The following is a 57,149-nucleotide window of genomic DNA, read 5'->3' on the forward strand; positions in this document are numbered from 1 at the left end:
GGACCAGGCCGGCTGCGGCCAACTTCTTGTGCCATCTGGGTACGGTCATCGCTTGCCCGCCTATCCCGACAGGTTGAAGTTGCCGGACCCGCCGTAGATGGCGAGTGAGATGAGCAGGGTGACCGTGACGACCGCGATCAACGAGGCGCGCACTGCGTTACCCACCGCGACACCGACGCCGACCGGGCCACCGGTTGCGTTGAAGCCGTAGTAGGTGTGGATGAGCATGACGGCCAGCGCCATGACTATCGCCTGGGCGAACGACCACAGTATGTCCGTGGGTATCAGGAAGGTAGTGAAGTAGTGGTCGTACACGCCGCCGGACTGGTTGTAGAGGAACACCGTCGCAAAGCGGCTGGCGACGAACGACGCGATCACCGCCAGTGAGTACAGCGGGATGATCGCGATCATGCCGGCCATGACGCGGGTGCTGACCAGATACGGAATCGACGGGATCGCCATCGTCTCCAGCGCGTCGATCTCTTCGGAGACGCGCATCGCACCGAGCTGCGCGGTGGAGCCGGCGCCGATGGTCGCGGCGAGGCCGATTCCGGCGATGACCGGCGCTGCGATGCGAACGTTGATGAAGGCGGCGAAGAAGCCCGTCAGTGCTTCGACGCCGATGTTGCCCAGCGAGCTGTAGCCCTGAACGGCGATGGTGCCACCGGTGAACAGTGTCAGGAATCCGACGATCACGACGGTGCCACCGATGACGGCGAGCGCACCGGTGCCCATGCTGATCTCGGCGATCAGTCGCAGAGTTTCACGTGGATAGCGCATCAGCGCCTTGGGAGCGTGACCGAGAGCCTTCGCGAAGAACAGCGCTTGATCACCGATGCTGTCGATACTGCGAGAGATCGAGCCGATCTGTCGACGTGTGCGCGGGAAGCGTCCCGCTGCGGCCAACGCCATCAGATCTCCTCCCGTCTGTCGTTTGTCGTTCTGTCCACTTCGATCTCTCCGACTGCCGTGGGCCTCATCCGGCCGTCAACTTGATACCGATGGTCGTGATGAGCACGTTGACGACGAAGAGCGCCATGAACGCGAACACGACGGTCTGGTTGACCGCGTCACCGACGCTCTTGGCGCCGCCTTTGACGTTGAGTCCGAGGTAGGCCGCAACCAGGCCGGCGATCATGCCGAACAGCCCTGCTTTGACCATGGAGAGCATGAGCTCACCGAATCCGGTGAGCAGTGTGATGCCGTTGACGAAGGCGCCGGGGTTCACGTCCTGGATGAACACGGAGAAGACGAAACCGCCGAGGATGCCGATGGTGCAGACCAGTCCGTTGAGGAGCAGCGCCACTCCCGTCGACGCGAGCACCCGGGGAACGACCAACCGGTGGATGGGATTGATCCCGAGCACCTTCATGGCGTCGATCTCTTCGCGGATGGTTCGGGCCGAAAGATCCGCGCAGATGGCGGTTGCGCCGGCGCCGGCGACGATCAGCACGGTGACGATGGGGCCGACCTGCGTGACGGTGCCGAGGGCAGCTCCGGCACCACTGAGGTCGGCTGCACCGATCTCGCGCAAGAGAATGTTGATGGTGAAGCTGACCAGCACAGTGAACGGGATTGCGACCAGCACCGTCGGCACCATCGAGACTCGGGCCACGAACCAGGCCTGATCGATGAACTCTTGCCGCTGGAAAGGGCGGGAGAAGACTGCCCTCAAGGTTTGGGCGGACATCTGAAAGAAGCCACCGACCGCTCGTAATGGCACCTCGACGAGGTCTACCATTCGCCCTCCTCGTCCTTGGTTGCCGCAGTACTGTCTGTTCTCATAGTCCAGCCCCCGACAGCTTGTGACTCAGGTCATATTAACTAGAACGTGTTCACCTGTCAAAAACAAGTGTCCAACTCTAAGGAGTAGCCTCACGGCGCCGATCCGAAACCGGAAGATCGGAGACATGGGAAGCATCCCTTTTCGATGCGATTTTCGCCGAAATATCCTGGAAATTAATACTTTTGAATGATCGGCGCCTTTCGGCGCCAGGTTCGAAATTCAGCCATGCGAGAGCCTTGACTGGGCACGCCGATCGAATATCGCATCGTTCGCAGGAATGCAAAATTGGAACACAGTCCAGTTTTTTCGAGACCGTTGGTCTCGTTACAGAACGCAGGCAAACTGCCGCGCCCACCGACTCGTGAACACGCTATTTCTACCAGGAAGTGGACACGTAGACCGTCTGAGTGTGAACAACGGTTCTACGTGTCGCGCACCCGAGAATCAGACCCGTCGATCAGCCCAACACGCGCAGGGCCGCCGATGCCGAGAACATCTTTGCCGGGTCACGGTCAGCGAAGTAGTCACCCATCACCGCGGACAGCGTTTCCGGCGACCAAGAATCTCCCTCGGCGTCGAACCGCTGCTCGACGACGGGCGCCGCCATCAGCGCAACCATCGGTCCGTACACCACGAATACCTGACCGTTGACGGCGTCGGCCGCCGGTGACGCCAGGTACGAGACGAGCGATGCCACATGCTCGGGCGAGAGCGGATCGATGCCGTCGGCCGGCGCGTCACCGAACACACCTTCGGTCATCGACGTCCGTGCCCGCGGGCAGATCGCGTTGGCCCGAACGCCGTAGCGCGAGAGCCCACGTGCGGCCGACAACGTCAGCGCCGTGATTCCGGCTTTTGCAGCGCCGTAGTTGGGCTGCCCTTCCGGTCCGAGAAGGCCCGCCTCCGAAGAAGTGTTGACGATGCGCCCGTACACCGGCGCCCCGGCTTCCTTGGATTTCGCCCGCCAGTAGGCAGCGGCGTTGCGGCACAGGAGGAAATGGCCGCGAAGATGAACTTCGAGTACCAGATCCCAGTCTTCGTCGGACATGTTGAACAGCATCCGGTCGCGTACGACGCCGGCATTGTTGACGACGATATCGACACTGCCGAACTGCCCCTGCGCTGCTTCCATCAGAGCGTCGGCGGTAGAACGCTCACCGACGTTGCCTGCCACGAATTCGACCTTGGCGCCGAGACCACGGATTTCCTCGAGCGTCGCTTCGACGGCCTCGTTCGGGGCCAGATCGTTGACGACCAACGACGCACCGGCCTTCGCCAGACCGATGGCCTCGAACTTTCCAAGCCCCGATCCGGCACCGGTCACGATGGCGACCTTGCCTTCGAGACTGGTTTCTGGGCTGTTCACAGCATTCATCGAAGCGCTCTCCCGGTTCTCTGCGGTCGTGTGTCGAGTTACCCGGCTCGATTGCCGTGACCCACGAGTTCGCAACTTTAGAACGTGTTCTTGTTTTGGGCAACCATCGTCACGGATGTTCGGTCAGTGCCGCACGCGGGCACTGAGCGATCGCGGAACGGACATCCTCCCAGCGATCCTCCGGTGGGCGCACAGAACTGATCACGAGCTCCTCGTTGTCGTCGAGGTCGAAAATATCGGGCGCGATCCCGACGCACACACCGTTTGCCTCGCAACGGTCCAGATCAACCCTGACCTCCATGGCGATTCCTCTTCTCTACTCACAACTGCTCACACGAACACGGATACGAAACGAGTGCCGCAGGGCTGTGCCGCACGCCGTTCCTGGCGATAACACTAGAACCTGTTTCAGTCGTGTGCAATGATTCGAAAAAGTACCGAGAACGGACGTCGAACGATCCGCCGGAGACGGCGAGAGCGTCCCTTGTCGCCGATGTACGCATCGATAGAACCTGTGTCAATCGAATGGTTGACGCTTTGATTCGTATCTCTATGGAGAGGTAACCATGCACATCACCTACACCCCTGAGCAGCAACAGCTCCAGGAGGAGTTGCGTGCCTACTTCGCACAACTGATGACTCCCGAGCGGCGTGAAGCACTCGCTGCCACGACGGGTGAGTACGGCGAAGGCAATGTGTACCGCGAAGTCGTCGCGCAGATGGGCCAGGACGGCTGGCTCACGCTGGGTTGGCCGAAAGAGTACGGCGGACAGGAACGCTCCGCGATGGACCAGCTGATCTTCACCGACGAAGCTGCCATTGCCGGTGCGCCCGTGCCGTTCCTGACGATCAATTCCGTAGCGCCGACAATCATGCATTTCGGGACGGACGAGCAGAAGGCCTTCTTCCTGCCCAAGATCTCCCGCGGTGAGCTCCACTTCGCGATCGGTTACTCCGAGCCCGAGGCCGGCACCGACCTGGCGTCTCTGCGCACGTCGGCCGTCCGTGACGGTGACGATTACGTCATCAACGGGCAGAAGATGTGGACGAGCCTGATCCAGTACGCCGACTACGTGTGGTTGGCGTGCCGCACCGATCCGGAAGCCAAGAAGCACAAGGGAATCAGCATGCTGATCGTCCCGACCACCGCAGAAGGCTTCTCCTACACCCCGGTTCACACCATGGCCGGCCCCGACACCAGCGCCACTTACTACCAGGACGTACGGGTCCCGGCGTCGTCGATAGTCGGCCAGGAACACGGCGGCTGGGCACTGATCACCAATCAGCTCAACCACGAGCGTGTTGCCCTCACCTCGGCCGGACCGATTCTGACCGCGCAGCGTGAGGTCCGCGAGTGGGCACAGAACACCAAGCTGCCCGACGGCCGACGCATGATCGACCAGGAATGGGTGCAGATCAATCTGGCTCGCGTGCATGCCAAGGCCGAGTACCTGAAGTTGATGAACTGGGAAATCGCCTCCGCAACCGATCACGCTCCCGGCCCCGAAGCTGCGTCGGCCAACAAGGTGTTCGGTACCGAATTCGCCACCGAGGCTTACCGCTTGCTGATGGAGATCCTCGGATCCTCCGCCACGATCAGGCAGAACTCCCCCGGCGCTCTTCTGCGCGGCCGCATCGAACGTATGCATCGTTCTTCGCTGATCCTGACGTTCGGCGGCGGTACCAACGAAGTGCAACGCGACATCATCGGAATGACAGCTCTGCGGCTTCCCGCATCGAAGCGATAAGGACCCACGATCATGGAATTCACCCTTACCGAGGCCCAGCAGGACCTGTCCGGCCTGACACGATCCGTAGTCACCGAACTGGTCACCAACGATCGCCTTCGTGAACTCGACGCCGCGGAAGACCGCTTCGACGCCATCTTGTGGAATGCGCTGGCTTCGGCCGGCGTCCTCGGTGCGGCCCTTCCGGAATCGGTGGGCGGCGACGGATTCGGTGTCCTCGAGCAGTGCAGCATCCTGGCCGAACTTGGCCGCGGCGTCGCAGCTGTTCCGTTCCTGACGTCCATCGTCGGGTCCGCCGCAGCGATAGCCGAATTCGGCTCGGACAAGCAGCGCGACGACTGGGCAAGCGCTGCCGCTGCCGGTGAGAAGATACTCACCGCGGCCCTCGCCGAGGAATACAACGACGACCCGGCGCACCCGATCACGCGTGCCGAGAAGACCGCCGAAGGTTGGCGCATCGACGGAGCCAAGATCACCGTCGACAGTGCACCGCTCGCAGATCTGTTCCTCGTCCCCGCCATCACCGAGGACGGCGTCGCGGTCTTCCTCGTCGAACCGTCGGACGCGGGCGTGAGCATTACCAGGCAATCGACCACAGATTTCTCGAGCGCGGGTCTCGTCGAATTCGATTCGGTGCAGATCCCGGCCGATCGTGTTCTCGGCTCGGTTGCCCAGGGATCGGACATCGCGGCGTGGATCGTCGAGCGAATTCAGCTCGGTTCGACCGCCTACCAGTACGGAGTGCTCGATCAAGCGTTGAAGCTGACCGCCGAATATGCCACCGAGCGTGTGCAGTTCGGTCGACCGATCGGTAGTTTCCAGGCCGTGGCCCAGCGCCTCGCAGACGGATACATCGACGTCAAGGGTGTTCGTCTGACTCTGTGGGCTGCCGCGTGGCGTCTGAGCGAAGGACTTCCTTCCGACGGCGCTGTACAGACGGCCAAGTTCTGGGCTGCAGATGCGGGACACCGTGTCGGGCACACTGCGGTTCACGTTCACGGCGGTGTCGGTCTGGACGAGGACCATCCGGTTCACCGCTACTTCCTCGCGGCCAAGCATCACGAGTTCCTGCTCGGCAACGCAACGGATCAGCTTCGCGCGCTCGGCAAGGTACTTGCCGCAGTCCCTGCCTGAGTGCGTCCCACCGAGTGGAAATCCATGACCTGGTCCGAGACGAATCGATGATGATGCAGCTATGAGTCAGAGCCCCACTGTTTCCGATCTACTCCTCGGAGTCAGCGAGATCGACGACCGCGGTATCCGTTTCGAGGACCAGGTCATCACCTGGCGCGAGCACGTTCAAGGCTCGTTCGATCGAGCAGCGCTGCTGGACACGCTGCTCGATCGAACGCGCCCCAGGCATTTCGGACTTCTGATGGAGAACGTCCCCGAGTTCTCGCTGCTGCTCGGAGCGGCATCGTTCTCGGGTTCGGTCGCCGCCGGGCTGAACACGACCAGGCGCGGCCCGGCATTGGCGCGAGACATTGCGCTCTCCGACTGCCAGGTCATCTTCACCGAGAACAACCAGGCACATCTACTCGACGACATCGATCTCGGCGACGTCCGGGTGATCAACGTGGATTCTCCGGCCTGGGCGGAATTGTTGGCGCCCTTCGCCGATACGCCGGCCTACGCGTCGACGGCGCAGCCCGACGATCTGTTGATGCTCATCTTCACTTCCGGAACCAGCGGTGATCCCAAAGCGGTTCGGTGCACGCACCACAAGTTGGCCTCTCCCGGGGTCATGCTTGCCGATCGTTTCGGGCTCGGCGCCGACGACGTCGTCTACATGGCGATGCCCATGTTCCATTCCAACGCGATGATGGCGGCGTGGACGGTCGCGCTGCACGCTCGTGCGGGAATTGCCATGCGACGCAAGTTCTCCGCTTCGGGTTTTCTACCCGACGTTCACAAGTACGGAATCACGTACTCCAACTACGTCGGAAAGCCGTTGTCCTTCATCGCTTCCACCCCCGAGGTGCCGAACGAGCGGGACAACACCTTGAAGATCATGTACGGCAACGAGGGTTCGGCGCCCGCCGTCGCCACCTTCGTCCGGCGCTTCGACGCTCGCGTCATCGACGGGTTCGGTTCCACCGAGGGCGGCATTTCGATCTCCGCGGCACCGGTTCCCCGGCCCGGCGCCCTCGGACTGCTCCCGGACGGCGTCAAGATCCTCGATCCCGAGACCGGAGCGCCATGCCCGCCTGCAGTCTTCGATGCCGACGGCCGGATCACCAACGCCGACGAGGCAACTGGTGAACTGGTCAATGTCACCGGCCCAGGCACGTTCGCCGGGTACTACAAGAACCCGGAAGCCGACGCCGAGCGAATGCGCAACGGCCAGTACTGGAGTGGCGATCTGGCGTACACCGACGTCGACGGTTACGTCTACTTCGCGGGACGCAGTTCCGGTTGGCTGCGAGTGGACGGCGAGAACATCGGTGCCGCACCCATCGAACGCTCCCTGGTCGGTTACCCGGGCTTCGCGCAGGTGTCCGTGTACGCAGTCCCCGACAGCGACGTCGGCGACCGCGTCATGGCGTCGGTGATTCCAGTCGGCGATGTCGACAACTTCGACCCGGCAGCCGTAGCCGAATACATCGATTCCCGGCCGGAACTCGGGCCGAAGCAGAAGCCGACCTTGATCCGAGTGTGCAGTGAGTTCCCGAGAACGGCGACGTTCAAGGTGGTCACTCGAACGCAGAGCGCCGAACGCTGGAACACCTCCGATCCGGTGTGGATCCGACGGCGTGGAGAATCCGACTTCCAATTACTCACTCCCGAAATGGCACTCGGCCTCGAGAAGACGCGAGAGCCCGTCTAGCCCGATATCTCAGTAGTGCTGAGCAAGCGGTTTGTGCGCCGACACCGTTTTGTAGAACTCGGTGAGCCGAAGCTGTGATGCCGCTGCATCGTCGATCACCACCGTCGCGTGTGGATGCAGTTGGAGGACCGATGCCGGGCACACCGCGGCCAGCGGCCCCTCGACGGCAGCGGCAATCGCAGCGGCCTTGTGCTCGCCGGTCGCGATCATCACCAGATGCTTTGCTTCGCAGATAGTTCCGAGGCCCTGGGTGATCACGTGCCGTGGTACGTCGTCCGGACTCTCGAAGAATCGGGCGTTGTCGGTTCGAGTCTGTTCCGTCAGCGTCTTGACCCGGGTCCTCGAATTCAGCGAGGACGTCGGTTCGTTGAAACCGATGTGACCGTTGCCGCCGATGCCCAGAAGTTGTACGTCCACCGGACCATTCGACGCAATCGCCCGGTCGTAGGCTGCCGCGGCGGCAAATGGATCCGACGCGGTTCCGTCGGGGCTGAATACCCTTGCCGCGTCCAGGTCCAGGTGATTCACCAGCTCCGTTCGGATAACCTGGGCATACGACTCAGGGTGGCCTTCCGGCAGGCCGACGTATTCGTCCAACAGGAACGCCTGCACGCCGGCAAAACTCAACCCTTCCTCGCGGTGACGGCGCGCGAGTTCGCGGTACACCGAGAGCGGTGAAGATCCTGTCGCCAGGCCCAAAGTCCGTGCACCTGAATGCACCGCGTGTTCGAAGATGTCGGCAACAACGGTGCCGGCCGCCTCCGCACTGTCGACAATGACAATTTCCATCGGTTGATTCCTCAGCTTTCGGTGTAGTTCATGAGCCAGTTCCCAGCGGCCATGACGGCGCGGGTTTCGAGTTCTGGACCGGTGACGATCAGATCGGCGCGGCAACCCGGCACGAGATCGCCGACCATTCCGGCCAGCCCCATCAGCGAAGCAGGCGTTGCCGTCGCTGCGATGACAGCCGAAAGCAGATCGACGCCGGCGTGATTAACAGCCCGGCGGACTATGTCCATCAACCGACTCGTCCCGCCGGCAATGGCCGTGTCCCCCTGGCCGGCCAGCCGCGCCACGCCACCGACCACGTCGACGTCGAGAGGTCCGAGTGGGTAGCGCCCGTCGGGCATTCCCGCCGCAGCCATCGCGTCGGAGACCAACGCGATCTGATGCGGACCGACCAGATCGAACACCGTCGCCACCGTCTCGTCGGCGAGATGTACTCCGTCCCCGATCAACTCGACCACCATCTGTCCTTTCGCGGCCGCGGCAAGACACGCCGCCACTGCGCCGGGAGCGCGATGATGCATCGGAGCCATACCGTTGAACAGGTGAGTGGCACTGAGCGGTGCATGCGCCGAGTGTGCGATCGAACGTGTCGCAATCGGGTTGGACGCATCGGTGTGTCCGATACTCACGACGGCACCGTGACGCTCCAGCAATGAGGCAAGTTCGCCGAAGTGTGCTGTCTCCGGAGCGATCGTCATCGAGCGGATGTGCCCGCGGCCGGCTTCGAGCAGCGACTCGAGCAGAGCCGGGTCGCCGTCGAGAATGCTGTCGGGATCCTGGGCGCCACAACGGAGTACCGACAGGAATGGACCTTCCAGGTGAATTCCGGCCAGCGTACCCTCGTCCACCAGTCCTGCCAGGAGCTCGATGCGACCGCGCAGGATCTGCGGCGGCGCGGAGACGAGCGAGCCGATCACCGAGGTCGTGCCGTTCGTCCGGTGGTGATCGGCAGCCACGGTGGATCCGAACTCGTCTGCCTCGGGGAAACCGAATCCGCCGGCGCCGTGGCAGTGAACGTCCACCAACCCCGGGATGATCGTTGTCCCCGCAGCTGCCCGTTCGGGTAACGGGTCGGTTCGCTGCGACGCGGGCCCGGCCCACACCACACGATTACCGGAAATCTCGACGACCCCGTCCGGAAGCAGTTGCCCACCGGTCACCAGTTGTCCACGCAGAATTTGTCCACGAAGTATCACGACATCACCTGCGGTACAACGGGAACTTCGGGATCTGCGATCGACAACTCGCGGAGCACGGCGTCCGCGAGCACGTAGTGCCCTTGTTCGTTCGGATGGAATGCGTCAGCCAGGAGAGCCGGCGGTGGACCATCGGGAGAATGGGCCGTCCACTGCGCGTAGTGGTCGACGAACACCACGCGCGTCGAGGCGGCAACCTGCCGCACGACCTCGACGTACTGAACCAATCCCGCTCTGGTGGGCGCATTCTCGACGTCGATCGGTGGCGGCGTCTGCAGGATCGGCACTGCACCGATCGCTCGCGTCCGGAAGATCGTGTCCGAGAGGTCGTCTCGAAACCGCTCCAGTCCTTCTTCGCCATCCAATGCGTCATTCGTACCGAGCATGATCAACACCACCGAGGGTTCGAACACTTCGATGCGGTGTGCGAAACCCGCACGCACATCGGAGGATCGATTGCCGCTCACCCCGGTATTGACAAGGACGTGGTTGAACAAGGAAAGTTCACCACGGACGCGCTCGGCGCAGTGTTCGACGTAACTTCGATGACCATCGGTGTGCGTCAATCCCTGAGTGATGCTGTCGCCGGTGAAGACCCACCGTATCGGCGTCGAGAAGTCGCCGAGCAAAGTCTCCAGCCGAATCCGTTCAGCGGTCCTGGATTTCAGAGCCTTCGACGTCGGGGTCACACCCTCGACCTTTCGGCGCCCGATACTGCGGCTGCAAATTTCGACGTGATGAACGCCGGATCCGTGATTGCGGTTCCGACAACCACCGAGTCTGCACCCAGGGCGATGGCGCGTGCCGCATCCTCCGGGCTGTGGTATCGCCCCTCGGCAATGAGGACTGCATCTGGAAGTGCCTGCCGCAGTTCCGAGATCAGCTCCAGGTCCGGGCCGGCCAGCCGTCGGCTGTTCTCGGTGTATCCCGCCAGTGTGCTGGAGATGATGTCGGCGCCCGCCGCGGCGGCAGCGACGCCGTCCTCGAGTGTTCCACAGTCGGCCATGACGAGGCCGCCGCGATCATGGACCGCTTCGACGGTGTCGGCAAAGGTCAGCCCATCCGGACGAGGTCGCAGCGTGGCGTCGGCAGCCACGATCTGCGCACCCGAATCCACGACTTCGAGGGCTGATTCCCTTGTCGGCGTGATGAACACGCCCTCCGAGCCGATCTTCGTCAAACCGATCACCGGTACCTTCACTGCCGATACGACTGCGGCGACATCCGGGGTTCCGCCCACACCGCCGCAGCGGATCGCCACTGCACCGCCGTCGACCGCAGCGCGGGCCATCCTCTCGATGGTCCCGGTGTCGCGCAGGGCATGGCCATGCCCGGCCTGACAGGACACGATCAGCTTCCCGCTGATGATCGTGAGCAATTCTTCGACAGTCACGGTGTTACCTCGATTCGTGTTGCGGCGGCCAGGAGCGCAGCTCCGACGAGCGGTGCATCGGTGCCCAAACGGGCAGGAAGAATGGCGGTTTCGGCAATGGGGCCCATCGCTTCCACCCGGAAAGCGGACGTCAGCGGAGACAGGAGGTCGGCTCCGATCTGGGCTGCGCCGCCGCCGATGACGATCACCTCGGGATCGAATGCAGTGGCGACGCCGGCCAGGACGCGGCCCAGCAGAGTACCGGCGTCGGAGACCACGGCACGGGCGATCGGATCGCCCGAGTGCATGAGCGCCACCACTGCCTGTAACGGTTGAGTGGGCACACCCGCCCGCGCTGCGTACTCGGCTGCCATCGCCGGGCCAGACGCGACTGCCTCGAGGTGATCGGTTCTGCCGCAACCGCAACCTATCGCCCCGGAGACCGGAACCAACAGATGCGCGAGCTCGCCGGCTGTTCCGTGGGCACCGTGGTACAGCTGACCGCCCACGGTCAACGCGCCACCGATTCCGGTACCGATCGAGACGAACAGTGCAGAGGTTCGACCGCGACCGGCGCCGATCATGTTCTCGCCGTGGGCCATCGCGCGCACGTCGTTGTCCACCGTCACCGGTAGGCCTGAGTGTGCCTCGAGTTCTCCGCGAACCTCGGCGCCACTCCATCCGGACAGAATGTCGGAGGCGAAGACGACGCGGCCACGCACCCGATCGATGATTCCCGGTGCACCGACTCCGATTCCGGCTACCGTGTGATTCGCCCTCAGACGGTCGATCAACGCGGTAGCGGTCCCGAGAACGGCTTCCCTACCCGCCGTCGGTGTTGCCGCACGAACGGTGTCGATCACGTCTCCGTCGGACGTCACCACCGCAGCAGCCACTTTGGTGCCGCCGATGTCGATACCGATCCATCGCTTCTGCCCAGATGTCATGTCAGAGGAGCCCGGCCTGTTCCAGAACGACCTTGATCGTTGCGGTCTCGGACTCGTCGAGCGAGAGCATCGGCGCGCACATCGTGTTGCCGGTGATGACGCCGCGCAGGGCCAGAGCCGTCTTGAACGCGCCAAGACCCGCGGCACCGGCACTGACGCGACCCGGTGTCGGCGCCTCGACGATCGAGAACAGATCGGTGAGTCGATCCTGCTCGGCCTTCGCCGCCGCCCAGTCTCCTGCCTGCGCAGCGCGCCACAGTCGCACGTAGCCGTGCGGGTCCACGTTGGCCAGGCCGGGCACTGCGCCCGAAGCACCCATCAGCAGGCATCCGTCGACGACTACCTCGTGCCCGGTGAAGACGGCGAAGTTTTCGAGCCCGGCCGACTGACGAAGCAACATACGGAAACTGACGTCGTCGCCGCTCGAATCCTTCACACCGGCGAGGACTCCCTCGCGGCCGAGCTCGACCAGCATTGCCGGGTTGAGCTTGCTGTGGACACGAACCGGAACGTCGTAGGCGAACAACGGAAGATCCACTGCGGCGTGGATGGAGCGGAAATGCGAAGCCGTCTCGGCTGCATCGGTGATCGCGTAGAACGGCGCCGTCGCGACGATGGCATCCGCGCCCGCTTCACGCGCCTGCTCGGCAACGGCAATGACCCGGTTGGTGGTCATGTCGTTCACTCCGACGAGGACCGGCACCTGGCCACCGACGTGACCGATCGCCGTTTGCACCACCTGGGCGCGCTGGGCGTCGGTGAGGTAACCGACCTCGCCCGAGGATCCGAGGACGAACAAGCCGTCGACTCCGGCTTCGATCTGCAGTGAGAGTAGGCGTTCGAGCGATTTGGTGTCGATCTCGCGCTCGAGCGTCAGTGGTGTGACGATCGGCGGGACGATTCCGCTGAAGGTGGTGGTTTCCGTGCTCATGGGGTCTCCATATGTTGGTTGTCGGATTGAGTTGTGGGTGCGGCTGTCAGGGAGAAACGGAGACCGGCTGACCGCTCGAGGCGGACAGATAGGCAGCGTCGATCACGCGCATCGACGCTCGGGCGTCTGCCACGGTGTAGTCGGGTTCGGTCCGTGTGGGAAGTCGATCGAGCACGTGAGAGAGAAAGCTCGACACCGCGTTGTCGGAACCGAAGCCGCCGATGGGTAGTGCGGTCACGGCTCCCGAGGCGGCGAAGTGGGTCACCGCGGGTTTGTCGTCGTCGGAACTCGCGTATCCGTGGGATCCGAGGACGCGAACCGTCGCGGTATTCGCGCCGAAACCCGGTGCTGCGGGGATTCTTCCGACGGTCACCGTCGCGGTGACGCCGTTTTCCAGGGCGAGCGAGATCAACGCCGTGTCTTCGACTCCGAACTGCTGGTGGGCCCCGCCGTAGAGTGTGCTCGTCTCGGCGTACACCTCGGTGACGTCCAGGCCGGTGAGGTATCGGAGGTAGTCGGCGGCGTAACCGGCGAAGTTCACTACTTCTCCCCCGCCGGAAAGCGCGGGATCCACCACCAGTTCGGGACGCTCGACGGACGTCGCGAAATGTGTTCCGCTTGCGAGGAACTCGATGTCCACGTGGCGCGGCAGTCCGAGATTTCCGGCGTCGATCCATCGGCGCAGTCGCCGGAGCGCAGGTGAATGAGTGCGGTTCACCACCGTGCAGATTCGCCCGTTCGACCGCGCGGCTTGCTGAACCGCCGCGGCCTCCGCCTCGTCGACGCCCACCGGCTTGTCCACCAGGACGTCGAGTCCCGCGTTCAATGCGGCAATCGCAAGCCGTGCATGCCTGGTCGGCTCACTGCAGATGATCGCCAGGTCTATCCGTTCGGGGTCGAGCAACTCGCCGAGTTCGTCGATCCACTCGATGTCTGCGGCCTTTGCCATCGCGATCCCGTCCTCACGAATCCAATCGGGGACCGAGGATTCGTCGGAGGCCCCGACCAGGCTCACTCGAGGATCGGAACGCAACAGGTCCGCATAGGATCCGGCATGCCTGACGCCGCTGACAAATCCGACGCGGATCGAACCGGTGCCGGTCATTGGTTTTCTCCGATCGAGACAGCACAGCCGGTGTCGAGCGATTGCTGGGCAGCGATGGCAGTCGCGAGAGCTGCACGCACCTGCCAGTTCTCGACTATCGGGCTCGCGGAACCGTCGAGAGTGGCGATCCAGTGACGCATCTGATGCGACATCGCGTCCTCGATCGACGACGGCGGCGCGTTGGTCGTGTCCGTCATCAGTCCCGGGTCGTCGCCGGTGTCGTGCGCGAGCGTGCCGGAAGTCCCCGACACCACGATCCGACGCACCATCTTTCCCGATTGTGGTAGCGCGTAAGCCAATTCGATGAGTGCCAGCGATCCGTCCTCGAAGCGAACGGTCAGATGGAAGCTGTCGTGCACGGGCATCCCCGCCGCGAAGGTGGGGAAACTACGAGCGAACACACGGATCGGACGACGACCGATCAGCCACGTCACCAGATCGAGTGCGTGGGTTCCGTTGTGAACGGGGTGACCACCCGAACGTTCCTTGTCGTGTTGCCAGCCTCGCCAGCCCCCTGGCCAGACATGGCCGGTGTACCAACTGAGGTGGATCAACCGGGGGTCGCCGATGGCACCTTGTGCAACCGAGTTTCCGATCGAGGTGATCGACGGCTGGAATCGTACGGTCTGTCCGACCATCAGTGAGGTGCCGACACCTTCGGTGGCCTCGACCATGGCGTCGAAGTCCGCGACTGTCAGCGCGGCCGGCTTCTCCACGTGCACATGCTTTCCCGCGCGGCCCGCGGCTATCGTCACGGGTGCGTGGTCGGGAGTGGCCCCGACGACGTTGACCGCCTGCACGCTCGGGTCGGCGAGAATCTTCGCCAGATCGGTACTGGCCTTCGCGCCCGGCGCCAACGCCGCAACCGATGCGGCCCGGTCCAAGTCACTGCCGAATACGTAGGCGACTTCGACCGACGGGATGCGCGCCAAGGCGCTGACGTGGTCCCGCGCGATTCCGCCGCTACCGATGACGGCTACACGCACCGTCACTTGGCACTTCCCGAGAGCGCTGCCGGTTCGCCGCCACCGAGTCGCACCTGTTCGGCGACGACGAGTGCGCGTTCACGTGCGTACGTCAACGGCGAGTCGGGATCAGCCTTGCCGTCGAGAACTGCTGCCATCTCGTCGATTTCGTGACGAATCGCAGCCTGCATCCACAGCGAGGATCCTCCGTTTCCCGAGTTGTACTTCTGCGTCCTGCTCGCAGCGTCGATCAACGATTGGTTCTCGGCGTCGACGTCGAAGATCGGCCACGACTCTACGACCTGTCCCCCGCGCAGTCGGCTGACCCGGCCGGTGTGGAAGTCCGCGTGGACCGAACCTTCGGTGGCATCGACGGTCAGCTGCCACGACGAAGTGTGTGACCGCGTCGAAATGGTGTGTCTGCCGATCGCGCCGCCGGCGAACGACACCACTGTGTTGCGGAAGCCGTCGTCCGCGGTGGCGATGCTCGACACGGCAGTCACCTCGCCGCCGAGCCAGCACATCAGGTCCAGTTCGTGAATCTCGTGAGTCAGTTCTCCACCCGTTCGGCTCTTGTCGAGCTTCCACCACTGTGGATCTGCGCCGTCGGTGTCGATCCAGCGTGAGCGAGACGTTTCGATCGCAGCGACCTCGCCGAGCTCCCCCGACGCCAGCAGGTCCGCCAGACGTCGTACACCCGGCATCATCCGCATGATGTGCCCGACCATCAACGGCGAACCGCTCGCGTCAGCGCTCGCGATCATGTTCTGCGCATCGACCAGTTCGACGGCGAGTGGCTTCTCGACAAAAACTGCCTTGCCGTGTTCGAGCGCCGCGATGGCAGGTTCGGCGTGCGCGTGATTGGGCGTCGCGACGACAACGAGGGCCAACTCCGGGTGAGCGGCCACCGCGTCGTGATCGTCTGTCGGGGTTGCCGAGAACTCTGCGGCGACGTCCTTGGCCCGCTCGAAGTCACGGTCGCACAGCATCGTCAGTTCGAAACGTGGATGGGCAGCCAGCTCGCGAGCGAGGGAACTACCGAAGAATCCGCAACCGACCACACCGACTTTGTATCGGGTCATGAAGTCTCCAAAGATTGGATGAGGGATGTCCTATGTTATACGGCCAGCGTCATCGCTCGTCAATTCGACGCCGGTAACACAGTCTTCATCTATGCAGGTGAGCGCACTATTTTTGGCTCGAAACCGGCGAAACGTCGAAGTTCGGCGCCGCCAGTTCCGAAGATTCTCTAGACGCTTTCTGATCCACAATGTAAGTTACGCAACATCGGACGTCGAACATAGGACATCCCCTATCCACTCCCTTGATGTCCCGCTCCCCGCCTTGGAGGCCGCCTTGAAGAACGAACGACCGCTGAGCTCCGCGTTCACCCGCCGAGACCTGTTCCGGTACACCGGGCTACTGGGAGCTGCAGCAGGTATCACCGCGACTCTCGCGGCCTGTGGCGGCGGGCCGTCGTCGACCTCGGTTGTCGGCGGTTCCGCGAGCACCGGCGATCTGACCACCGCCATCGGATACGGCAACGACCAGAGCTTCGACCCGATGCAGACTGCATCCGGTTTCCTCATGGCAGCGGTCAACCACGTCTACGAGGGACTGCTCGAAAACGATCCAGGCACCGGTGAGACGTATGCGGCGCTCGCACAGGCCGTCCCGACCGACGCCACTGCCTCGAGCTGGACCATGAAAATCCGCGAGGGAGCAACCTGGCACGACGGCACTCCGGTCACCTCGGACGACGTCGTCTTCACCTTCGATCGCATCCTCGATCCACAGCAGAACGTACTGATCCGCTCCTTCTTCTCCTCCTGGCTGCAGTCCGTCACCAAGGTCGACGACCAAACGGTGACCCTGAACTTCAACTACCCGTTCAGCGCTGCCGCACAGCGTCTCTCGATCGCCAAGATCATGCCCAAGCACGTCTTCGACGGCCACTGGGACGAGGCCAAGTCCGGAGCGCTGGTCGTCGGTTCCGGTCCGTACAAGCTCAAGAGCCACACCCCCAAGAGCAACACAGCTTTCGAGGCCTTCGAGGCGTACAACGGGCCGCGTCCGGCCAACTTCGCGACCATGAACTGGCTCTCCATCGTCGACACCTCCTCACGCATCGCGCGCGTCTCGGGCAACAATGCCGGTGCACAACTCGCCGACAACATCCCCGTCGCCAACGTCCCCACTCTGACCTCCGGTGGGCGCACCGTCGAGGGCAACCCGGGCATGAACCTCATGTACCTGCTCTTCGACACCACTCAGGCACCGTTCGACGACGTTCGTGTTCGCCAGGCGATGTTCTACGCGATCAACACCCCGAAGATGATCGAGATCGCCCTCGGCGGCAAGGCAGCACCGGCCACGAGCTACCTGTACGAGCGCAACCCCGACTACGCGCGAGCGTCCACCGTCTACTCGTACGATCCGGACAAGGCCCGCTCACTCCTCGCTGCCGCCGGCGTCAGTGGCCTCGACCTGACACTGCTCTCCACCAACGTCAGCTGGCTGGCCGACTGCTTGCCGACCATCAAAGAGTCTTGGGACGCAGTCGGATTCAACACGACGCTCGAACCGCAGGACACCAGCGCCATGGTGAGCAAGCTCAACAGCGGCCAGAAGTTCCAGATCGCCGCCGGTACGTCCAACCCGCAGGCATTCGGCAGCGACGTCGACCTTCTCGTCCGCTACACGTACAGCAAGGGCGGCTTGTGGACGAAGACCTACGCCAAGTGGGACGACACCCCCGAAGCGCAGAAGATCTACGCCACCATGGACGAAGCCACCCGCGAGACCGACCCGGCAAAGCGCAGCACCCTCGTGCAGTCGTACCTGAACCAGATCGCCGAAAATGCTGTCTACTACCCGGTTCTCCATCAGGAACTCCTGACTGCGTGGGATCCGAAGAAGATCGCCGACGTCACTCCGCTGCCGTACCCCGGCGTCAACCTGCTTCAGGCGAAGCCGGCCTGATACCCGCCCGCTCGGCCGTTTCCCACAACTGAGAGATCCCCCGATGGCAAGAGTCCTCCCCATGCTGATCAGGCGATTACTGATACTGATCCCCCTGATCCTCGGCATCATCGCGTTCGTCTTCATCGTGATGCAGTTCGCGCCCACCGATCCCGCAACCGCGGCGTTCAACGGTGGCAACCCGACTGCGGAACAGTTGCAGCAGTTCAAGGAAGAGAACGGACTGCTCGATCCGCTTCCGCTGCAATACGTTCACTTCGTGACCGATCTGGTCAGCGGCAACATGGGTGACAGTCTGATTTCCGGTACCCCGGTGTTGGATTCGATCTCCACCGCTCTGCCACTGACCATTCAGCTCACGGTTCTCGGACTGGTGATCGCCATCGTGCTCTCGCTGATCTTCGGCGTCACCAGCGCACTGTTCCGCGATCGTTGGCCGGATCAGGTCATCCGAGTGATCTCCCTCGGTGGTGTGGCGGCACCGTCATTCTGGTTGGCACTGCTGATGATTCAGTATCTGGCTGTTCAACTCGGATGGTTCCCCACCGGTGGCTACGTCAATCCGAGCGACTCCGTCAGCGACTGGCTCTGGTACATGGCGCTCCCGGCGCTGTCCCTGTCACTGCCCGTCGCAGCACAACTCACGCGCATCATCCGCACGTCGATGGTCGAGGAGTTGGACAAAGACTACGTCCGGACCGCGATCGGCAGCGGCCTGCCCTATCACGTGGTGATCGGACGGAATGTGTTGCGTAACGCACTGATCAACCCGCTCACCGTCCTGGGTCTACGAGTCGGTTATCTCCTCGGTGGCGCTGTGGTCATCGAGCAGATCTTCGGCCTGCCCGGCATGGGTCAGCTCATGATCAACGGCGTCACCAACGGTGACCCCGCAGTCGTTCAGGGTGTTGTCATCGTCATCGCGGTCGGCTTCGTCGTCGTCAACCTCGCCGTCGACATCCTCTACCTGCTTGTCAATCCACGACTTCGGAGCGCAGCATGATGAGAAGAAAACTCACCGAGAAGCTTTCGCGACCCGGCATCACCTTTTCTCGCTTCCCCCTCTCGGCCTGGCTGTCGATGGCGGTTCTCGCGATCATCGTGCTCGCCTGCCTCTTCGCGCCGCTGATCACGCAGTACACCCCGCTCGAACAGGCGGTGGGTACCGCGGGCCCCAGCGCCGAGCACTGGTTCGGTCAGGACAGTCTCGGTCGAGATCTGTTCAGCCGCTTGCTCTACGGCGGACGCTGGTCGCTGACCATCGGTCTCGGTTCCACCTTCCTCGCACTGTGCGCCGGCGCTCTCATCGGATCGGTGGCCGCAACGAGCCGAAAAGGCGTCGACGAGACCATCATGCGTGTGCTCGACGTGGTCATGGCGTTCCCGGGCATTGCGCTCGCTGCCGTACTCGTCGCGGCCTTCGGTGGTTCGATCCCGGTTCTGATCGTCACTATCGCGTTCCTCTACACACCGATGGTGGCTCGCGTCGTTCGCGCAAACGTTCTCGCTCAGTACGGCGAGGACTACGTCGCGGCCGAAAAGGTCATCGGCGCAAGAACTTCACACATCGTCGTCAAGCACGTCGTAGCCAACTGTGCTGCGCCCGTTCTCGTCTTCTGCACTGTCATGGTCGCCGACGCCATCGTGCTGGAAGCCAGCCTGTCGTTCATCGGCGCCGGTGTGCGTCCCCCGGACCCGTCGTGGGGATCGGTGATCGCGGACGGCAAGAACATGGTCCTCCTCGGTGGTTGGTGGGCAACGGTGTTCCCCGGCCTGCTCATTCTGCTGACGGTGCTCTCCCTCAACGTGCTCGCCGAGGGCCTGACGGACGCGATGGCCGATCCGAGTCTGAAGAAGACCAAGAAGACGCCCTCCGCGCTCCAAGCAGCGCAGACCGCTGCAGCGGAGGAGACCTCCAACGAGCTCATTCTGGAGGACGAAGCCGCATCGGTCACCGACACTCCGGAGTTGATAGACGACTTCGCCGATCCGAGCGTCGTGAAAGATGTTCTCGAGCCGGCCGCCGAGCCGACTCCTCTCGAAACGCACCTGAAGATCCTGGCGGAAACCGAGCGGTCCCGCTCCGATCGTCTTGTGTACGAGGGCGATGCCGCACCACTCCTCGAGGTCCGCAATCTCACGATCCGGTTCCCGGAACGCTACGGAGACACGGCGATCGTCGACAACGTGAGCTTCACCGTCCGCCCGAACGAGACGATGGCGCTCGTCGGCGAGTCCGGTTGCGGAAAGTCGCTCACGTCGCTGGCGATCATGGGTCTGCTACCCAAGACGGCAGTGGTGACCGGCGAGATCCTGTTCGACGGAGTCAACGTCCTCGAGCTGAACAACCGGGAGCGAAACAAGCTACGCGGACACGACATGGCCATGATCTACCAGGATGCGCTGAGTTCACTGAACCCGGCGATGCTGATACGCGCGCAGTTCAAGCAGCTCACCAAGCGCGGCGGTACCCGCACAGCCGAGGAACTGCTCGAACTCGTCGGACTCGATCCGGTGCGCACTCTCGCCAGCTACCCACACGAGCTTTCCGGTGGTCAGCGCCAGCGCGTTCTGATCGCCATGTCGCTCACCCGCAGTCCACGGTTGATCGTCGCGGACGAGCCCACCACCGCTCTCGACGTCACCGTCCAGGCCCAGGTCGTGGACTTGCTCAACGACCTTCGGGAAAAGCTGGGGTTTGCCATGGTTTTCGTGAGCCACGATCTTGCACTCGTTGCTTCACTCGCTCACAAGATCACGGTGATGTACGCCGGTCAGGTCGTCGAGTCGGCGCCCACGAGTGATCTGCTCGTCGATCCCCGCCACGAATACACCCAGGGCCTTCTCGGGGCCGTTCTCTCGATCGAGGACGAAGCGCCGCGGCTGCATCAGATTCAGGGAACTGTTCCCTCGCCCGGAAACTTCGCGCCGGGTGACCGTTTCGCCGAGCGTTCCACTCGCCCGGACTCCGACCCCCTCCGAAAGCCGGAGATGGTCCGGGTCGACGGGACCGAGCATTGGTTCGCCAGCCAGTCCGCGACTCCCGTACGTACAGAATCGGAATTGGAGAGCGTGCGATGACTACAGCTGAAGCACCCATCCTGGAACTGAAGAACATTCACGTCGTCCACAAGACCCGTTCGGGATCACTGTTCAAACCGGGCACGGTTCACGCGGTCAACGATGTCAGTATCGACGTACGACGAGGGACGACGATCGGCATCGTGGGCGAGTCGGGTTGTGGCAAGTCCACTCTGGCCAAAGTCATGGTCGGACTGCAGAAGCCGACGTCGGGCGACGTGGTCTTTCGCGGCCGAAGCGCTCTGACCCGGTCGGCCGGCGTGCGCAAGGAGTTCGGCCGAGCGATCTCGATCGTCTTCCAGGATCCGGCTACCGCGCTCAATCCCCGAATGACGGTGGCCGACATCCTCACCGATCCACTCGACGTCCACGGCATCGGCAACCGCGCGAGCCGAACCGCCCGAGTTCGCGAGCTGGTCGGTTTGGTCGGACTCCCCCAATCTGCGCTCGAAGTCATCCCGAGCCAGATCTCCGGCGGTCAGCGGCAACGTGTCGCGATCGCGCGTGCACTCGCGCTCGAACCTGACGTCATCGTGGCCGACGAGCCGACGTCGGCGCTCGACGTCTCGGTGCGAGCGCAGATCCTGAATCTGCTCAGCGACATCAAGGCTCGGTTGGGGCTCGGCATGGTGTTCATCTCGCACGACATACAGACGGTGCGGTACGTCTCCGACACCATCGTCGTCATGAACGCCGGGCGGATCGTCGAGCAGGGAACGGCCCAGGAAGTATTCGACAGCCCGTCCGATGCGTACACGGCCAAACTGCTGGGTGCGGCGCCCAGCCTCCTGCAACGCACCGTTGACGTGGGTTGACCAATGGAGCGGATGACCGGACATAGGATGAAGGACGTTCGTATCAGAAAAGGGGAATCGATGTCTGTCCGGAGTGGCACACAGGGCGCTCGTTTCAGCGCGCAAAACCGCATGCGCGCACTTCAGACGGACATCATGAACTTGATCCTCGAACGCAGGCTCTCCCCCGGCGACCCGATGCCCACCGAGGCCGAACTGTCCGAGGAATTGGGTATCGGCCGAAACACGCTCCGGGAGGCGCTCAAGGTTCTGCAGGCCTTGGGCGTCGTCGAGATCCGTCACGGCTTCGGAATGTTCGTCGCCCCTAGCAACTTCGACGCTCTCGCCGACGGCCTGACCTTCCGTGGCCGGTTGTCCTTGCAGGGCACCGGGCACGAGGCGATGGAACTGGTCGACATTCGTCAGGCACTCGAGACCGGACTGATCGGTGCGGCGATGGCCGAGATGACGTCGGCCGACCACGCCGACCTCGACGAACTCGTCACCGGCATGGAGGTCCGTGCCGCTGCCGGGAAGAACTTCTCCGACATCGATGCGACCTTCCACTCCCGCCTGTACTCCCCGCTGGACAACCAGGTCCTCGGTCAGTTGATGGACGTCTTCTGGCAGGTGTACAGCGAGATACAGCAGGCCATCGGGCATTCGGATACGCCACTGATCGACATCGCGTCGAAGCACCGTGCGATTCTCGATGCGATCCGTACGGGTGATGCAGTCGAGGCGGCGCACACTCTCGATGTGCACTTCGGTGGCCTGCGCGAGCGGATCGCCAGTCTCCATGCGTCCGAAGCGCAGTAATTTCGAAACACGTGATTTTGCTCCGCTGGCTCACCATCGCGCCCGTTCTTCCGGCAAAATTACGGGTATGAAGAACCCGAACCTGACGCCTTCGCGCGTTCTCGCAGTTGTCCTCGCTGCCGCCCTGGTCATTTTCGTGATCGCACGCCGCCGCGACGACGGCGCCCTCAGCCGCGGAGAATGGTTGTCGGACACCGTCGGACCGGACGACCTCGCCGGCTGAAACGACGTGTGCCCTCGGCCGAAACTCGGCCGAGGGCACACGCACGTGTCATCTACTACTTCATCGAATCCAGTCGGGTTCGCGCGTCCTCGAACCCGGATACCAGCTCTGCCATGACCTCGGCGACCGGGCGGATCTCGTTCATCCGTCCCACGATCTGACCGACGGGCATTGCCACAACTTCCGGGTTCTCCGATGCAGCGATTCTCTGATGAGCGTCGCTGACCAGAAGGTTCTGCAGCGGCATCGGCAAGGGCGCCGGTGCTCCCGGGTTCGACCAGGCTTCCGTCCACTTGGTCTTGAGCAACCGAGCGGGCTTACCCGAGTAGATGCGCGAACGAACGGTGTCGGCCGACGTCGCGCCCAACAGTGCACGCTGAATAGCGGACGGGCCCTCGCCCGATGCACTGCCGAGTTTGTATTCGGACGTGGTGAGCCAGTACGAGCCCATCCACACTCCGGACGCACCGAGTGCAAGTGCGGCAGCCACCTGACGGCCGCTGCCGATACCCCCGGCAGCCAGCACAGCAGCTGAATCACCCAGTGCATCAACGATTTCCGGAACGAGAACCATCGACGCAATTTCGCCGGTGTGACCGCCTGCCTCGTAGCCCTGCGCGATCACGATGTCGACACCGTTCTCGACGTGACGACGCGCATGCTCGACGGCGCCGGCCAGCGCTGCTACCGGTACGCCCTTCTCGTGCGCCTGATCGATGACGTCCTTCGGCGGTGATCCCAGCGCATTCGCAATCAACGCAATCCGGTGTCCCAGAGCAACATCGACGTGTGACCGCGCCACCGAGTGAAGCCATCCCAGTACGCCGGTCGCATGCTCGACGTCGTCGGAAAGCGGCGGCACACCGAGCTCGTCGAGCGTGCGGTTGACGAAGGCGCGGTGCTCCTCCGGAATCAGCTTGTCGAGATCGACGGCGCCGCCCTCGGTCGGCACCTTGGCCGGCATGACGATGTCGACGCCGTACGGCTTACCGTCGGTGTTCTCGTCCATCCACGTCAGTGCGGCTTCGAGCTCTTCCGGGTCGTTGAACCGGACGCAACCGAGCACGCCCAGACCTCCCGCGCGGCTGATCGCGGCCGCGACGTGCTCGGAAGGAGTGAATCCGAAAATCGGGTATTCGATGCCGAACTTGTCGGCGAGATCCGAACGCATCAGGCTTCCACGCTTTCGTTTGCGGACGCCACAGGAGCGCCGTTTCCGTTGTGATCATCGGCCTCGCGCGATTCCGTTTCGGCCTTCGCCCAGCGGTAGTCGGGCTTGCCTGCCGGGTTGCGCTTGATCTGGTCCACGAACCACACGCTGCGCGGAACCTTGTATCCGGCAATCTCTTTGCGTGCTGCGGTGGCGATGTCGTGCAGCGTCGGCGACGTGCCTTCGCGTACCTGGACCACTGCGGCAACGCGCTGACCGAAGCGCTCGTCGGGGATACCGACCACCAGGACGTCGAAGATGTCCGGGTGCGCCTTCAAAGCGCCCTCGACCTCTTCCGGGTACACCTTCTCGCCGCCGCTGTTGATCGACACCGAACCGCGGCCGAGCATCGTGACCGTGCCGTCGGCTTCGACCTGCGCATAGTCGCCGGGGATCGAGTAGCGAACGCCGTTGATGGTGCGGAAGGTTTCGGCCGTCTTGACCTCGTCCTTGTAGTAGCCGAGCGGGATGTTGCCCTTGCGAGCGAGCATGCCGCGCTTGCCCGATCCGGGTTCGACCTCGTTGCCGTCGTCGTCGAGAACCGTTGTGGAGGCGTCGATCTTGACCGTCGGACCGCCAGTGTGCTTCTGGCCCTTGCTCAGCACGGCGAGTCCACCGAAGCCGGTCTCGGATGCTCCGATGGAGTCCGTCAGCAGGCGGTTGGGCAACAGTTCGAGGAACTGCTCCTGGATACTCGGCGAGAAGAGTGCAGCACTGCTGGCCATCACGTAGAGCGTCGAAAGATCGTACGGCTCACCGGTCTCCGGGTTTCCGGCGATGAGTGCGTCGAGCATCGGACGGCCCATCGCGTCACCCGTGATGAAGATCAGGTTGACCTTGTGCTTGTCGATGTTCTGCCACACCTCGTGGGCGTCGAATTCCGGGTGCATCAAACAGGTTCCGCCGCCGAAGAGGCTGTGGAATACCGCCGACTGCGAACCGCCGTGAATCATCGGGGGGATCGGGTAGCGGATCATGCTCGGGTTGGCGGCGCCGACCTTCGCCATCTCGTACTCGTCCTCGACCGGAACTCCGGTGACGAAGTTGATGCCTCCGCCGAGAACACGCCACCAGTCCTCGTGACGCCACATGACGCCCTTGGGACTTCCGGTGGTGCCGCCGGTGTAGAGCATGAAGATGTCGTCGTTGCTGCGCTCTTCGAAATCACGCTCACCCGAACTCTGCGCGAGTGCGTCCTCGTAGCCGATGCCGAAAGCACTGAAGTCCAGATCGGTGCCGTCCTCGACCACGATGACGGACTTGACCTTGGGAGTGTTCGGCAGGACGTTCGCGACCTTGTCCGAGTAGCGGCGCTCGTGAATGAGGGCAACCATGTCGGAGTTGTCGAAGATGTACTGCAACTCGTTCTCGACGTACCGGTAATTGATGTTGACCATCACGGCCCGGATCTTGAAAACCGCGACCATGGCCTCGATCGCCTCGATGACGTTCCGGCAGTAGATGCCGACCTTGTCACCCGGCTGAACGCCATGTTCACGCAGGTAGTGACCGAGGCGGTTTGCTCGGTCCTCCAACTGTGCATAAGTCATCTCGCGGTTGTCCGAGACCAGCGCAACGCGGTCCGGAACGAGGTCGATTGCGTGCTCTACGAAGTCTGCGATGTTAAGGGCCACGAGTTCAAAGTAGAACGTGTTACCGTTTCTGGCAAGACCCAATTTGAGAGCCAGCTCACAGACCCGCCAGGAGCCATCAGTGTCCACTTCGACGACCGAAAAATCAGACATTTCGGAAACCGCGCCGCATTGCCTCGTGGAGAAGCGTGGCCACGTTCTCATCGTGACCATGAATCGCCCCGAGCGTAAGAACGCCATCACCGGCGAGATGATGGCGATCATGGTCGACGCCTGGGATCAGGTCGACAACGACCCCGAGATCCGTGTCGCCATCCTCACCGGTGCGGGCGGCGACTTCTGCGCCGGCGCCGACCTCAAGAACATGTCCGCCAAGCCGCCGGGAGATTCCTTCGCGGGCGGTGGCGTCGACATGTCCAAGATCGAAGGCCTCCTCAAGGGCCGTCGGTTGACCAAGCCGCTGATCGCCGCCGTCGAGGGTGCAGCCATCGCCGGCGGAACCGAAATCCTGCAGGGCACCGACATCCGCGTCGCGGGTGAGAGCGCCAAGTTCGGCGTCTCCGAAGCCAAGTGGGGGCTCTTCCCGCTCGGCGGTTCCGCAGTGCGTCTGGTGCGACAGATTCCGTACACGATCGCGGCGGACATCCTGCTCACCGGTCGTCACATCAAGGCTCCGGAGGCCAAGGAGATCGGGCTCATCGGCCACGTGGTCCCGGACGGCCAGGCCCTCGACAAGGCGCTGGAGCTCGCGGACCTGATCAGTGCAAACGGCCCTCTCGCCGTGCAGGCGATTCTCAAGACCATCCGCGACACCGAGGGCATGCATGAGGAAGAGGCCTTCCAGATCGACGCACAGCTGGGCATGAAGGTGTTCATGAGCGCCGACGCCAAGGAGGGCCCGCGGGCTTTCGGTGAGAAGCGGGCGCCCCAGTTCAAGGGTGTCTGACCCACCCCTGTCTGAGCCACCCCCGTCTGACCGACCCCCGCCTGAGCCCCCTTTCCCGTCCGCTCTCGGTCCCACCCACCCCCTTTTCGAGCGAACGTACCTTTCGGCGCCTTCAGTGCGCCGAAAGGCACTTTCGCTCAGCCGGTTTCGTCCAATTTCACCCATCTCGACCTCGCGAACACCTGCGGCCGGGGACGTGACTGCGCCAATCTGTAGTGCGCACGCAGGTCCTCGATCACGCGATCAGGGTCCGTTCGCAGTGCACTGGGCACCGTCGGCAACACGATGATTCCCGCATTCTGCATACGCGTCCGACGCTCCACCGTGCGCTTGTAGTCCGTCGGCGCGGCATGCCATTCCAAGGAGTCGATGTCCCACGCGAAGGCAACCGAATCGATCCATCCGTCCGGAACTGCGATGAAGTCCCCGTTGGCATCCCGGATCTCATGGTTGAACAACATTTCCGGCAGCCCGCTCCGCTGCCACAATTTTCGCGCGTGAACCTCCGGAACCGAGTGGACGTTCGCGTTCACTTCGCGCAACACGACCCGAGGTAGCGCGGAACCCCGACTGCTACCCGCTTCGAGTTCCTTCGCAAGTTCGCGCACCGAGACATCGCCGCGCTGAACAGCCTCAGCGATGAGTGCCCGTGTGGGATCGAGCGCCTTGTACCGCCTCGCAGCGTCGAGTAACGCTCGCGGCAGCGGAGCACAGCGCAGACCGTTCCGAATCTCCGGCTCGGGCAGTCGAACAGTGCGCTCCACCGTGACGAACCCAACCGATTGAACTCGACGGTCGATGGGGATGAGCACCTGCACATCCCCCGAGTGCGTTCGATATCCGTACTCCGACATGGCTGATCGCCCCGTCAGCAGGGAATCGTCACCGCTCAACATGAGCGCAGCGATCGAGCGTTGACGTGGCGTCGGTTGACCGTTTCTGAGCAGAATGACCCCCGGCAATATGCGCTGCCACGGTCCACCTACCCGACACCGGGTGTGCACTGCGGAGTTGGACACGCCCAATCGCGCCAACTCCGCCGTTCGGATCACTCCGCTTCGACTGACGCGGTAAATCGCGTCCAGATCATCGCCCCACGTTCCTCGCCGCATGGTTGCAGCATGACTCGAGCATCAGCGCGGGCCCCGGCGGCGAACTGGGGTTTCGGTGCGCCTGTGGATAACTTTGGGCGAGCGAAAGGTACGTTCAGCGCCTCAGATGCGCTGAACGTGCCGTTCGCTCGAAAAAAGGGGGTACCGCTCGAAAATGGGGGGGTGCCCCGCTCAACCACCCACCGCGGCCGCGAGCTCTCGCACATGGTCGGCGTCGCGGCAGGTCACCAGCAGCATCGTGACTCCGGCTTCCTCCCAACGCTTCACGTCTGCGCGCACCTCGTCGACGTTGCCGATGATCATGGTCTCGGTGACCATCTCGTCGGGGACGACGGCAGCAGCTTCGTCCTTGCGGCCCGACATGAAGAGGCGACCGATCTCGTCGACCTCCTTCTCGTAGCCCATCCGCTTGTAGACCTGCGCGTGAAAGTTCAACTCCGGGGCGCCCATTCCGCCCACGTAGAGGGCGGTCATCGGCTTGAGAGCGGCGATGGCAGCGGCGCGATCGTCAGTCACGATGACCTGGCACGTGGCGGCCACCTCGAAGTCTTCGCGACTGCGACGGGCCCCGGCGCGCGCGAACCCTTCGTCGAGCCACTTGTTGTACATCGGGGCCAGGCGCGGGGTGTAGTAGATCGCCAGCCAGCCGTCGGCGATTTCACCGGCGAGCGCGACGTTCTTCGGCCCTTCGGCGCCGAGCCAGATCGGGATGTCCGCACGCAGCGGGTGCGTAATGGGCTTGAGCGGCTTGCCAAGTCCCGAACTGCCCGGTCCCGCATACGGCAGAGGGTAGTGGGGGCCGGGGCTGGTGACGGGCGCTTCACGGGCGAGGACCTGGCGCACGATCGAGACGTATTCGCGGGTGCGCGCGAGCGGCTTCTCGAACGGCTGGCCGTACCAACCTTCGACGACCTGCGGTCCGGATACGCCGAGCCCGAGGATCGTTCGCCCACCGTTGAGGTGATCGAGAGTGAGCGCGTGCATGGCACAGCTGGTCGGTGTTCGCGCCGAAATCTGTACGACGGAGGTGCCGAGACGGACGTTCTCGGTGCGCGATCCCCACCAGGCGAGCGGGGTGAAAGCGTCCGAGCCCCACGACTCCGCCGCGAAGACCGCGTCGAATCCCGCGCCTTCCGCGGCCTCGATCAGTTCCGGGGCGTTTGCCGGCGGCTGTGCGCCCCAGTATCCGAGTTGCAACCCAAGCTTCATCGCAGGCCTCCACATTGCCGGTGATCAGAAGTGACTCTTGCCACAATCTCTAGAACCTGTTCTACTCGATCTTGTGACCATCGGAAAGAGCGGGGTGGCCGACAAGCCCCTGAGCGCACCATTGAATCTCCATTTCGACTACACCAGATCGACGGGACCGACCATCGGCGCGTTCGTGACTGCCCTGCGTGATCGCAAGGTGATCGGCGCACGCGGGTCGAACGGTCGTGTCTTCGTGCCGCCACCGGAATTCGATCCGGACACGGCCGAGCCACTGACCGACTTCGTCGGAGTCTCCGACGGCGGAACGGTCGTGAGTTGGACGTGGATGCCCGAACCCATCGAGGGTCAACCACTGACGAAGCCTTTCGCGTGGGCCCTGATCAAGCTCGACGGCGCGGACACGTCCATGCTCCACGCGGTCGACGTCGACTCCCCCGACGACATCAGCACCGGCCTGCGGGTCCGTGCTCGCTGGGCGTCGGAGCGGATCGGGCAGATCAAGGACATCGAGTGCTTCGAACCAGGTGAGAGCGAAAATGGAATCGCGACAGTCGATTCCATCGCCGATCCTGTCACCATGATCACGACGCCTGTCGACCTGCACTTCATGCATTCCGCTTCGGCCGAGGAGAGTTTCTACCTCCGCGGTCTCGCAGAAGGCAAGCTCATCGGTGGTCGCAGCGGACCCGAAGACAAGATCTACATCCCACCGCGCGGCGCCAATCCCACCAACGGGAAGCCGACGAGCGAGCAGATCGAACTGCCGGACAAGGGAATTGTCACCACCTTCTGCATCGTCAACGTCCCGTTCCTCGGGCAGCGAATCAAACCGCCCTACGTGGCCGCCTACGTGCTTCTCGACGGGGCTGACATTCCGTTCCTGCACTTGATTCTCGAATGTGATGCCGCGGACGTACGGATGGGCATGCGCGTCGAAGCCAAGTGGAAGCCTCGCGAAGAGTGGGGTTACACCCTCGAGAACATCGAATACTTCCGGCCGACAGGTGAACCCGACGCCGAGTACTCCACCTTCCAACACCACCTGTGAGGCTCCTGAAATGACTTCTGCAGACATCGCAGTCGTGGGCTTTGCTCAGGCACCCCACGTCCGCGAAACCAACGGCACCACCAACGGCGTCGAGATGCTCGTCCCGTGCTTCCAGCAGCTCTACAGCGATCTGGGAATCACCAAGTCAGACATCGGCTTCTGGTGCTCCGGATCTTCCGACTACCTGGCCGGACGAGCGTTCTCCTTCATCTCGGCCATCGACTCCATCGGAGCGGTCCCGCCGATCAACGAATCTCACGTCGAGATGGACGCTGCGTGGGCCTTCTACGAAGCGTGGATCAAGATCTTGACCGGTGAGGTCGAGACCGCGCTGGTGTACGGATTCGGCAAGTCCTCCGCCGGGCACCTGCGCAAGATCCTGTCCATGCAGCTCGATCCGTACCTCGTCACTCCGCTGTGGCCGGACTCCGTCTCGATCGCCGGACTTCAAGCCCGACTCGGACTCGACGCGGGTAAGTGGACACAAGAGGACATGGCGGAGGTTGCCGCTCGTAGCCGTCGTCACGCGCTGAGCAATCCGAAGGCTCAGCTCGCAGGTGAGGTCGACATCGAGGCCCTTCTCGCCAGCCCGTTCCTCGCGGATCCGTTGCGCGCACACGATTGTGCGCCCATCACCGACGGCGCGGCAGCAATCGTCCTGGCCTCGGGTAACCGCGCCCGCGATCTCTGCGAGCGGCCGGCGTGGATCACCGGACTCGAGCATCGCATCGACTCCCCCAACCTGGGTGCACGTGACCTGACCACCTCACCGTCTACTACGTCGGCAGCCAAGGCGGCAACGGGCGGCGAGGTCGGCAACATCGACGTCGCCGAACTGCACGCACCGTTCACTCACCAGGAATTGATCTTGAAGGAAGCGATCGGCCTGACCGACGCCACCACGATCAACCCGTCCGGCGGTCCGCTCAGCGGCAACCCACTGTTCGCCGGTGGTCTGGAACGAATCGGCCACGCCGCCAAGGCAATCTTTGACGGCCAGGCGAATCGCGCTCTGGCCCATGCAACAAGCGGCCCTGTGCTGCAGCAGAACCTGGTAGCAGTCTTGGAGGGACGGAACTGATGGCCGGAACGCCTCAACTCGCGGCCGTGCTCGGCACCGGCCAAACTCACTACGTCGCAAAGCGTCACGATGTCTCGATGGCGGGCTTGGTCCGTGAAGCCATCGACGCCGCGATGCTCGACGCCAACGTCGGCTGGGACGACATCGACGCCGTCGTCATCGGAAAGGCCCCCGATTTGTTCGAGGGTTCGATGATGCCCGAACTCGCCATGTCGGATGCTCTGGGCGCAAACGGAAAGCCGTTGCTGCGTGTTCACACTGCCGGATCGGTGGGCGGTTCGACGGCTATCGTCGCCTCCAGCCTGGTCAAATCCGGTGTCCACAAGCGGGTTCTGACGGTTTCCTGGGAGAAGCAGTCCGAGTCGAACGCCATGTGGGCGCTGTCCGTACCGGTTCCGTTCAACATGCCGGTCGGCGCCGGTGCCGGTGGATACTTCGCCCCGCACGTCCGTTCGTACATTCGTCGATCGGGCGCACCGGAGCACATCGGCTACCTCGTCGCGGTGAAGGATCGGCTCAACGGCAGCCTCAATCCGTATGCGCACTTGCGGCAGCCGGACATCACTCTCGAATCGGTACAGGCATCTCAGATGCTCTGGGATCCGATCCGCTACGACGAGACCTGCCCGTCCTCGGACGGCGCGTGCGCTCTGGTGATCGGCAACGAGGAAGCGGCCGCACAGGTCGAGGCCGAGGGTCGTTCGGTCGCGTGGATCCACGCGACGGCCATGCGCACCGAGCCGACCTTCTATGCCGGACGCGATCAGGTCAATCCGCAAGCCGGCCGTGACGCTGCAGCAGCACTGTGGAAGTCAGCGGGAATCACCGATCCGCTGAACGAGATCGACTGCGCCGAAATCTATGTCCCGTTCTCGTGGTTCGAGCCGATGTGGCTCGAGAACCTCGGCTTCGCGGAGGAAGGCCAGGGCTGGAAGCTCACCGAGGCGGGTGAAACCGCGATCGGCGGCAAGCTCCCGGTCAATGCCTCGGGCGGTGTTCTCTCCTCCAACCCGATCGGCGCCTCGGGCATGATCCGATTTGCCGAGTCGGCGATGCAGGTCATGCACCGCGCCGGCGATCACCAGGTAGCCGACGCGCGCAAGGCTCTCGGCCATGCCTACGGCGGTGGCTCGCAGTACTTCTCGATGTGGGTCGTCGGCTCCGAACGTCCCACCACGTAAGCAGCAGCACACACGCCGATCAGGAAGAGGCCGAAGATGAAGTACACCGTCGGGGTTGCCATGAACCCCTTGGACCAGTTAGCCGGTATCGCCAAAACTGCCGAGGAATGCGGCTTCTCGTCGATCGCTCTCCCCGATTCACTGTTCTTCATGGAAACACAGGCGGCGGATTACCCGTACACCCCGGACGGGTCTCGGATGTGGAATGCCGAGACCCCCTGGGTCGATCCGCTCATCGCCGCGGCTGCAATGGGCGCGGTGACCGAGAAGATCGAGTTCTACACCCAGGTGCTCAAGCTGGGTAGCCGCAATCCCGTCCTGCTCGCGCGGCAGGTCGGTTCGGTGGCGGCATTGACGAACAACCGTTTCGGCTTCGGCGTCGGAATCGGTTGGGCTCCGGAAGAGTTCGAGTGGTGCGGCGCTCCGTACAAGCGTCGGGGCGCACGTGTGGACGAGATGATCGACGTCCTCAAACTGATCCTCGGCGGCGGCATGGTCGAGTATCACGGTGAGTTCTTCGATTTCGATCGCCTGCAGATGAGCCCGGCCCCCACCAAGCCGGTTCCGTTCTACGTCGGCGGCCACACCGAGGTCGCACTCAAGCGTGCTGCGCGAGTCGGCGACGGTTGGACCTCGGCGATGATCAAGTTCGACGACCTGGTGGGTGTGATCGCACGACTACGCGAACTGCGCGCCGAGTACGGCCGCGAGAACGAGCCGTTCGAAATCCAGACGGTGTGCATCGACCGTTTCGGCAAGGACGGTTACGCAGAGCTCGAAGATGCCGGCGTCACGGACATCATCACCGTGCCTTGGGTTTTCGACGGAATCGGATTCGATGCCCCACTGGAGGCAAAGCAGGATTCGATGCGCAAATTCGCCGAGCAGTACATCAACTGAGGAGCCGCGATGACCGACGAACACCCCGCGCGCGTCGCGGGTAACGCTTCGCGCGCCGCAGCGAGTGGCAAGAACAAGGAAGCCTGGCTGGACCTCTTCGCCGAGGACGGTTGGGTGGAAGATCCGGTCGGGCCTTCGGGCTTCGATCCCGAAGGCAAAGGCCATCACGGGCGCGAAGCGATCTCCAAGTTCTACGACATGACGATCGCGAACGCGGACAAGCTCGAATTTCTGATCGACGATTCCCTGGTGTGCGGCAACGAGAACGTCAACATCGGCAAGATCCGAACCACCATCGGCGGCTCGATCATCGACGCCGAGGGCGTGTTCGTCTACCGGGTGAACGACGACGGCAAGATCGCGTCGCTTCGAGCATTCTGGGAAGTGGACCGTGCGATGAAGACGGCACGCAAAGCCTGAGAACCCACAGTACGAGCGCGGCCCCGGTCATCGACCGGGGCCGCGCTCGTCGTATTCGAATCAGCCTGTCGTACTTGCACCGAGAAGCTCGAAATGGTTTCCTGGTTCCCAACGTCGCGTGTCGATGACGGACTGCGTCAGGCATGGAGGCGTCGTACCGCAAGGGGTCACTCATGACCATTTCGTTCAATCACACCATCATCGCCGCAAAAGACCGACAAGAGTCTGCGTGGTTCTTCACTCACATGTTCGGCCTTCCAGGCCCGGTCGAAGCCGGCTACTTTCTCGGCGTTGAACTCGAGCACGGCGTGACGTTGGACTTCGCACAGGTGGAAGAAGGCGCCGAGGTTGCGTCTCAGCACTATGCTTTCCTCGTCTCCGAGGATGACTTCGACGGCATCTACCAGCGGATACAGGCGCTGAAACTGGATCACTGGGCCGATCCGCGCCAGTCGAGTACCGGCTTCAACACCAACGACGGTGGGCGTGGGGTCTACTTCCTCGACCCGTCGGGACATTTCCTGGAAGCCATCACCAAACCGTACGGCGGCTGAATTGGAGATTGAACTACAAACGGCGGCGCCTACGGGAGATGAGGGATCCCGCAGACGCCGCCGCAGTTCCAGGTTGCCAACAAGTGGCTCCCCGGAACGTCTACTGTAGTTCTGCGTGTTCGAGAGTGCAGAGGCAACTCCCGAAAACCTACACAGAACCTACTCGCCGGTTACCAGGTCAGTATATGTCCGGATCAGTGTTTGACCGGGCAGCCCGATGTCTTGTAATCAACCTGAAACTCTTTGATGCCGTTGAGCCAGCCCGAGCGAAGGCGTCGGGGATCCCCGAGCCTGGTGATGTCGGGTAGGTGATCGGCGATCGCATTGAAGATCAGATCGATTTCCAGACGGGCCAAGTTGGCGCCGATGCAGTAGTGCGCACCGGTGCCGCCGAATCCGAGGTGCGGATTGGGGTCACGCATGATGTCGAACTTCGTCGGGTTCTCGAAGACGTCCTCGTCGAAGTTGGCCGACGCGTACATCATCACGACGCGATCGCCCTTCTTGATCTTCTGTCCGCCGAGTTCGGTGTCTTCGAGCGCGGTGCGCTGGAAGGAAGTCACCGGGGTCGCCCAACGAACGATCTCGTCGGCCGCCGTCTTGGGGCGTTCCTTCTTGTACAGCTCCCACTGGTCGGGATTGTCGAGGAAGGCAACCATGCCGTGTGTGATGGCATTGCGAGTGGTCTCGTTACCCGCGACCGCAAGCAGGATCACGAAGAAGCCGAATTCCTCTGGGGAGAGCTCATTTCCGTCGATGTCAGCTTCGATGAGCTTGGTGACGATGTCATCGGCGGGACACTTCTTGCGCTGATCCGCCATCTGGTACGCGTATCCCAGAATCTCCATCGAGGCTGCCTGCGGGTCGATGTCGAACTCGGGATCGTCGTACGACGTCATCTGGTTGGACCAGTCGAAGAGCTTCATTCGATCTTCCTGCGGCACACCGAGAAGCTCGGCGATTGCCTGCAGCGGAAGTTCGGACGCGACCTGAACCACGAAGTCACCGGCACCGCCGGCAGCCGCGGTCGTGACGATCTTTTCGGCACGCTCGGTCAGTTCCTCGCGCAGGCTGTTGATGGCGCGCGGGGTGAATCCACGAGATACCAGCTTGCGCAGCTTGGTGTGCTCCGGAGCGTCCTTGTTGATGAGAATGAATCGCTGCATCTCGACGTTCTCACGCGGGATGTCGTCGGCGAAGCGAGGAATCGCAGTGTTCTCGTGGGTCGAGAAGATGTCGCTTCGCTGCGAAACTTCCTTGACCTCTTCATGACGGGTGACCACCCAGAAGCCCTCGTCCTGGAATCCACCGATTTCCGGAGGCTGCGGATTCCACCACACGGGGGCCGTCTTCCGGAGTTCGGCGAACTCCTCGAACGGCATGCGTTCCGCGTAGATGTCGGGGTCCGTGAAGTCGATTCCCTCGGGGAATGCGGGCTGTGCCACTGATGTCTCCTGCCCTAAGCCTTTTCATCACAGGGGTGATGGGGATCCGTGATGTGTAACACGTTCTACTCTCATTGAAACACAAGCCTGCTTACTAGGAAAGGAAACGTCGGCAGGTCTTGCTTCCCGCAGAGAACCTGTTCTACTTTTTCACTACAAGGAAAGGAGCCCGCTGTGGGCACACCAGTAATCGTCGAGGCTGTCCGTACACCGATCGGCAAGCGCGGAGGTTGGCTCGCCGGTCTGCACGCCGCCGAGATCCTCGGAGCTGCACAAAAGGGAGTTCTCGACCGGTCGGGAATCGACCCGTTGCTGATCGAGCAGGTGATCGGCGGCTGCGTCACCCAGGCCGGCGCTCAGTCCAACAACATCACGCGCACGGCCTGGCTGCACGCCGGACTTCCGTGGCAGACCGGCGCAACCACCGTGGACTGCCAGTGCGGTTCGGCCCAGCAGGCGAACCATCTGATCGCCGGTCTGATCGCCACCGGCGCCATCGACGCCGGTATCGCCTGCGGCATCGAAGCCATGAGCCAGGTTCCCCTCGGCGCCAACGTCGGCGATCAGGCCGGACCGCGCCGACCCGCGACGTGGGACATCGACATGCCCAACCAATTCGAAGCTGCAGAACGCATCGCGCGTCGACGCGGACTGACCCGCGACGACGTCGAAGCCCTCGGCGTCCGCTCGCAGGCGCTGGCCAAGCAGGCTTGGGAGGAAGGACGTTTCGACCGCGAGGTTCTCGAACTCTCGGCACCCCAGGTCGACAAGGAAGGAAACCTCACGGGCGAGACCAAGGTCGTCAATCGCGATCAGGGCCTGCGCGATACGACGGCGGAGTCCCTTGCCCGACTGAAGCCCGTCCTCGAAGGCGGGATTCACACGGCCGGAACGTCTTCCCAGATCTCCGACGGCGCGGCCGCAGTCCTGCTCATGGACGAGGACAAGGCTCGCGCGCTCGGATTGAAGCCGCGCGCCCGCATCATCGCCCAGGCGCTGGTCGGCTCGGAACCGGAATTCCACCTCGACGGACCGGTGCAGGCAACCAGCCGTGTCCTGGAGAAGAGCGGAATGAAGATCGGCGACCTCGATCTGTTCGAGATCAACGAAGCATTCGCATCCGTCGCACTGTCCTGGGCTCAGGTTCACGAACCTGACTTCGACAACGTCAATGTCAACGGCGGCGCGCTCGCTCTCGGCCATCCGGTCGGCAGCACGGGATCTCGCTTGATCACCACCGCACTGCACGAACTCGAGCGTCGCAACGGCTCGACTGCTCTGATCACGATGTGCGCCGGCGGCGCACTGGCCACCGGAACCATCATCGAGCGTATCTGAGATGACTACTCCCCCAGCCAAACCCAAGGGACTCGACGCTCCGGCGACGGTCAAGATCATCAAGTGGATGTCGAAGGCAAACGTCGCCATGTATCGCGCCACCGACGGGCGGCTGGGTAGCAAGTGGCGGGTCGGCAGCGCGTTCCCTCGCGGGCTGCCGATCTGCCTGCTGACCACCACCGGTCGCAAATCCGGCGAGGAGCGGATCAGCCCGCTGCTATTCCTCGAGGACGGCGAGAACGTGATTCTGGTGGCGTCGCAAGGCGGTCTTCCGAAGAACCCGATGTGGTACCTCAACATCAAGGCAGACCCGGTGGTGACGGTGCAGATCAAGTCTCGGATCCGCTCGATGAAAGCCCGCGTCGCGACCGAGGACGAGCGTGCTCGGCTGTGGCCGAAATTGACGGCGATGTATCCGGATTTCGACAACTATCAGGCCTGGACCGACCGGGTCATTCCCGTCATCGTGTGCGAGCCACTGAAGAATTAAACGGACTGTTTACAACAAAACGTTTACATCGACCCGGGTTCGTGCCACCCTGGGTTCATGACCGATGACCAGTTCAGACCGATCGATTCCGGCCGCGAACGCGCACATCGCGAGTACGCCGGACTCTTTCGAATCAGCGAGCGCCACGGCGCGACCCCAAGCCAGCGCGCGCGGCAATCTCATCCGGAGATGCTCGAGCCCTACGGCGCGGTGCGCGTCGTGGCTCGTCTTGCGGGCGGAACCGACATACCTGAGCCGAACGAACCCGAGGTCGACGATGCCGACGTCATGGCTGCGTTGACTCTGATCCCCAAGGCCCGAGCCGAAATGGAACAGCTGGAAGCACTGTTCCTCGGGATTGCCCGCGAACGGGGCATGACCTGGCAGGACATCGCTTTCGGACTGGGACTCGGAAGCACTCAAGCCGCCCGCCAGCGCTACGAACGACTCGTTCGCCGCACCGGAGGCTGAACGCGTGCCATAACCGGCGAGTTGGAGCACTATTGACTCGTACGGTCCGCACGGCGTTTCGACAGAGCCTCGAACACAGCAAGGAGTCGCATATATGACGACGCATATTCAAGATCAAATCCTGGACCGACGCGAGATCACCTCAGCCCTCGTGCGTGCGCTGGAGCGTCGCCACGAGGTGCTGGACGCAGTGGTCGACAGCAAGGACCACCAGGAGGCACTGACCACCGTCGCGGAACTCCTCGGCACGTCGGAAGCAAATGCCGAAGCAGTTCTGAGCCTCAAGTTCAGCGCACTGACCAAGGCAGCGCGCGATCGCATCCAGGGCGAGCTGGAGAATCTCGACGCCACTCTCGAATGGACGACGCTCGATCGTCCCGCGAGCAGCGGGCAGAACTTCACCCTGCGTCCGTTCAGCGACAGCGCAGAAGACAAGGCACTGTTCACGATTCGCTCGGCCGAGCAGCTCGGCGAAGACGGCAAGCCGTGGAGCGAGGATCGGATCGAAGCCGAGCGCGTCGGTGGTCTCGGTCGGATCGACGACGAGAGCGCTGCCTGGTTCGTCGCCGAGGACGTTTCCGGCGACGGCCCGAAGAGCGTCGGCCTGGTATTCGGCGAACTCGACGGCCAAGAGGTGAACGTGGCGATCTGGATCGCGCCGGAATCTCGCAAGAAGGGCTACGGCACCGCCTGCGTGAAGCATTCGCGGCGCGAACTCGCAGCTGAGTTCCCCGGCACCGTGTTGGTGGTTCGGGCGCCCGCGTAGGCGGCACGCCGCCTGTGAGTGGTTGAGGAGTTCCTGCACTCCTTAACCACTCACAGGGCCGGAGGCCCTACGCCCCGTACACCGGCGTCGGAATCTCCGCCTTCTCCAACAGCGTTGCCACGACGGGCCCGATCTCCTTCGGGTCCCAGCGATCTCCCTTGTCCTCGCTCGGGCCGTGACGCCAGCCCTCCGCGACGGTGATCTTTCCGCCCTCTACCTCGAACACCCGGCCCGTGACGTCCTTGGACTCGGCGCTACCGAGCCAGACGACCAGCGGCGAGATGTTCTCGGGAGCCATGGCGTCGAAGCCCTCTTCCGGAGCTGCCATCGCTTCTGCCATCGCCCCGCCCGCGCCGACAGTCATGCGTGTGCGCGCAGCAGGCGCGATCGCGTTGACACTGACTCCGTAATTCTTGAGCTCGGCGGCGGCCTGGATGGTCATCTCGGCGATACCGGCCTTCGCCGCGGCGTAGTTACCCTGGCCGATCGAACCTTGCAGTCCTGCACCCGAACTGGTGTTGATGATGCGTGCGTCGACGGTCTTGCCCGCCTTGGCCTCGGCGCGCCAGTAGGCAGCAGCGTGACGCAGCGGCGCGAAGTGCCCCTTGAGGTGCACGCGGATCACCGCGTCCCACTCGCCCTCGCTCATGCCGACCAGCATGCGGTCCCGCAGGAAGCCTGCGTTGTTCACGAGTACGTCCAGGCCACCGAAGGTGTCGATCGCGGTCTTGATCAGATTCTCGGCGCCCGCCCAGTCGGCGACGTCGTCTCCGTTGACCACTGCTTGGCCACCGGCTGCGATGATCTCCGCGACAACCTGCTCGGCCGGACTCTCACCGGTCGCGGAACCGTCGGCACCCGCACCGATGTCGTTGACGACGACCTTGGCGCCCTCGGCAGCAAATGCCAATGCATGCGCACGTCCGATACCGCGGCCAGCCCCGGTGATGATGACTACGCGTCCGTCGACCAATCCACTCATATTTGTCTCCTAATGCACTCTGCTCGGGCTTGTCGGCTCCGCTTGTGTGCTAACTTACCAAGCAATCGCTTGGTTTGGTACACAGACGTAAGGAATCCCGATATGGGCATCAGCACCTCCTCCGACGGAACCGGCATCACCACGGTCACCATCGACTACGCGCCGGTCAATGCAATCCCGTCCAAGGGATGGTTCGAGCTTGCCGACGCCATCCTCGACGCGGGCAAGGATCTCAACACTCACGTGGTGATCCTGCGAGCCGAGGGACGCGGATTCAACGCCGGCGTCGACATCAAGGAGATGCAGGCCACCGAGGGATTCGACGCGCTGGTCGCCGCCAACCGCGGTTGCGCCGCGGCCTTCGCGGCCGTCTACGACTGTGCTGTACCCGTCGTCGTGGCCGTCAACGGATTCTGTGTCGGCGGCGGCATCGGACTCGTCGGCAACGCGGACGTGATCGTCGCTTCCGACGACGCGATCTTCTCCCTCCCCGAGGTCGACCGCGGCGCACTCGGCGCTGCCACACACCTCTCGAGGCTGGTGCCACAGCACATGATGCGCACGCTCTACTACACCGCACAGAGCGTCGACGCACACACACTCAAGCAGTTCGGCAGCGTCTACGACGTGGTCCCGCGCGAGAAGCTCGACGAGTGCGCTCGCGAGATCGCCGCGAAGATCGCCGCCAAGGACACCCGCATCATCCGGTGCGCCAAGGAAGCCATCAACGGCATCGACCCGGTGGACGTCAAGGGCAGCTACCGCCTCGAGCAGGGCTACACCTTCGAACTCAACCTCCTCGGCGTGTCCGACGAACACCGCGACGAGTTCGTCGCCACCGGCAAGCCGCGCGAGAACGCAACCCAGAAGGAAGGCTGAGACAAACATGGCTAGCAAGCGTGACAAGACGAAGTCGCTCGACGAGGTAGTCGGCGAACTCCGCAGCGGAATGACGATCGGCTTGGGCGGCTGGGGATCTCGCCGCAAGCCGATGGCCTTCGTGCGTGCGATTCTGCGTTCGGACGTCAAAGACCTGACCGTGGTCACCTACGGCGGACCGGATCTCGGACTGCTGTGCTCGGCCGGCAAGGTCAAGAAGGCGTACTACGGTTTCGTGTCCCTCGACTCCGCGCCGTTCTACGACCCGTGGTTTGCCAAGGCACGCACCGCCGGTGACATCGAAGTCCGCGAGATGGACGAGGGCATGGTCAAGTGCGGCCTCGAAGCAGCTGCCGCTCGCCTTCCCTTCCTCCCGATCCGCGCCGGCCTGGGTTCGGACGTCCGCAACTTCTGGGGCGACGAACTCAAGACCGTCACCTCCCCGTACCCCGAGGCCGACGGCCGCTCCGAGACCTTGATCGCGATGCCTGCGCTCAACCTCGATGCGTCGTTCGTTCACCTCAATCTCGGTGACAAGCACGGCAATGCCGCGTACAACGGCGTCGACCCGTACTTCGACGACCTGTACTGCATGGCCGCCGAAAAGCGATACGTCTCCGTCGAACGCATTGTCGAGACCGAGGAACTGGTCAAATCCGTTCCACTGCAGAACCTTCTGCTCAACCGCATGATGGTTGACGCCGTCGTCGAGGCACCCAATGGTGCGCACTTCACGTTGGCCGGCGAAAGCTACGGCCGCGACGAGAAGTTCCAGCGTCACTACGCCGAGTCCGCCAAGACCCCCGAGTCGTGGCAGGCGTTCGTCGACACCTTCCTCTCCGGCAGCGAAGAGGACTACCAAGCCGCAGTAAAGAAGTTTGCCGATTCATCAAAGGCAGGGGAGCAGGCAAAATGAGCGAATCCACCGTCACCCGCGCAGAGTACGTTGTTCTCGCTTGCGCTGAAATCTTCTCCGGTGCAGGCGAAATCATGGCCAGCCCGATGTCGACGTCGTCCACCATCGGCGCTCGCCTGGCTCGACTCACCACCGAACCCGACCTGCTGATTACCGATGGTGAAGCCCTCATTCTCGAGGACACTCCGGCCGTCGGAACAAAGGGCCCCGTCGAAGGATGGATGCCTTTCCGCAAGGTGTTCGACGTCGTCGCTTCCGGCCGCCGTCACGTAGTCATGGGCGCCAATCAGCTCGATCGCCACGGCAACCAGAACCTCTCCGCCTTCGGCCCGCTTCAGCAGCCGACGCGTCAGATGTTCGGTGTGCGCGGCGCCCCGGGTAACACCATCAACCACGCGACGAGCTACTTCGTCCCCAAGCACTCCAAGCGAGTGTTCGTCGACAAGGTCGACGTGGTGTGCGGTGTCGGCTACGACCAGATCGATCCCGAGAATCCGGCTTACAAGTACCTGAACATCCCCCGCGTCGTCACCAACCTCGGTGTCTTCGACTTCGGCGGACCAGGAAACACCTTCCGCGCGTTGAGCCTTCACCCCGGCGTCACCGCCGAAGAGGTAGCCGAGAACACCTCGTTCGAGGTTGCCGGACTCGCCGAGGCCGGTATCACCCGTGACCCCACCGTCGAAGAACTTCACCTCATCCGCGAAACCCTCGATCCGCGCAACCTCCGGGACCGTGAGGTCTCGGCATGACCCCCACCCTGAAGACCGCGCTGACCGAACTGGTCGGTGTCGAGTACCCGATCGTGCAGACGGGTATGGGCTGGGTTTCCGGTCCCGCTCTCACGTCGGCAACGGCTAACGCCGGTGGTCTCGGCATCCTGGCTTCGGCCACGATGACGTACGACGAGCTCGAGCACGCGATCAAGAAGACGAAGCAGCTCACGGACAAGCCGTTCGGCGTCAACATGCGTGCCGACGCCACTGACGCCCCGCAACGCGCGGATCTGCTGATCCGTGAAGGCGTCAAGGTCGCGTCGTTTGCGTTGGCTCCCAAGAAGGAACTGATCGCCAAGCTCAAGGACCACGGCATCGTCGTCGTGCCCTCGATCGGTGCCGCGAAGCACGCGGTCAAGGTTGCATCCTGGGGCGCGGACGCCGTCATCGTCCAGGGCGGCGAAGGTGGTGGCCATACCGGCGGTGTGGCCACGACATTGCTTCTCCCCTCGGTTCTCGACGCGGTCGATATTCCGGTCATCGCCGGTGGCGGATTCTTCGACGGCCGCGGGCTGGCTGCCGCACTGGCGTACGGCGCTGCCGGTGTCGCGATGGGAACGCGATTCCTTCTCACCAGCGACTCTTCGGTGCCCGATTCCGTCAAACAGGAGTATCTCAAGCGCGGACTGACGGATACGACTGTCTCCCGCAAGGTCGACGGCATGCCTCATCGTGTGCTCAACACCGACCTGGTCAACAGCCTCGAAGGTTCCAGCTATGCAACCGGTTTGATCGCCGCGGCCAAGAATGCCACGAAGTTCAAGGCCATGACGGGCATGAAGTGGTCGACCCTCGCCAAGGACGGTCTCGCAATGAAGCGGTCGGGTGACCGCACGCTGATGCAGATCATCATGGCAGCCAACACACCGATGTTGCTCAAGGCCGGACTGGTCGAGGGCAACACGGAAGCCGGTGTTCTTGCTTCGGGTCAGGTTGTCGGCATGATCAACGATCTGCCCAGCTGCAAGGAACTGATCGAAAGCATCATGGAAGGTGCCGCGGGGCGTATCGACGCGCTTGCGGCTCTTCGCTGACACAGCTCTATCCGAGTGCGTCTCCCCCACTGTGCTTTACGCGTAGTGGGGGGAGGCGCACTCTTTGCGTTTGTCGGACTATCCCGTCTTCTCCTGCTCGAACCCGTCGATCATTCCGAAATACTGCGAGATCGCTGCTGCCGCCATCTGTACGGGAGCGGCGTTCCTCTTGTCTATCGTGCCGCGAATCAAGGGCCCACAAATCGAGAGACCTACTGGCATGTGGTCGAGCACCCCGATTCGCGCGGCGATACAGCCCATCCCGGAATTGCAGATTCCGAACGCAACTGCGTGTTGGCGAACGTCATTGGCGTTGTGCGACGATGCCACCGATCTGTTGCCGGCGCTCAACAGTGACTTCCCGATGGTCGACGCTTGCGCTGGGATACGTGAGCCGACGCGAGTCTGAAGGTCGGGGACCATCAGGCTCCCGATCTTCTGGATGTAGCGCACATGGTTTCCCTCCAACACCCCGAGGTGCACGGCGTGTCCAGTCACGAAATGCAATTGCTGAAGTAGGGGCGTAACCACTCGATCCACTTTGTTTCGATACAGCGAGAGCGCGCCCAGATCTCCTAGCTTGTCGCCTATCTCGTACTCGAGTCCTTCGCGGCGTAGCCAGTTCATCCTCACGAGTTTCAGTAGCATCCGGTGCACGGACGATCGCGGAATCCCGGTTCGGCGCGCGACCTCCCCCAATGTCAGCCGAGGCGCGTCACGAAAGCAGTCCACCACCACCGACAGTCTGTCGAGAGTTGACATGGGGATGGACTCTTCGGTGATCGGTCCGACCAACATCGATGTCTCCGTTCCGGTGGCCCGCCGCTTCGGCAGCCAACATTCGTTCCGCCCATCTGAGCTTCCGTGGACTCACGACGCCAGTACGTTTCCCACGCAGCGGGAGATGCATCTGCATGGGCTCTCACCAGCACCTATACCGATGATCGGTCATGTTCGTTGAGCCCGAATCCATCCCTCGTCACAGTGATGACCGGAGCCCATCAGATCATGCGGCGCCGAGCAGAACGCTTCAAAATCAGGAGGACACATGAATGCTTCATCCCCGTCGACAGGCGTGATCATCACCGGCGGCGCATCCGGAATCGGATTGGCCTCCGCCCGCGCGCTCGCGGCGATCCGACGCCCAGTCGCTCTCTGGGATATCGACGAGGCAAAAGCGGTCGATCAGGCAGCCGTGATCTCCTCCGAATTCGGCATCGACGCCATCGGAGTGGGAATCGATCTCACGAGAGCGGACGACTACGCGGCCGCATTGGCCACAACCCGTTCCTCACTTCCCTCCATCGGCGGACTTGTTCACTCCGCCGGGGTCGTCGATATCGGATCCCTCGAAGGAGTGACGCTCGACGTGTGGGAGACGGGTATCAACACCCATCTACGTCCGCTCATCCTGTTGGTTCAACAGTTGATGCCTGATTTCACGGCCAATCCCGGTTCGGCAATAGTCGGAATCGCTTCGATCAACGCAACTTTGGGCAATGCAATCAACCCTGTCTACTCCGCTGCAAAGGGTGGGATGTTGTCGATGGTCCGATCGCTGGCGGACCGACTGGGCCCGGACGGCATTCGGATCAACTGCGTCTCTCCCGGACAGATTCTGACCCCTCTGCTTCAGCCGACCGTAGACGCATTGGGTGACGGGGCATTCGAACGACGCATCCTCCTCGGCAGGCTCGGTCGCCCGGAGGAAATCGCACACGCTGTCCGCTTCCTGCTGTCCGACGAAGCAAGTTACATCACCGCAACGGAATTGGTTGTCGACGGCGGCAACGTCTCGTCGCAGCGTATGTGACTTGCCCAGAGATTTACCCCCCTTCGACTGTCGTACAACGTCGCTCGGTCCAGCCCACCGGGTGCACTCACGAAAGGAAGAACATGACAATTGCGGATGTCAATGAATCGGAAGAGGTTCGCATCATCGACCAGGGAGAACCTCCCACTCGATTTGCCCGCGGATGGCACTGCCTCGGCCTCGCCAAGGACTACAGCGACGGGAACCCGCATTCCGTCGAAGCTTTCGGTACCAAACTGGTCGTCTTCTCCGACTCGCATGGCGAACTGAAGATCCTCGACGCGTACTGCCGTCACATGGGCGGCGACCTGAGTCAGGGCACGGTCAAGGGCGATTCGATCGCGTGCCCCTTCCACGACTGGAGGTGGGGAGGCAACGGTAAGTGCACCGCGATTCCCTATGCTCGACGTGTCCCCCCGCTTGCCAAGACCCGCGCTTGGACTGCGCTCGAACAAGACGGGCTGCTCTTCGTCTGGCACGACCCCGAAGGCAATCCGCCTCCTGCCGAAGTCGCCATACCGATCATCAAGTCTGCGGAGCACGAGTGGACCGATTGGGTCTGGAAGTCGATAGTCATCGATACGAACTGCCGAGAAATCGTCGACAACGTCGTTGACATGGCGCACTTCTTCTACGTGCACTTCTCGTTCCCCACCTATTTCAAGAACGTCTTCGAAGGACACGTCGCCATCCAGGAGCAGAGCGGCATCAACCGCGACGACATCGTGACCTGGACCGACCCCGACGTACCGAAGTTGGTGTCGAATCTTTCGACAGCGGCCTACCACGGACCGTCGTTCATGATCGACGACTTGCGCTACGTCTACGAGAACTTCACGACCGATTCGGTGCTGATCAACTGCCACTACCCGGTGAGCCCGAACAAATTCGTACTCATGTACGGCATTACCGTCCAGAAGTCCGCAGAGATGCCCGCCGAGTTCGCCGATCAACTTGTCGACGCGATGATCGGATACATCGGTGTCGGGTTCGAGCAGGACATCGAGATCTGGAAGAACAAGACCCGCATCGACAATCCGCTGCTCTGCACCGAGGACGGTCCGGTATACCAACTGAGGCGGTGGTATGAACAGTTCTACGTGGACGTCGCCGACGTCACGCCCGAGATGGTCGACCGTTTCGAATTCGAGATGGACACAAGCAAACCCATCGAAGTGTGGAAGCAGGAAGTCGCTGACAACATCGCACGCAGGGCCGCCGCAGGAGTAGGGCAATGACCATGGAACCGCTGGACTGCGAGCGGTGCGGAACATACGTCCTCGTGGAGAAGAACAGCTGGCATCACACGTCGACCCAGTGGCGATCAGATTCGCGCACGGCATGTTTGGAGTACCGCGACGATGCTGAACCGCCGAGAATTCGATCCGGAAGTTGTTCCGCATTGAGAAATTCCATCAATCAGGCAGCTACCGACGGACGCATAACAGTTCCCGAATGACAATCGTCCTCGCGACCTGAAGGCTCACGTCATAGCTGCGGCCAACTGCTGAGACAACGTACCTTTGTTCTCCACCTCGACGGTGTCGCAGCCCTGCCAACGCGCAGTTCTCCGAAGGAGTTCCGCCAACCGCGGCGCAGTGTCGGCGTCCGCGGTGGGTTCGGCCCACGCCGCGCGGACAAGCAGTCGACGGTTCTGACGGTCGTTCTTCAGATCGACTCGGGCGCAGATCTTGTCGTCGATCAACACCGGGAGCACGTAGTATCCGTGAACTCGCTTGTGCGCCGGAGTGTAGATCTCGATCCGGTAGTGAAAGTCGAAGAGCCGCAACGCTCGATCGCGTGCCCACACTACCGGGTCGAAGGGTGACAACAGCGCATCCGCACGGATGGACCTGGGACGCTTCGCTCGCGGATCGATCCACACCTCCCTTGCCTTGCCTCGACGCTCCCAGCCGTCGACGGACACCCGGCGCACACTGCCGGCATCTTCGAGTTCCTGCAATGCCGTTCGTGCTTCTGCGCTGGGCAGACGAAAGTAGTCGGCGATGTCGTCGAGGGTGCCGAGACCGTGTGCCTTCACACCCCGCAGCACCAGTTCGCGTATCGCCTCCGACCGCTCGACGTGTGCGTCGAGTATCTCGGGTGCAAGCATCTGCTCGGCCAGGCCGTAACGACGCTCGAAACCGGCGCGCCCCGCCGAGACCACCTCGCCCCAACGGAACAGCGTCTCCAGCCCGACCTTCACGTCGGACCACCCCCACCACGGACCGCGCCGTGTGTTCGCCTCGTGTTCGATCTCGCTCGCCGCCATCGGACCGTTGTCGCGCAACTCCTGCCGCAACCAATCGAGGAAGACACTCCGATCGGAAGCCCACCCGTCCTTGTCACTCAACGCTTTGGCGCGAAACTGGTCCATCCGCCAACGGAACAACGGCCACATGTCCACCGGCAAGAACGTTGCTTCGTGGCCCCAGTATTCGAGGTATCCCGAACCGGGGGCGAAGGCAAGCTGATCGAGTCTGGATTTGTCGTATGCGCCCAATCGCGCATAAACGGGTAGGTAGTGACTGCGTTCGAAGACATTGACCGAGTCGATCTGCAGCACCTGCAGCCGGTCCATCACGCCGACCAGATTGCGACGCGTCACCGTCGTGGGATGCGATTTGCCGAATCCCTGAGCGGCAAGCGCTATGCGACGGGCAGCTGCCAGTGACACGACTTCGCTCATAGTGGGCCAGACTACGCACACTCACCGACACGCTTCAGGCGGCCGAAGCCCGACGGCCGAACAGTACTGCCGACATGAACACCTGCAACATGGCCGCGTTCTCTGCGGCAGCGTCGAACTTCATCATGCGGCCGACATCCGGGACCAGGTTGAGCGCAGCGTGAACTACGAACTTCGCCTCTACTGCCGACAGCTCAGGACGAATCTCGCCGAGCACTCGCGCCCATTCGACCACGTAAAGCTTCTGGCGATTCTTCAGATCGCTTCGATGACTCGGCAGAAGGTTGTTCATCTCGGAGAAGTAGACCGACATCAATTCGTGCTGTGCAAACGACAACTCCACGTACATCGCCGACAGTGACCGGAGCACTTGTTCGTGCGAAGTCGCGGAGTCGAAGACCGCTGCCGTCGCCAAGTCCAAGCGATCTGCAGCTCGATAGAACACGGCGCCGAGAAGCTCTGCCTTGCTGGGAAAGTAGCGGTACATACCGGACGCGTTCAAGCCGGCGGCCGCGGCGATCTCTTCGATGCTGACGTCGTGATACCCGCGAGAGTCGAAGAGGCGCACGGCTTCCTGCAAGAGACGTTCACGTTTGTTCGTGGTCACGGTTCGAGGTAACGAGGACTGCTCCAAGCGGCTAGCGGTGATTGCACCCTCACCTTGATCTATCGCCAGACACGCGTCGAGCAGAACCTTCTCCATCGCTCGCTGGGGCAGCAACAGGTTATGGACGGTGATACTGCCGATGACGCTGAACATCGCTGCCACGACAAGGGTCTCGTCCCTCGCCGTCATCGCGGGTTCGGAGCGCGAAAGATACCGGGCTACTCGGCGATTGACCGTACTGGCTTGCGCTCGAACGGATTTCCGATCATCGGTGTCGAGAAACCGGCTCTCCCAACGATAGATTCCGGCCGTACGCCGATTGCGGATCGTCGTTCGTATCACTGCAATCAGATCTTCGCGCAACCGCTGCGCATCGGTTGCCGCAGGCGCAACCGAAACGGCATCGAGGGCACTGGCGAGCGCTCCGGTCAACTCCAGTGCCGCGTGGCGGAACATCGCGTACTTGTTCGGAAAGTGCCGATAGAGCGCCGAACCCGAAATACCGACCGCCGACGCGATGTCGTCGACACTGACAGCAGGATATCCGCGCTCACTGAACGCGATTGCCGCTGCAGCCGCGATCTGCGCCTTGCGGTCCTTCGGTCGCCTCTTGACGGAGTCGGACCTCGGCTGCCGAACAATCCCATTCGACGTCTGCGCGTCGACGAACTGATCGTTCAGGCTCACCGTGTACCCCACTCTCCAGCCCTCACGCACAAAGCACTTCGATCCGCCTGCTCATCAGACGAGAATCAGCATAAGCATGATTCTGAAAACTCGTACACCGATTTCAGCACATCGCGCGTATAGAGTTTCATACATGCAGGTAACGCTGACTTTGATCAGAACACACCACTCGCCCTTCGCCACCTCCCCCGTTGCTTCCACCGAGAATCTTCGTTAACAAAACGTTGCCTGTGGCCACCAGCAGTGGGTAGGGTCACCGCTCGAAGCATCCAGCCCGCATCCACGAAGCAATCCGACTGACAGATTCGGAATATTCGTAAACATACACAGGATGTCGATATGAACAGTTCCGATATCTCCACGTCAATGAAGGAAACTCGGTCAACAGGGCTGACAGTTCGACGAGAATTTCGGTTCACATAATGCTTGCTTGGGCACATATATGTGTGAGATGCTTCACAGGCAGTTCGCTCGACCCCCAGCGCTCGAACAGTTCGAACTCCGTGCCGAACACTGTTGATCTGCAAAGGAATTCAATTAGATGACGTACGAGCTGCCAGCCGCGAAGGGCCCGGTGCGAGACGTAGCGTTACAGGGGGGCTATCTGATCGGATTCTCGGTTCAGGCACTCTTCGGCCTGTTCACGGCAATCCTGCGCAGACGACTCTCATTGCACGAGACGGTTACTCAGACCCTGTTCATCGGTCGCGTCAGCACCGGCCCGTCGCTGCTTCTCATGATTCCGATCGGTGTATTCATCGCCGTCTCGGTCGGTGAACTGGCCGGCCGGATCGGAGCCGGTGGATATTCCGGAGCTGTCGTAGCTTTCATCATCGTCGGTCAGGCCGCCGCGCTGGTGTGCGCGTTGATGATGGCCGGTGTCGCAGGATCGGCGATCTGCACGGATTTGGGTTCACGAAAGATCCGGGAAGAGATCGACGCGATGGAAGTGATGGGCATCGACGTGATCGAGCGCCTCGTCGCACCGAGATTGGTTGCGGCAGTGATCGTCTCCCTTGCACTGTGTTCGATGGTCACCTTCGGCGGTGTGATCGCGTGCTACCTGTACCACATCTACGTCCAGCATCTTCCGGCCGGAACGTTCATGGCAACGTTCAGTCAGTACGGGCGATCTTCCGACTTCGTCATGGCTTTGGTGAAGGCTGCGGTCTTCGGCATCGCTTCGACTTTGGTCGCCACCTTCAAAGGTCTAAATGCAAAAGGTGGCCCACGCGGCGTTGCCGACGCAGTCAACGAAGCCGTGGTCATCGCGTTCGCGCTCGTCTTCATCGTGAACACAGTGTTGTCCGCGCTCTACACCGTAATCGTCCCGGCAGTCGGTGAATTCTGATGTCGCTCGTCGATCTCCGTGTTCGAGCACGTCAAGCGAGCAGACCCCTGCGAACCGCGGGCGACGGCCTCGTCTCCCTCGGTCAGCACGTCACTTTCTACGTCCGCACTATCGCATCGATCCCCTTTGCGCTCACCAAGTACCGCAAGCATGTACTCGGTCAGATCAGCGAGGTCAGCTTCGGCACGAATTCCTTGTTGTCCGGCGGCGGCACCATCGGGATCGTCTTCGCGATGTCGCTGGCCGCGGCGATGATGTTGGGCGTCGAGACCCACCGGGGCCTCGAGCTTGTCGGGATGACCTCGCTCTCCGGCATGCTGTCCGCGGTTGCCAACACCCGTGAACTGGCCCCTGTTGTCGTCGCGATCGCGTTGGCCGCCAAGGTCGGAACGGGTTTCACCGCCCAGATCGGGGCCATGCGTATCTCCGACGAAATCGACGCGCTGGACTCGATGGCGATCCGATCGATCCCCTTCCTCGCGGGTACCCGGGTGATCGCTGCCATGATCTGTGTCATCCCGATCTACATGATCGGACTCCTGGCCAGTTACCTCTCGACCCGACTGGTCGTCGTGTTCTTCAACGGCGCATCGGCCGGTACTTACGACTACTTCTTCCATCTGGCGATCTCTCCGCAGGATCTCCTGTACTCGGGTCTCAAGGCCGTGGTGTTCGCCGCTGTTGTCGCGCTGGTTCACTGCGCGTACGGCTACTATGCCTCCGGTGGTCCGGCCGGCGTCGGGCAAGCGGCCGGGCGCGCGCTCCGGACTGCGATCCTCGCGATCGGAATCCTCGACGTACTGATGACTTTCGCGCTGTGGGGCCTCGTGCCCCAGATCCCGGGAATGGGGGTCTGAGCCGTGGACAGACTCACTACACGCACGAAGATCGTGTACGCCCTTCGCGGCGCGATCGCCATAGTCGTAGCCGTCGCCGCCGCCGTGACAATGGTTCTACGCGGTTCGGGAAATCTCGAGCAGAGCACCGACATCTTCGTCGCTGTTCCAGCCACAGCCGGTCTCATCAGCGGTGAAGCTCCGGTTCGGTACCACGGCGTCAACGTCGGCCGAATCGGCGAAATCGAATCAGGAACCGCCGAATCCGTTGTGCAGTTGCAGATTCAGACCGATGACGCGTCGAAGATTCCCGCTGACGTGGTGGCTCGCGTTGTTCCACGCACGTTCTTCGGCGACATCTACATGCAGCTCGTGGACAGTCCGAATGAGCAGGGCCAGACGACTCTGACGGACGGAGACGAGATCCACATGGACGACGGTCCCGAAGCCGTTGCGCTCTACGACGTGTACACCAAGCTGGTGGGCGTCCTCACTGCGATGCAGCCCGAGAAGTTGCAGACAGCCCTGACTGCGCTGGGCCAGGCGCTCGACGGAAACGGAGCCGAGATCGGTACCACGATAGACAATCTCAGTGCCGCGTCCGGCGTACTGACACCCGCCGCACACCAATTCCTCGAATCGACACCCGAATTCAAGTCGGTCGTCGACGCGTTGGACCGTGCGACCCCCGACATTCTCGATACCTTGGCAGCCGCCACAACCGTCTCGAACGACATGGTCGCCAACAGAGCGAATCTCGAGTCCTCGATCGGCGCGGCCGCAGTCTTCGCCGCTACCGTCGACGATTTTGTCGGGGCGAACAACCGAAACATCATCACTGTGATCGATTCCGCCGGAAAGATACTCGCAACCACCGCGGCCAATCCCGGAGGACTGCGTTCCACCCTCGCCAATGCCAGTACGTTCGGCGCCGCGGGCGCTCGAGTCTTCGCCACCGGAAAGTTCGACATCACAGCAGTTGCCACGTTCGCCGAACCGCTCCCATACACGGGTGATGATTGCCCGCAGTACGGTGACTCGCGCGGAGCACAGTGTTCGGGCTCCAACCTGACGCCTGAACAACCCGTCAGTGCCCCGGTCGTGGGCGGCGTAGCCGAAGCGGCCCCCCTGCGGTACCTCGAAGATCAACTACTGGGCGGATCGCCGGAACCCTCGGATACCCCCAACCCGGCAACAACACTGATGTTGGGGCCGATGGTCAGAGGTAACGAGGTGACCGTCCCGTGAAGGTCCGTCCTGGCCAGGTAATTCGGTTGTCACTCTTCTGTCTCACCGGCGTCGCCTGCGCGTCGTTCGTGGCGAACACGTTGTCGGTCCCGGTTCGCGGAAGCACCGATTCGTACTCGTTCGAGTTCACCGACGTCGAAGGACTCAACCCGGGCAACCCGGTCACCATGTCGGGTGTGCGTATCGGCCGCGTGGACTCGGTTGCGTTCGCCGACAACGGAGGCGGGACGAGCAAGGCGATCGTCGACGTCGAAATCGAGTCGCGATATTCCCTCGAGTCGGATGTCCGTGCCGCCGTGCGCTACGGCGACATGCTCGGTGCTCGATATCTGGCACTGACGCAGGACGACAGCGCAACAACGGTATCCGCACGACAGCTCGAACCAGGTGACACGATACCGCTGGCGCAGACAACACCGCCGATCAACTTGACGGCCCTGATGAACGGGTTCAAACCGTTGTTCGCCGCGCTGCAGCCCGAGCAGGTCAACACGCTCACGCGAAGTTTTGTCGAAACCTTCAACGGCCAGGGCCAGGCAATGACCACCCTGCTCGACCAGATCGCGACCATGAGTTCCGGCCTGGTCGACCGTCAGGACGTCTTCGCGCAACTACTCACGAACATGAACACTCTTCTCACCTCCGTCGACGAGCGTCAACCCGAATTGGTCGGTCTGTTGGACGGTTTGAACGATCTGAGTATTTCCGTCGTCGGGCAGAACGATCAACTGGTCTCGCTCTTGGATCAGGGAAACCGCACTGTCTCGTCCTTGGCTCAGATCATGGCCGGGTCGAACGGTGCATTCGGTCAGACCGTGCAACAACTCGAAAGTGTCACCGGGAGTTGGATTGCGAGCACCGACGAGTTCAACAGACTTCTCGTCAACCTTCCCCAGTTCGCCGACGCCGCCAACCGGATCGGAAGTTACGGAAGTTTCATCAGCCTGTATCTGTGCAATTTCACTCTGAAGGCAGGCGACATGGAAGCCAACATCTTCGGTCCGACACACTCGCCGGTGTGCTCATGATGTTCCTGGTCAAGCTGATCGACGTGTTCGTCGGCATCATGCTCTTCCTGTTCAAAGGGGATCGCCGTCGCAGCGGTAGCGGCACCGCTCTCGCCCTGGGCAGTCTCGGAATCTTCGTTCTGGTGGTGGGACTCGGCGCCGCCTTGGGCATTCCGAAGCTCTGGTACAACGTACGCACGTCGGCATACACAGCCGAGTTAGCCAATGCCAGCGGGCTTTCCGACACCGATCCGGTTTACGTGGCCGGGGTTCCCGCGGGCCGAGTGGATTCGATCGACCTTGCCGGCGACCACGTCGTCGTCAACTTCCGCTTGGACAAGGACCAGCCTTTGGGAAACCAGAGCACGGCGACGGTCAGGCTCAAGACGGTCCTCGGCAAGCGCTACCTGGAGATCGTGCCGGCCGGAGTGGTCGACGACTCCGAGGCGCGGGTCATCCCGCTCTCCCGCACAACCGTGCCGTACAGCCTCGACGACGTCAGCAGTGATGCCACCACTGCGGCAACAGGCGTCGACCTACAGGCGATGGAGTCCATGATGAACACCCTTTCGCAGGTGATTCCCACTGATTCCGATCAGGTGGGCCGGGCTCTGGCCGGAATCAGCGGCGCCTCGGCGGCTTTCGCGCAGAACAGTGAACAGATCGATCAGATTCTCATCATGTCTCGTGAGCTGTCGGACATGGCTGCGGCACAAACCGATTCGATCGTCGGTACTGCGGCCAATGCTCAGACGATCGTTCGAACTCTTGCGATGCGCAAGGACGCACTGACTCAGCTGGTCGACAACCTGACAATCATCATCTCGAAGCTCTCCACCACTTTCGTCGATCGTCAGGACGAGTTCGGAGCCATGACCGACAACCTCGTCGCGGTCACCACCACGCTGAAGAACAACGCAGATCAGATCGACCTGCTGTTGACTCGTCTTCCTTCCGCGCTGCGTTCGGTCACCGATTCAACCGGCACCGGCAATTGGACCGACGTCAACGCGCCGGCGGCCGTGATCCCGGACAATCTGCTCTGCGCGCTCGGCATCATGGAGGGCTGCAAGTGAATACACGAAAAGCCGTCACGGCCATGCTGGTAGTGACCTTGGCGATCGCCCTGCCCGGTTGGTACATATTCGGACGAACAGATCAGTCCAAGACCGTCTACGCCGATTTCAGCTACGTCGGCGGAATCTACGAGGGAAGCAAGGTCACCGTCCTCGGAGTCGGCGTCGGGACGGTCACGTCGGTGGAACCTCGCGGCACTTCTGTTCGAGTAGCGATGTCGATGCCCGACTCCGTGGACCTGCCCGCCGACGCCTCGGCCTATGTCCTCAATCCATCGGTGATCAGCGATCGACACATCGAACTCGGCCCGGCGTACACCGGCGGAGAGACACTGAAAGACGGCGACCAGATTCCGATCGAACGTGCCCACTCCCCCATAGATTTCGACGGCTTGATGGGAAGCGTCAGCACTTTGGCCGACGCATTTGCCGGGGATGGGGGCAATCTCGGCGATCTCGTGAGCCGCGGCGCCGCCGGGTGGCAGGGCCAGGGCGATCAATTCAACACCGCAATTCGCAACCTCAGCACGGCAACCGGAGTTGTCGGCGCTCGGTCGGAAGACATCGGTGCCCTTGTCGACAATCTCAACACTTTGATGAATGCTCTGGACGCACGGCAGGTCAGCCTCGACGAACTTGTCGGCGACCTCGGCGTCCTGGGTGATCAATGGGCGAGCCAGAACATGGACATCTCACAGCCTCTGCAGGATCTGCAGGTGGTCTTCGACCAGTTGAACAGTTTCATGACGACTCACGGCGATGATGTCGGTGCCATAGCCGACAACGTGCGAGTTCTCGGTGACACTCTGGCTGCCAAAGAACCCGGCCTCGCCGAGTTCATGGACCTGGTGCCGTTGATGATGCAGAACCTCTCCCAGACAATCGGTCCTGATCAGCGCGGGCGCATTCGGCTCAACGTCTCGACTGCATTGACTCAGTTCGCGGTGGCGAAACCGCTGTGCGACACCTACAAGTTGCCGATCTGCACCGGAGCCGGGTTCACGAATCCGATTTCCTTCCCCCTCAGCACTTCTGATCCGCTCGGCATCGCCTCCGCGATTTCCGGCGGAGCCGTCCCCGGAGGTGGCAATTGACGCGGCAATCGATTCGGATAATCGCCGGTATCGTGATCATCGGTGTGGGTTCTGCGGCCGTGTTCGCCTTCGGCGGCTGTAGCGCAGGCATTCAAGACCTACCCCTGGGTCGTTCGGCCGACGGTGACGCGTACAACGTGGCGCTGCAGCTGGCCGGCGCCGACGGCCTGGTGTTGGGAGCAGACGTCCGCAGCGGCCAGAAAGTCATCGGTCGAGTATCCGCGCTATCAGCCGATGTCGTCGGAGCCGATGTGACTCTGAGTCTGGACGCCGCGACGCCATTGCCCGACAACGTCGAAGCTTCCGTCGAACTCCCGTCCGCACTTGGCAATCCGTTCATCAGACTCTTGGTGCCGGAAGTTCCGTCCGGCTCCACGCTCAGCGACGGAGACACAATTCCGGAGTCTCGCACCGAGATCGGTCCGCAGGTCGAGAGTGCGCTTGCCACCCTCGGCACGGTTCTGACCGGAAGCGGCATCGACCAACTCGATACCGTGGTGCGCGAGCTGAACACCGCGTTTTCCGGGCGCTCCGGTGAAGTTCGTTCTCTGACCGAGACCCTCACCTCGCTCATGGCAGAGGCAAGCAGTCACCGCAGCGAGTTCGACGAGGCCGTCGACCTCGCTGCCCGGGTCTCCTCCCAACTGGCCGGCCAACGCGTAGTTGTCGACAACTACCTCGATTCCGTTCCACAGGTGGTGTCGATTCTCGTGGGACAGAAGGATCAGATTGCGAGCCTGTTGAACTCGACCGTTCAGCTCGCCACCAACGCAAACACCATTCTCGACTCGTCTCCCAACGGCCTCGACGCGATGCTGCACGATGCGTCGACCGTTGTCGGGACTCTGGATTCGTTCAACTCGGAGATCGGCCAGACGCTGACGAACATGAACGGGTTGCTCGAAAACTTCACCGGTGCAGTGCAGGGTGACTACCTCGTTTTCGACGGCGCCCTGGATATTCCGGGAACGATCGACAAGCTCTGGAGCGGCGGTATGGCCGGTCAATCGATCGCACCAGCGGGAACTCTCACCGATCTACTTCAGGGAGGTCCGCGTTGAGTCGCCTTGCGCTTGTTCAACTTGTCCTGTTCGCTCTGATCGCTGCTGTGGTCATCCCTTTCGGGATCGTCTACGTGGTCGGCCCTCAGGGTTTCGGGGGTCAAATCCGGCTGCACGCCAACATGTCCGACGCCTTCGGACTGACCAAGGGCACGGTCGTCACGTATCGCGGCGTACAGGTGGGGAAAGTGAGTGAAGTCGAACTCGACGCAGGCACCCGCACGGCTCGGGTGGAACTCTCACTCAACGACAACACCGAGATACCTACCGACAGCGTCGCCAAGGTGACGATGGGGACCGCAGCCGGAATTCAGAATGTCGACATCTACCCCAACACAGACCACGGCCCGTATCTTAGGGACGGCGACGAGATCGCCATGCCCGCGG

57 protein-coding genes (2 of these 57 cut by a window edge) are annotated in these 57,149 nt (G+C 62.4%); 34 read left to right on the forward strand and 23 right to left on the reverse strand.

What is annotated here, in order from left to right:
• The 5 genes from ASU23_RS28425 to ASU23_RS28445 all read right to left on the reverse strand — a co-directional run.
• On the reverse strand, positions 1-49 hold the 5' portion of the coding sequence (locus tag ASU23_RS28425) for an MCE family protein (RefSeq protein ID WP_042449518.1). Its footprint begins 1,136 nt before the window's first position; 49 of the gene's 1,185 nt are visible here — the first part of the coding sequence; it begins with the start codon at positions 47-49; the stop codon falls past the left edge of the window.
• Between the two features lie 11 nt (positions 50-60).
• On the reverse strand, positions 61-912 hold the full coding sequence (locus ASU23_RS28430) for an ABC transporter permease (RefSeq protein WP_003945759.1): 852 nt from the start codon (positions 910-912) through the stop codon (positions 61-63).
• A 64-nt stretch (positions 913-976) separates the two neighbouring features.
• Positions 977-1,741, reverse strand: coding sequence for an ABC transporter permease (locus ASU23_RS28435; protein WP_003945687.1), 765 nt, complete (start codon positions 1,739-1,741; stop codon positions 977-979).
• Between the two features lie 502 nt (positions 1,742-2,243).
• The gene (locus ASU23_RS28440) at positions 2,244-3,161 is read right to left on the reverse strand and encodes a 3-oxoacyl-ACP reductase (protein WP_050655759.1); all 918 of its coding nucleotides are present in this window, start codon (positions 3,159-3,161) and stop codon (positions 2,244-2,246) included.
• Between the two features lie 109 nt (positions 3,162-3,270).
• Positions 3,271-3,462: a ferredoxin gene (locus tag ASU23_RS28445; RefSeq protein WP_007734330.1), complete on the reverse strand. Its 192-nt coding sequence runs from the start codon at positions 3,460-3,462 to the stop codon at positions 3,271-3,273.
• 265 nt (positions 3,463-3,727) lie between these two features.
• Between ASU23_RS28445 and ASU23_RS28450 the strand changes: the two genes are divergently transcribed.
• From ASU23_RS28450 to ASU23_RS28460, 3 genes are all read left to right on the forward strand, one after another.
• Positions 3,728-4,909, forward strand: coding sequence for an acyl-CoA dehydrogenase family protein (locus tag ASU23_RS28450; RefSeq protein WP_003945878.1), 1,182 nt, complete (start codon positions 3,728-3,730; stop codon positions 4,907-4,909).
• A gap of 12 nt (positions 4,910-4,921) precedes the next feature.
• Entirely contained in the window at positions 4,922-6,043 is a 1,122-nt protein-coding gene (locus tag ASU23_RS28455; RefSeq protein ID WP_058039188.1) for an acyl-CoA dehydrogenase family protein, read from the forward strand.
• A gap of 61 nt (positions 6,044-6,104) precedes the next feature.
• Positions 6,105-7,736, forward strand: coding sequence for a long-chain-fatty-acid--CoA ligase (locus ASU23_RS28460; protein WP_058039189.1), 1,632 nt, complete (start codon positions 6,105-6,107; stop codon positions 7,734-7,736).
• 9 nt (positions 7,737-7,745) lie between these two features.
• Here the strand turns inward: ASU23_RS28460 and nagB are convergent, their stop codons facing one another.
• Genes nagB through ASU23_RS28505 form a run of 9 tightly spaced genes read right to left on the reverse strand, consistent with a single transcriptional unit; the run spans position 7,746 to position 16,123 of the window.
• Positions 7,746-8,525, reverse strand: coding sequence for a glucosamine-6-phosphate deaminase (gene nagB / locus ASU23_RS28465; protein WP_003945641.1), 780 nt, complete (start codon positions 8,523-8,525; stop codon positions 7,746-7,748).
• 11 nt (positions 8,526-8,536) lie between these two features.
• Positions 8,537-9,721, reverse strand: a complete 1,185-nt coding sequence (locus tag ASU23_RS28470; protein WP_058039190.1) for an N-acetylglucosamine-6-phosphate deacetylase — start codon at positions 9,719-9,721, stop codon at positions 8,537-8,539.
• Complete coding sequence (locus tag ASU23_RS28475; protein WP_054827936.1) at positions 9,718-10,410, reverse strand: SGNH/GDSL hydrolase family protein; 693 nt, start codon at positions 10,408-10,410, stop codon at positions 9,718-9,720. Before ASU23_RS28475 ends, ASU23_RS28470 begins: the two co-directional genes overlap by 4 nt.
• Complete coding sequence (locus ASU23_RS28480; RefSeq protein ID WP_003945593.1) at positions 10,407-11,114, reverse strand: N-acetylmannosamine-6-phosphate 2-epimerase; 708 nt, start codon at positions 11,112-11,114, stop codon at positions 10,407-10,409. Before ASU23_RS28480 ends, ASU23_RS28475 begins: the two co-directional genes overlap by 4 nt.
• Positions 11,111-12,040 (reverse strand): ROK family protein, encoded by a 930-nt coding sequence (locus ASU23_RS28485; protein ID WP_058039191.1) that lies wholly within the window; start codon positions 12,038-12,040, stop codon positions 11,111-11,113. Before ASU23_RS28485 ends, ASU23_RS28480 begins: the two co-directional genes overlap by 4 nt.
• 1 nt (position 12,041) lies before the next feature.
• Positions 12,042-12,971 (reverse strand): dihydrodipicolinate synthase family protein, encoded by a 930-nt coding sequence (locus ASU23_RS28490; RefSeq protein ID WP_058039192.1) that lies wholly within the window; start codon positions 12,969-12,971, stop codon positions 12,042-12,044.
• Positions 12,972-13,017: 46 nt separating this feature from the next.
• Positions 13,018-14,076, reverse strand: a complete 1,059-nt coding sequence (locus ASU23_RS28495; RefSeq protein ID WP_058039193.1) for a Gfo/Idh/MocA family protein — start codon at positions 14,074-14,076, stop codon at positions 13,018-13,020.
• Positions 14,073-15,068: a Gfo/Idh/MocA family protein gene (locus tag ASU23_RS28500; protein WP_058039194.1), complete on the reverse strand. Its 996-nt coding sequence runs from the start codon at positions 15,066-15,068 to the stop codon at positions 14,073-14,075. The genes ASU23_RS28495 and ASU23_RS28500 overlap by 4 nt, the downstream gene beginning before the upstream one ends.
• Positions 15,065-16,123, reverse strand: coding sequence for a Gfo/Idh/MocA family protein (locus tag ASU23_RS28505; RefSeq protein ID WP_042449499.1), 1,059 nt, complete (start codon positions 16,121-16,123; stop codon positions 15,065-15,067). The genes ASU23_RS28500 and ASU23_RS28505 overlap by 4 nt, the downstream gene beginning before the upstream one ends.
• Before the next feature lie 274 nt (positions 16,124-16,397).
• Between ASU23_RS28505 and ASU23_RS28510 the strand changes: the two genes are divergently transcribed.
• From ASU23_RS28510 to ASU23_RS34390, 6 genes are all read left to right on the forward strand, one after another.
• A complete protein-coding gene (locus tag ASU23_RS28510) occupies positions 16,398-18,023 on the forward strand; it encodes an ABC transporter substrate-binding protein (protein ID WP_003945716.1) in 1,626 nt (541 codons plus the stop codon).
• A gap of 43 nt (positions 18,024-18,066) precedes the next feature.
• Positions 18,067-19,026, forward strand: coding sequence for an ABC transporter permease (locus ASU23_RS28515; protein ID WP_003945671.1), 960 nt, complete (start codon positions 18,067-18,069; stop codon positions 19,024-19,026).
• Positions 19,026-21,104, forward strand: a complete 2,079-nt coding sequence (locus ASU23_RS28520) for a dipeptide/oligopeptide/nickel ABC transporter permease/ATP-binding protein (protein ID WP_058039195.1) — start codon at positions 19,026-19,028, stop codon at positions 21,102-21,104. The genes ASU23_RS28515 and ASU23_RS28520 overlap by 1 nt, the downstream gene beginning before the upstream one ends.
• On the forward strand, positions 21,101-21,919 hold the full coding sequence (locus ASU23_RS28525; RefSeq protein WP_003945888.1) for an ABC transporter ATP-binding protein: 819 nt from the start codon (positions 21,101-21,103) through the stop codon (positions 21,917-21,919). Before ASU23_RS28520 ends, ASU23_RS28525 begins: the two co-directional genes overlap by 4 nt.
• Positions 21,920-21,979: 60 nt before the next feature.
• Positions 21,980-22,717 carry a FadR/GntR family transcriptional regulator gene (locus ASU23_RS28530; protein WP_050655749.1) on the forward strand — a complete coding sequence of 246 codons (738 nt, stop codon included), beginning with the start codon at positions 21,980-21,982 and terminating at the stop codon, positions 22,715-22,717.
• A gap of 67 nt (positions 22,718-22,784) precedes the next feature.
• Positions 22,785-22,940: a hypothetical protein gene (locus tag ASU23_RS34390; protein ID WP_003945810.1), complete on the forward strand. Its 156-nt coding sequence runs from the start codon at positions 22,785-22,787 to the stop codon at positions 22,938-22,940.
• Between the two features lie 55 nt (positions 22,941-22,995).
• Here ASU23_RS34390 and ASU23_RS28535 read toward each other — a convergent pair whose 3' ends face one another.
• Positions 22,996-24,111, reverse strand: a complete 1,116-nt coding sequence (locus tag ASU23_RS28535) for a nitronate monooxygenase family protein (protein WP_003945863.1) — start codon at positions 24,109-24,111, stop codon at positions 22,996-22,998.
• Positions 24,111-25,784 (reverse strand): acyl-CoA synthetase, encoded by a 1,674-nt coding sequence (locus ASU23_RS28540; protein ID WP_039973409.1) that lies wholly within the window; start codon positions 25,782-25,784, stop codon positions 24,111-24,113. The genes ASU23_RS28535 and ASU23_RS28540 overlap by 1 nt, the downstream gene beginning before the upstream one ends.
• A 79-nt stretch (positions 25,785-25,863) precedes the next feature.
• On the opposite strand from ASU23_RS28540, the gene ASU23_RS28545 reads away from it, so the two are divergent.
• The gene (locus tag ASU23_RS28545) at positions 25,864-26,688 is read left to right on the forward strand and encodes a crotonase/enoyl-CoA hydratase family protein (RefSeq protein ID WP_007734275.1); all 825 of its coding nucleotides are present in this window, start codon (positions 25,864-25,866) and stop codon (positions 26,686-26,688) included.
• Between the two features lie 137 nt (positions 26,689-26,825).
• Here ASU23_RS28545 and ASU23_RS28550 read toward each other — a convergent pair whose 3' ends face one another.
• Together ASU23_RS28550 and ASU23_RS28555 are read right to left on the reverse strand one after the other, a co-directional pair.
• Positions 26,826-27,800, reverse strand: a complete 975-nt coding sequence (locus tag ASU23_RS28550) for a hypothetical protein (protein WP_042920440.1) — start codon at positions 27,798-27,800, stop codon at positions 26,826-26,828.
• Between the two features lie 171 nt (positions 27,801-27,971).
• Positions 27,972-29,009 carry an LLM class F420-dependent oxidoreductase gene (locus ASU23_RS28555; RefSeq protein ID WP_019746980.1) on the reverse strand — a complete coding sequence of 346 codons (1,038 nt, stop codon included), beginning with the start codon at positions 29,007-29,009 and terminating at the stop codon, positions 27,972-27,974.
• A 73-nt stretch (positions 29,010-29,082) separates the two neighbouring features.
• On the opposite strand from ASU23_RS28555, the gene ASU23_RS28560 reads away from it, so the two are divergent.
• The 6 genes from ASU23_RS28560 (at position 29,083) to ASU23_RS28585 (ending at position 34,196) form a co-directional block, all read left to right on the forward strand.
• A complete protein-coding gene (locus ASU23_RS28560) occupies positions 29,083-30,060 on the forward strand; it encodes a Zn-ribbon domain-containing OB-fold protein (protein ID WP_058039196.1) in 978 nt (325 codons plus the stop codon).
• 10 nt (positions 30,061-30,070) lie between these two features.
• Complete coding sequence (locus ASU23_RS28565) at positions 30,071-31,141, forward strand: thiolase domain-containing protein (RefSeq protein ID WP_003945801.1); 1,071 nt, start codon at positions 30,071-30,073, stop codon at positions 31,139-31,141.
• On the forward strand, positions 31,141-32,322 hold the full coding sequence (locus tag ASU23_RS28570) for a thiolase domain-containing protein (protein WP_007734272.1): 1,182 nt from the start codon (positions 31,141-31,143) through the stop codon (positions 32,320-32,322). Before ASU23_RS28565 ends, ASU23_RS28570 begins: the two co-directional genes overlap by 1 nt.
• Before the next feature lie 36 nt (positions 32,323-32,358).
• Complete coding sequence (locus ASU23_RS28575; RefSeq protein WP_019746978.1) at positions 32,359-33,222, forward strand: TIGR03619 family F420-dependent LLM class oxidoreductase; 864 nt, start codon at positions 32,359-32,361, stop codon at positions 33,220-33,222.
• A gap of 9 nt (positions 33,223-33,231) precedes the next feature.
• The gene (locus ASU23_RS28580) at positions 33,232-33,642 is read left to right on the forward strand and encodes a nuclear transport factor 2 family protein (protein ID WP_007734269.1); all 411 of its coding nucleotides are present in this window, start codon (positions 33,232-33,234) and stop codon (positions 33,640-33,642) included.
• Between the two features lie 173 nt (positions 33,643-33,815).
• Positions 33,816-34,196, forward strand: a complete 381-nt coding sequence (locus ASU23_RS28585; RefSeq protein WP_020906296.1) for a VOC family protein — start codon at positions 33,816-33,818, stop codon at positions 34,194-34,196.
• 194 nt (positions 34,197-34,390) lie between these two features.
• On the opposite strand, the gene ASU23_RS28590 is transcribed toward ASU23_RS28585, so the two are convergent.
• On the reverse strand, positions 34,391-35,641 hold the full coding sequence (locus ASU23_RS28590) for a cytochrome P450 (RefSeq protein WP_007734267.1): 1,251 nt from the start codon (positions 35,639-35,641) through the stop codon (positions 34,391-34,393).
• 174 nt (positions 35,642-35,815) lie between these two features.
• Between ASU23_RS28590 and ASU23_RS28595 the strand changes: the two genes are divergently transcribed.
• The 4 genes from ASU23_RS28595 (at position 35,816) to ASU23_RS28610 (ending at position 38,706) form a co-directional block, all read left to right on the forward strand.
• Entirely contained in the window at positions 35,816-36,979 is a 1,164-nt protein-coding gene (locus tag ASU23_RS28595) for a steroid 3-ketoacyl-CoA thiolase (protein WP_003945509.1), read from the forward strand.
• 1 nt (position 36,980) lies between these two features.
• Positions 36,981-37,469, forward strand: a complete 489-nt coding sequence (locus ASU23_RS28600; protein WP_058039197.1) for a nitroreductase family deazaflavin-dependent oxidoreductase — start codon at positions 36,981-36,983, stop codon at positions 37,467-37,469.
• Positions 37,470-37,526: 57 nt separating this feature from the next.
• Positions 37,527-37,940, forward strand: a complete 414-nt coding sequence (locus ASU23_RS28605; RefSeq protein WP_042449485.1) for a hypothetical protein — start codon at positions 37,527-37,529, stop codon at positions 37,938-37,940.
• A 94-nt stretch (positions 37,941-38,034) separates the two neighbouring features.
• Positions 38,035-38,706, forward strand: coding sequence for a GNAT family N-acetyltransferase (locus ASU23_RS28610; RefSeq protein ID WP_003945460.1), 672 nt, complete (start codon positions 38,035-38,037; stop codon positions 38,704-38,706).
• A 67-nt stretch (positions 38,707-38,773) separates the two neighbouring features.
• Here ASU23_RS28610 and ASU23_RS28615 read toward each other — a convergent pair whose 3' ends face one another.
• The gene (locus ASU23_RS28615) at positions 38,774-39,688 is read right to left on the reverse strand and encodes an SDR family oxidoreductase (protein ID WP_003945561.1); all 915 of its coding nucleotides are present in this window, start codon (positions 39,686-39,688) and stop codon (positions 38,774-38,776) included.
• A 102-nt stretch (positions 39,689-39,790) separates the two neighbouring features.
• Here ASU23_RS28615 and echA20 point away from each other — a divergent pair, with 102 nt between their 5' ends.
• The 4 genes from echA20 to ASU23_RS28635 are packed head-to-tail and all read left to right on the forward strand — an operon-like array spanning position 39,791 to position 43,293.
• A complete protein-coding gene (gene echA20, locus ASU23_RS28620) occupies positions 39,791-40,567 on the forward strand; it encodes a (7aS)-7a-methyl-1,5-dioxo-2,3,5,6,7,7a-hexahydro-1H-indene-carboxyl-CoA hydrolase (RefSeq protein WP_003945611.1) in 777 nt (258 codons plus the stop codon).
• A 7-nt stretch (positions 40,568-40,574) separates the two neighbouring features.
• Positions 40,575-41,483 (forward strand): cholesterol ring-cleaving hydrolase subunit IpdA, encoded by a 909-nt coding sequence (gene ipdA, locus ASU23_RS28625; protein ID WP_058039198.1) that lies wholly within the window; start codon positions 40,575-40,577, stop codon positions 41,481-41,483.
• The gene (locus ASU23_RS28630; RefSeq protein ID WP_042920450.1) at positions 41,480-42,235 is read left to right on the forward strand and encodes a CoA-transferase subunit beta; all 756 of its coding nucleotides are present in this window, start codon (positions 41,480-41,482) and stop codon (positions 42,233-42,235) included. The genes ipdA and ASU23_RS28630 overlap by 4 nt, the downstream gene beginning before the upstream one ends.
• Positions 42,232-43,293, forward strand: a complete 1,062-nt coding sequence (locus ASU23_RS28635) for a nitronate monooxygenase family protein (RefSeq protein ID WP_007734249.1) — start codon at positions 42,232-42,234, stop codon at positions 43,291-43,293. Before ASU23_RS28630 ends, ASU23_RS28635 begins: the two co-directional genes overlap by 4 nt.
• Before the next feature lie 78 nt (positions 43,294-43,371).
• On the opposite strand, the gene ASU23_RS28640 is transcribed toward ASU23_RS28635, so the two are convergent.
• The gene (locus tag ASU23_RS28640; protein WP_058039199.1) at positions 43,372-44,091 is read right to left on the reverse strand and encodes an IclR family transcriptional regulator; all 720 of its coding nucleotides are present in this window, start codon (positions 44,089-44,091) and stop codon (positions 43,372-43,374) included.
• 250 nt (positions 44,092-44,341) lie between these two features.
• Here ASU23_RS28640 and ASU23_RS28645 point away from each other — a divergent pair, with 250 nt between their 5' ends.
• Together ASU23_RS28645 and ASU23_RS28650 are read left to right on the forward strand one after the other, a co-directional pair.
• A complete protein-coding gene (locus tag ASU23_RS28645; protein WP_058039200.1) occupies positions 44,342-45,106 on the forward strand; it encodes an SDR family NAD(P)-dependent oxidoreductase in 765 nt (254 codons plus the stop codon).
• Positions 45,107-45,189: 83 nt separating this feature from the next.
• Positions 45,190-46,344, forward strand: a complete 1,155-nt coding sequence (locus ASU23_RS28650; protein WP_042449476.1) for a Rieske 2Fe-2S domain-containing protein — start codon at positions 45,190-45,192, stop codon at positions 46,342-46,344.
• A 245-nt stretch (positions 46,345-46,589) separates the two neighbouring features.
• Here the strand turns inward: ASU23_RS28650 and ASU23_RS28655 are convergent, their stop codons facing one another.
• Positions 46,590-47,795 carry a winged helix-turn-helix domain-containing protein gene (locus tag ASU23_RS28655; RefSeq protein WP_050655742.1) on the reverse strand — a complete coding sequence of 402 codons (1,206 nt, stop codon included), beginning with the start codon at positions 47,793-47,795 and terminating at the stop codon, positions 46,590-46,592.
• Between the two features lie 34 nt (positions 47,796-47,829).
• On the reverse strand, positions 47,830-49,089 hold the full coding sequence (locus ASU23_RS28660; RefSeq protein WP_007734242.1) for a TetR/AcrR family transcriptional regulator: 1,260 nt from the start codon (positions 49,087-49,089) through the stop codon (positions 47,830-47,832).
• A gap of 541 nt (positions 49,090-49,630) precedes the next feature.
• Between ASU23_RS28660 and ASU23_RS28665 the strand changes: the two genes are divergently transcribed.
• The 8 genes in view from ASU23_RS28665 to ASU23_RS28700 are tightly spaced (at most 3 nt apart) and all read left to right on the forward strand, a layout consistent with a single transcriptional unit that may run on beyond the window.
• Entirely contained in the window at positions 49,631-50,440 is an 810-nt protein-coding gene (locus ASU23_RS28665; RefSeq protein ID WP_058039201.1) for an ABC transporter permease, read from the forward strand.
• Positions 50,440-51,297, forward strand: coding sequence for an ABC transporter permease (locus tag ASU23_RS28670; protein ID WP_003945491.1), 858 nt, complete (start codon positions 50,440-50,442; stop codon positions 51,295-51,297). Before ASU23_RS28665 ends, ASU23_RS28670 begins: the two co-directional genes overlap by 1 nt.
• A gap of 3 nt (positions 51,298-51,300) precedes the next feature.
• Positions 51,301-52,524, forward strand: coding sequence for an MCE family protein (locus ASU23_RS28675; RefSeq protein WP_058039202.1), 1,224 nt, complete (start codon positions 51,301-51,303; stop codon positions 52,522-52,524).
• On the forward strand, positions 52,521-53,552 hold the full coding sequence (locus ASU23_RS28680) for an MCE family protein (protein WP_058039203.1): 1,032 nt from the start codon (positions 52,521-52,523) through the stop codon (positions 53,550-53,552). The genes ASU23_RS28675 and ASU23_RS28680 overlap by 4 nt, the downstream gene beginning before the upstream one ends.
• Complete coding sequence (locus ASU23_RS28685; RefSeq protein ID WP_007734231.1) at positions 53,552-54,607, forward strand: MCE family protein; 1,056 nt, start codon at positions 53,552-53,554, stop codon at positions 54,605-54,607. The genes ASU23_RS28680 and ASU23_RS28685 overlap by 1 nt, the downstream gene beginning before the upstream one ends.
• Positions 54,604-55,701: an MCE family protein gene (locus tag ASU23_RS28690; protein ID WP_003945762.1), complete on the forward strand. Its 1,098-nt coding sequence runs from the start codon at positions 54,604-54,606 to the stop codon at positions 55,699-55,701. The genes ASU23_RS28685 and ASU23_RS28690 overlap by 4 nt, the downstream gene beginning before the upstream one ends.
• Complete coding sequence (locus tag ASU23_RS28695; RefSeq protein ID WP_054781821.1) at positions 55,698-56,762, forward strand: MCE family protein; 1,065 nt, start codon at positions 55,698-55,700, stop codon at positions 56,760-56,762. Before ASU23_RS28690 ends, ASU23_RS28695 begins: the two co-directional genes overlap by 4 nt.
• Positions 56,759-57,149, forward strand: partial view of an MlaD family protein gene (locus ASU23_RS28700; RefSeq protein ID WP_007734224.1) — the beginning only. Its footprint extends 830 nt past the window's final position; the window shows 391 of its 1,221 coding nt (coding positions 1-391); the start codon lies at positions 56,759-56,761; its stop codon lies beyond the right edge, outside the window. The genes ASU23_RS28695 and ASU23_RS28700 overlap by 4 nt, the downstream gene beginning before the upstream one ends.

Source organism: Rhodococcus sp. KB6, from assembly GCF_001445685.1.
Classification (GTDB): Bacteria; Actinomycetota; Actinomycetes; order Mycobacteriales; family Mycobacteriaceae; genus Rhodococcus_F; species Rhodococcus_F qingshengii.

Excerpts from the sequence above, each read along its gene's own strand:
- ASU23_RS28430 (WP_003945759.1), bottom strand. The coding sequence starts at position 912 with ATGGCGTTGGCCGCAGCGGGACGCTTCCCGCGCACACGTCGACAGATC.
- ASU23_RS28435 (WP_003945687.1), bottom strand. The coding sequence starts at position 1,741 with ATGGTAGACCTCGTCGAGGTGCCATTACGAGCGGTCGGTGGCTTCTTT.
- ASU23_RS28440 (WP_050655759.1), bottom strand. The coding sequence starts at position 3,161 with ATGAATGCTGTGAACAGCCCAGAAACCAGTCTCGAAGGCAAGGTCGCC.
- ASU23_RS28445 (WP_007734330.1), bottom strand. The coding sequence starts at position 3,462 with ATGGAGGTCAGGGTTGATCTGGACCGTTGCGAGGCAAACGGTGTGTGC.
- ASU23_RS28450 (WP_003945878.1), top strand. The coding sequence starts at position 3,728 with ATGCACATCACCTACACCCCTGAGCAGCAACAGCTCCAGGAGGAGTTG.
- ASU23_RS28455 (WP_058039188.1), top strand. The coding sequence starts at position 4,922 with ATGGAATTCACCCTTACCGAGGCCCAGCAGGACCTGTCCGGCCTGACA.
- ASU23_RS28460 (WP_058039189.1), top strand. The coding sequence starts at position 6,105 with ATGAGTCAGAGCCCCACTGTTTCCGATCTACTCCTCGGAGTCAGCGAG.
- nagB (WP_003945641.1), bottom strand. The coding sequence starts at position 8,525 with ATGGAAATTGTCATTGTCGACAGTGCGGAGGCGGCCGGCACCGTTGTT.
- ASU23_RS28485 (WP_058039191.1), bottom strand. The coding sequence starts at position 12,040 with ATGACATCTGGGCAGAAGCGATGGATCGGTATCGACATCGGCGGCACC.
- ASU23_RS28490 (WP_058039192.1), bottom strand. The coding sequence starts at position 12,971 with ATGAGCACGGAAACCACCACCTTCAGCGGAATCGTCCCGCCGATCGTC.
- ASU23_RS28495 (WP_058039193.1), bottom strand. The coding sequence starts at position 14,076 with ATGACCGGCACCGGTTCGATCCGCGTCGGATTTGTCAGCGGCGTCAGG.
- ASU23_RS28505 (WP_042449499.1), bottom strand. The coding sequence starts at position 16,123 with ATGACCCGATACAAAGTCGGTGTGGTCGGTTGCGGATTCTTCGGTAGT.
- ASU23_RS28515 (WP_003945671.1), top strand. The coding sequence starts at position 18,067 with ATGGCAAGAGTCCTCCCCATGCTGATCAGGCGATTACTGATACTGATC.
- ASU23_RS28520 (WP_058039195.1), top strand. The coding sequence starts at position 19,026 with ATGAGAAGAAAACTCACCGAGAAGCTTTCGCGACCCGGCATCACCTTT.
- ASU23_RS28525 (WP_003945888.1), top strand. The coding sequence starts at position 21,101 with ATGACTACAGCTGAAGCACCCATCCTGGAACTGAAGAACATTCACGTC.
- ASU23_RS28530 (WP_050655749.1), top strand. The coding sequence starts at position 21,980 with ATGTCTGTCCGGAGTGGCACACAGGGCGCTCGTTTCAGCGCGCAAAAC.
- ASU23_RS34390 (WP_003945810.1), top strand. The coding sequence starts at position 22,785 with ATGAAGAACCCGAACCTGACGCCTTCGCGCGTTCTCGCAGTTGTCCTC.
- ASU23_RS28535 (WP_003945863.1), bottom strand. The coding sequence starts at position 24,111 with ATGCGTTCGGATCTCGCCGACAAGTTCGGCATCGAATACCCGATTTTC.
- ASU23_RS28550 (WP_042920440.1), bottom strand. The coding sequence starts at position 27,800 with ATGCGGCGAGGAACGTGGGGCGATGATCTGGACGCGATTTACCGCGTC.
- ASU23_RS28555 (WP_019746980.1), bottom strand. The coding sequence starts at position 29,009 with ATGAAGCTTGGGTTGCAACTCGGATACTGGGGCGCACAGCCGCCGGCA.
- ASU23_RS28565 (WP_003945801.1), top strand. The coding sequence starts at position 30,071 with ATGACTTCTGCAGACATCGCAGTCGTGGGCTTTGCTCAGGCACCCCAC.
- ASU23_RS28570 (WP_007734272.1), top strand. The coding sequence starts at position 31,141 with ATGGCCGGAACGCCTCAACTCGCGGCCGTGCTCGGCACCGGCCAAACT.
- ASU23_RS28575 (WP_019746978.1), top strand. The coding sequence starts at position 32,359 with ATGAAGTACACCGTCGGGGTTGCCATGAACCCCTTGGACCAGTTAGCC.
- ASU23_RS28580 (WP_007734269.1), top strand. The coding sequence starts at position 33,232 with ATGACCGACGAACACCCCGCGCGCGTCGCGGGTAACGCTTCGCGCGCC.
- ASU23_RS28585 (WP_020906296.1), top strand. The coding sequence starts at position 33,816 with ATGACCATTTCGTTCAATCACACCATCATCGCCGCAAAAGACCGACAA.
- ASU23_RS28600 (WP_058039197.1), top strand. The coding sequence starts at position 36,981 with ATGACTACTCCCCCAGCCAAACCCAAGGGACTCGACGCTCCGGCGACG.
- ASU23_RS28605 (WP_042449485.1), top strand. The coding sequence starts at position 37,527 with ATGACCGATGACCAGTTCAGACCGATCGATTCCGGCCGCGAACGCGCA.
- ASU23_RS28610 (WP_003945460.1), top strand. The coding sequence starts at position 38,035 with ATGACGACGCATATTCAAGATCAAATCCTGGACCGACGCGAGATCACC.
- ASU23_RS28615 (WP_003945561.1), bottom strand. The coding sequence starts at position 39,688 with ATGAGTGGATTGGTCGACGGACGCGTAGTCATCATCACCGGGGCTGGC.
- echA20 (WP_003945611.1), top strand. The coding sequence starts at position 39,791 with ATGGGCATCAGCACCTCCTCCGACGGAACCGGCATCACCACGGTCACC.
- ipdA (WP_058039198.1), top strand. The coding sequence starts at position 40,575 with ATGGCTAGCAAGCGTGACAAGACGAAGTCGCTCGACGAGGTAGTCGGC.
- ASU23_RS28630 (WP_042920450.1), top strand. The coding sequence starts at position 41,480 with ATGAGCGAATCCACCGTCACCCGCGCAGAGTACGTTGTTCTCGCTTGC.
- ASU23_RS28635 (WP_007734249.1), top strand. The coding sequence starts at position 42,232 with ATGACCCCCACCCTGAAGACCGCGCTGACCGAACTGGTCGGTGTCGAG.
- ASU23_RS28640 (WP_058039199.1), bottom strand. The coding sequence starts at position 44,091 with ATGTTGGTCGGACCGATCACCGAAGAGTCCATCCCCATGTCAACTCTC.
- ASU23_RS28645 (WP_058039200.1), top strand. The coding sequence starts at position 44,342 with ATGAATGCTTCATCCCCGTCGACAGGCGTGATCATCACCGGCGGCGCA.
- ASU23_RS28650 (WP_042449476.1), top strand. The coding sequence starts at position 45,190 with ATGACAATTGCGGATGTCAATGAATCGGAAGAGGTTCGCATCATCGAC.
- ASU23_RS28655 (WP_050655742.1), bottom strand. The coding sequence starts at position 47,795 with ATGAGCGAAGTCGTGTCACTGGCAGCTGCCCGTCGCATAGCGCTTGCC.
- ASU23_RS28665 (WP_058039201.1), top strand. The coding sequence starts at position 49,631 with ATGACGTACGAGCTGCCAGCCGCGAAGGGCCCGGTGCGAGACGTAGCG.
- ASU23_RS28670 (WP_003945491.1), top strand. The coding sequence starts at position 50,440 with ATGTCGCTCGTCGATCTCCGTGTTCGAGCACGTCAAGCGAGCAGACCC.
- ASU23_RS28685 (WP_007734231.1), top strand. The coding sequence starts at position 53,552 with ATGTTCCTGGTCAAGCTGATCGACGTGTTCGTCGGCATCATGCTCTTC.